Origin of the sequence: Rhizobium chutanense (genome assembly GCF_002531935.1) — a bacterium.
Classification (GTDB): Bacteria; Pseudomonadota; Alphaproteobacteria; order Rhizobiales; family Rhizobiaceae; genus Rhizobium; species Rhizobium chutanense.
This window is the reverse complement of record NZ_NWSV01000032.1, coordinates 1-57,475: the sequence shown is the minus strand read 5'-3', so window position 1 is coordinate 57,475 and position 57,475 is coordinate 1. Positions and strand designations below refer to the sequence as shown.

Here is a 57,475-nt window from a genome sequence, read left to right as displayed (position 1 = left end):
TGCGACTTCTCGCGATCGGTCGGGGCGGGCAGCGCGATGACGCGAAAGACGCGTGGACTGACCTTCTCGGTGATGCGCTTGATCATTCCACCCTTGCCGGCGGCATCGCGACCTTCGAAGATGATGACGATCCGGGCGCCCGATTTCTTCACCCAGGCCTGCAGATGAGCGATTTCCACCTGTAGACGAAGAAGCTCCTTTTCGTAGTTCCAGGATCTCTTCTTCTTGTCCTTGTCTTTGCGTTTCGCCTCGGCCACGGCCTCTTCGATATTTGCGTCGTACCCCTTGTTCATAACTCCCTCCGTTCATGACCCTGGACGGGGCCATTCGTTTCTTCCGCCTTGTCTTGAATTGCGTCGCGTGCCGGTTTAAGGGCCGCCATTGCCTCGTCCTTGTCGGAGAAAATGTTCCCCGGGCCGAGAGCCGTGATCACGCCCGCGCGGTCGAGCAGCTCGCGGCTCTCCTCGTTGAGATCGGCTATCGCGAAGGTGACGTTCTGTTTCGCGAGCGTTTCTGCGACGACATCGAGGGCCGCTGCGCCGGTGCTGTCGATATGGGAGATGGCGCTTGCGTCCAGCAGCAGGGATCTGGTGCCCTGCGCAAGCTGCGTGCCGATCGTCAGCAGCCGTGTGCGGACATAATCGGCGTTGAAGAACAGAATGTTGCCCTGGATCAGGCATATCGCGACCCCCTCTTGCGGGCGCGCCTGGGGAAAGCGGGCGAGATCAAAGAAGCCTTCCCGGCCTTCGATCCTGCCAAGAAGGCTGTCGCGCGGATACATGGTCTTGCGCAAGAGATAGACGAGGGTTGCGGCAATCGCGACAATGACGCCGTTCAGAACGCCGAAGCTGATTGCGCCCCACATGGTGATCAGCGCAAAGACGAATTCCATCCGGCTGATGCGCCAGACTTTTTTCAGTTCGCCAACATCGATCAGGCCGATCGCCGCCATTGCCAGAATGGCCGCAAGCGCTGGCAGGGGCAATATTCGCAAGGCGCTGTGCAGAAAGACGAGAGCCGCAATCAGCGTGGCTGCGGAGACAAGTCCCGCCGCCTGCGACACGCCGCCCGCAGACATATTGATTGCCGTTCTCGAATCCGAGACGCTGATCGGAAACGAACCAAAAAGGCCGGGGGCGAAATTCGCCGCTCCGAGGCCGATCAATTCCTGGTTCGCGTCCACTTCCTGTCCGGCACGCGTGCCGAAACTGCGGGCGGCGACGATCCCCGCTCCGAAGCTGACGAGGAAAACAGCGGCGGAGCCAAGGACGATCTTGTCGAGCGGCATCTCGTAAAGGGCAGGAAGCGAAAACCTCGGCAGGCCGTGAGGGATGTCGCCCACAACGGCTATGCCGCGGCCTTGAAAGTCGAAGACGGCAGACAGGATCACCGAGACGACGACGACAAGAACAGGGCCTGGCACCTTGAGACGCGCGGCCCGGACCACCCACAACAGCACGAACATCGACAGGCCGAAAATCAGCGACAGCCAATGGATCGACGCGCTTTTGCGCACTATTTCGAGGATCGGCGCAAAGAGCCCGTCGGACTCGATCTTGACGCCGGTGAAGCGATTGATCTGGCCGACGAGGATCGACAGCGATACGCCGGCAAAGAATCCGACGAGAATTGGGCGGGAGAGGAAGTTGGCCACGACCCCCAGCCTCAGAAACCTGGCGGCAAGGCAGAATACCCCGACGCCGAGCGCCAAGGCGGATGCTATCGCGATGCGGTCCACGCCTGCGGCTGCCGGCTCAACTGCGATGATCGTGGCCATCGCGGCGGCGAGAACGGTCATGGTTGCCGCATCCGGCCCGACGACCAGCAGGCGGGACGGCCCGAAAATGGCGTAGGCAATCGGCGCGACGATGCTCGCATAGATTCCCGTTTCGGGGGGCAGACCGGCAATTGCGGGGTAGGCAATCGCGCTTGGCAGGCCGACGGCGGCAATCGACAGCCCGGCAGGGATATCGTTTCGCAGCCAGTTTCGGTTGAAGCCCTCCAGCCCCTTCAGCATTGGTATGCCGAAACTTCCAATCACCGCGTTTCCCCCTGGATTGCGCTTCGACGTCTCCCGAAAGTCCAGCTGGGCTTTAGCCCAGCCGTGTCCGTTCAATGCTCAAGGAAAACGAAGTTCATCCAACTGCTCATCCGCAGAAGAACCTTGCGGAGAACGGCGACGTGATGCCAGTGCTCGGTGTAGACGGCGACGTCGGCAACGACGCCGCCGGGCAGCTGGTATTTGCTGGTATCCTCGAGGATCTCGATGCGTGCCAGCGTTTGACCCGGGGAGGCGCGCTCGGGCGACTGCGGATCGATCAGCGCTCCCGTCGGCTGAAGCTGGCCCTGCGCCATCACATCGATGATGCCCTGGATCCGGGCCTTGAATATCTTGCCGGGCACGGCCTTGAACGAGACTTCCGCCTCATCGCCAACCCGGACTCGCTGCAGCGAATTCTGGATGAAGGCAGCAGCCAAAGTCCGGTCTTCGGCGTTGATGAAGACCATGACAGGTCGCAAGGGCAGCGGGTTTGCCATCATTCCCGGCCGCAGGAAAACCTGCGCCACGTAGCCGCTGCTCGGAGCGCGAACCGTCGTCTGATCGAGGTCGTATTCCGCATTGCCCAATTCGGCTTCCAGGCGTGCGACCGTCGGGTTCGTGCCGTTGATCTCCGATTCATAAGCGAGCCTGGCTTGCGCCGCTTGTGCCCGGGCGGTTTCGACCGTGGCTTCCGATGTCAGATAGATGCCTCGCCGGTTTTCGACTTCGAGTTCGGAAAAGACAGCGCCTTTGCCGCTCGATTTGGCGTTTTCGTTCGATTGCTGGAATTTCTCGAAGCTTTGCAGAGAACGGTCGCGCGAGGCTTCGGCACCTGTCACAGCGGCGTTGGCGGCATCGAGCGCAGATTTCAATTGAAGGACAGTCTGTTTGGCCTCCGCCAGAGCGGCTCTCTTCTGGTCGACGACGAACTGATAGGGTCGCGGGTCGATGCGAAAGAGGACATCGCCTTTCTTCAGCGGCGTGTCGGGCTGGACCGGGACCTCCACAACTTGGCCGCCAACTGTCGGAATGACCGGCGCGGAGGTGAAGTAGATACGCCCTTCGCCCGAATAGGGATGATTGTAGCTCATGATCAGCAGCAGTGCTGAGATCAGGAAAATGCCGCCAAGAACTGCCGTGGAAAGAGTCCATTGATTTACCGGAATTCGGAAGACCTTGAAGATCGTCCAGCAGATTGCGGCATAGGTGAGGATCAGGAGCAGGTCCATCAGGCTTTCTCCCTCTCCAGTGGTTGCGCTTCGAGTTCGGCAATGCGGGCTTGAAGGCGTGCTATTTCGGCGTTCGCCTCCACGTTTTCCGCCAGCTTGCCGTCGGGCTTGATTCCCCAACCGCGGTCCTCTCGATAAAGGGTGGCCCAGATGAACAGAAACGGCCATATGGCGTGCAGGGTGAAGAGGCTTACCCAGCCGGCAACATGAATGGCGTCCTGATGCGGGTGATTGCGTTTCTTCGCGATGATGTGCGGAATGTCATGGATCGCGATCACGGCGTAGAAAAGCGTTATGACCGTGAAAAGCAGTACCCCGAGTGCAAAATAGTCCAGAAACACGGCGCCCCCTTCCGCTTTCGGCGGAATATGGCCGAACCGTTCGGCCCTTGCGTGAAGGCGGATAGTAACGCCGTTAGCAGCCGAACGCGTGTAGCATCACGTAACATCTATAGAGGGTGGATGGCGCCAGGGTCCGGCCGACTATTGCGAAGCGATTGCCACCCCTGCCGCCTTCAGGTCGGCAAGGACGCGTTGCTGATCCTCGGGACGAGGCAGACGGGTGCCGATCTCGTTGCGGATGTTGGCCATCAACGCCGGTGCGTTCGCCTCGAGCCACGCGCGCTCCTCGCGTGCTTCGTCGACCCTGCCCTCCGCGCCGAGGATCGCAAGCAGGACAAGGTGGTGTATGGAGTTGTATCGCAGATCCGCCATTCTGACCCATAGTTCGGCTGCCCGGTAGTCCCGCCGCATATAGGCGCACATGGCGAGACCCACTTCGAAATAGCCTTTTGGGCTGGGATTTTTGTTGATGGCTCTCGACATCAATTCACAGCCGGTATCCCATTTGCCGGAAAGCGCCAGGCGGAATCCATATTCGCCGGCAAGCTCCGTATCGTTGGGGTTGATCTCATAGGCGGCAGCGCCGGCGCTTAATGCCGCATCGACATCGCCGCTGAAGAAGTTGGCAAGCATCAGCGCCTGCAAGGCGCGGGCGTTTTGCGGATCGAGGTCGACTGCGCGCCGTGCGGTTTCCAAGGCAGATTTCAGCGATTGCAGGGCAGGCGCTTTGTCGCGACTGTATTGAAACCGAAGCTCATCGAGATAGGTCATCGACAGCAGGGCCCAATAGGTCGAATTTCCGGGGAGGTGCTTCGTTGCCTGCTGAAGACAGGTCCGGGCAGCATCCAGGCCCTTCGGATTGAGGTCGACACGGTAGCGGTAGTAAGATTGCGCGCAGGCATAATCACCCCAGTCGTCGGGCGCGGACGGCGATATTTTCGCGGTATCGTTCTGGAAAATGATCCCATATGGCGATGCCAGTACAGTCGCGACATCCTGGGCCAAGTCGGCTTCAACCTGCAAGACATCCTGTATGCGAAGGTCCTTGTCGTAGCTGTTCGCCCAGATCACCGACCCATCGTGACGGTTGACGAATCGTGCGGTCAACCGCAGCCTGCTGTCTTCCACCCGCACTCGACCTTGCAAGGCAAAACGCGGTTCCTGCAGATCTTTCGACAGCGGCTGCCCGGCCGATGCCGCAGGCAGATTGGAAATCACGACGATTTCCCGGAATTTTGCCAGGCGCCCAATGACCTCGTCTGTCAGTCCTCGGGCGATCCCTGCCGATGCGCCGGCTTCGGAAATGTCCTCGAATGGCTCCACAAGGACTTGGGGAAAATCCGGCCGATCCGTGGGGGAGTTAGAGGGGCGCGAGAGGGAACCGAACAAGGAAGGAACAGCGAAGACCGCGATCAATGCGGTCAGGCCCAGGGACACCGGCGTCACATAAAAGGTCCAGGACGCCGGAGCGGATTGAACGGCGCTCTCGTTCACAGGTAAGGGATCTGCAGATTTTGAAGGGATGACGGGTTGCACGATTGGGTTGGGGCTATCGCTCGCTTCCGCCGATGGCTCGGGGTCTGTCGCGGGGCAGGTGTCGGCGTGCCTGAAGCAAGGCACATACCCGCCTTTGGGGATGGTAATGATGACCTTATCGAATTGGCCAGCGACCAGATAATATCGTTCCAGAGCGCGGCGTATGCGGCCGGCCTCAATCCTTACGACGGGATCATTCTGGGCATCGAATGAGGCATCTCGTCCAAATACCTCCAGGGCGATTGTGTAGGCCTTCAGATAGGCCCCGCGTTCGGCGAGCGTTTCTTCGACAATATAATCGAGAAATCTACGCCCACGGTCAGGTGCGTGAAACTCCCGGCTGGATCTGATGCGATCAAGCTGTTCTCGTGTTTCCGCTATGGTGGGAATTGCCGCACTTGGCGGTCCCTTTGCTCTTACGCTCTGCATCGCCGCCCCCCGATGAAGCCAGCCGCCATGCCCACGACCGTAGCTTCTTGTATGTTACATCTCTAAATAAGCTTGATGCAATATATTAATTCCTCTGCTTTGCACGAAGACAAAGAGCGGGATGGATATGGGGGCAGGCGATCCAGAAAAAATGGCCATCCTTGCGCTGCTAGAGGTCCATCTGCCCGAGCATCTTGCGCTGGCACGACGGCTTCTCGACGTGGACGAGAATTTCCACGGCATGTGCCAGGACCTGGCAGCAGCCATCGAGGCGCTCACCAACGTAGATTTGCTTCCTGTCACCGTTCGGGAGGGACGGCGACAGGAATACGGCAGCCTGGTCGAGGGGCTCGTCGAGGAAATAGGAGATGCAGTGCTTCGTTCGAAGGTCGTGTCACTGAAGCGTTCCACCGATCCGATGCCATAGCCAGCGTTGTCGCAAAACCGCTGCACAGCTTTGTGCGGCATGCTTTTAGGAGATCGAGGCGTGATGAAAGCGAGATATTTCAGGCTGCTGGCCGGCTTTTCAGCCATAACAATCTCTTCCCTGCCGCCCGTGCCGTGGACTTACGCGCAGACGGCGGCGCCGGCCACCAAGGCCGAGCCCGTGCAGGCGCCGGCCGCGGAAGCGGCCGGGCTCTCCGACGACGAGCTCGAGGTTCTCGTGGCGCGTATCGCGCTTTATCCGGACGATCTCGTCGCAGCGATCTCGGCGGCTTCGCTGTTTCCCCTGCAGGTCGTCGAGGCGGCCCGTTTCCTGGAAGCCAAGAAAAAGAATGCCAGCCTCCAGCCGAAAAGCGAATGGGACGGAAGTGTGATTTCGCTGCTGAACTACCCGGAGGTCGTCAAGATGATGAGCGACGATCTCGAGTGGACGCAGTCGCTCGGAGACGCGCTGACCAATCAGCAGAAGGATGTCCTCATCGCAATACAGCAGCTTCGCGACGAAGCCATCGCGAAGAACATCATCAAGACGGACGACAAGGTCACCATCGTCAACGAGGGCGACAACGTCATCATCCAGCCCACGAACCCGGAGAAGGTCTACATCCCGCAATATGCGCCGGAAATGTTGTACGAGCCGAACTATGACATCGCGCCGATCTCCTATTATCCGGACTCCTACGACAACTACTACTATCCCGGAGCCGGTTTCTTCGCTGCCGCCGTAACCGGCGTCGCCTGGGCTGCGATCGTCAATTGGGATGACTGGGGCGTTTGGGGCGGGCGCTGGAACGGTGATGTCGACATCGATTGCAACGATTGCTTCAACAACCGCAATTTCAACGGAAAAATGAACTTGAACGATGTCGACTGGAAGAATGTCGATCGCAGCAAGCTGAGCATCGGCAAGGATCAACTGAACAAGCTCGATCGCTCGGCGATCCGCTCCAATCTCCAGACGGACAGCCGCAACCAGCTCAAGAACCAGGCCGGCAACCTCCAGAGGGAGCGAAACCAGTCGAGGGGCGATGTCGGGGCCCGAGCCGCGGACGTTCGAAAGAATACCGCGCAGGGGCTGAAATCCAATCCGAAAACGTCAGTGGGCGACACGGCCAGACGCGCAGACGCGCCACGCGCCGACACCCGTCCCGCCAACGCAGGCAATCGTCAGGTCAATGCTGCCCCGAAGGCGAAGCCGAAATCCGGCAAGCCCAAGATGGCCGCTAAAGCCGATAACCGGGGCCGCCAGCAGAGCGCGCTCGGAAATGTCCAATCGGGGCGCCGCGAGGTGGTGAACTCCCAGCGCGGCGGCCAAAGCATGGGTGGCGGCCAGCGCGGCGCACCGCGGGCAACGCAGCAGCGGTCTCGGCCACCCGTGTCGCATGGTGGCGGCGGGCGCGGTGGTGGCCGTGGCGGCGGCGGGCGTGGCGGCGGCGGCCGCCGCTGAAACTGGCAGATGCTTTCCTGAACGCCAAACTATGAGGCGAGCCGATGACACGAGAATCGAGACTGATTTCATTGATGCTGGGTGCGGCGGTTTTCTTGACGGTGCCGCAGCTTTCCGTGGCGCAGGAGCAGAGCAATCTTGAAGAGTTTGCGGCCGGAACTCCGCCCGCCTTCGATAGTCCCTCACTCGCCGTCGACCAATTCAAGCAGGTCCTGGCCTCGGGCGAAATCGACGGTTTGGCTAACCTCTTGGGGCTCAGTGCCGCCAAGCTGAAGGCGAGCAATGAGGCGATGATCGCCTATGCGTTGATACGCGAGGGCGCCGGCAAGCAGGTCATTCTTCAAGATCTCGGCGATCGCAAGGTCGTCGCGATCGGCGATCAGTTGTGGCCCCTGCCTTTCCCGCTCAGTCGCGACCAGAACGGCAAATGGGCTTTCGACAGGAAGATCGGCCTTCAGGAAATCGTCAACCGGAGAGTCGGCAGGAATGAACTGGCGACCATCCAGACGATGACCGACTATTTTATCGCCCAGTATGAATATGCGCGGGACGATCGCGATGGCGACGGTGTTTACGAGTTCGCGCAGAAGCTCGTCAGCACCAAGGGGGCACGGGACGGCCTGTACTGGGAGCCGGGAGCATTCGAAGAGGAGAGCCCCGCCGGCGGTCTCGTCGAGAGTGCAGCCTTCGGCAATGCGAAGCGGGGAGAAGGTTACTACGGCTATCGCTATCGCATCCTGACGGCGCAAGGCTCCAATGTCGTCGGCGGCAAGCAGAGCTATATTGTCAATGGGAACATGACGGGCGGCTTTGCCCTGATTGCCTGGCCGGTAAGCTACAGGGTAACCGGCGTGCAGACTTTCATGGTGAACAACATGGGAGTCATCTACCAGCGAGATCTGGGTGATCAGACCGAGCGGCTGGCGTCGGCGATCAAGGAGTTCAACCCGGGTGCCGACTGGAGACTGGTTGAAGATTAGCGAGGCCGTATGGGGGCGAAATCGCCGGGCACTGGAATGCCAGCGCCCGGTTGGAATAACGTTTGTCGCCGGTTACCTCGCGGCCGAGCCAGGAGGGTAGAGATGGACGGTCCTTCTCGCTTCTCATTTCGATCTCGGCAATGGTCAGACCCTGATAGGCGCCGCCGAAGACATCGATCTCCCAGATATTGCCTTGATCGACAACCTCGTACCTTGTCTTTTCCAGCACCGTGCCACGGACGTGAAGCAGCAATTCTTTGGCTTCAGCGAGGGGAATGTCGTACTCGAACTCCTCGCGCGTCAGGCCGCGTTTACCGAACTTCACCGCCAGCCGGGCCGTCCGGTCATCGATCAGGCGAATGCGCAGGCTGCTGGCAGCGCCTCGTGCGAGATAGCCTTGTCGCAAGATGTGCACGCTTGTCGCGCCGGCGCGCCAAGCGTCGCTGCGCACAAGAAACTTGCGCTCGATCTCGACAGTCTTCATGCCCGGTCACTCCACCGGTTTTTCCCAGGTGAGGAAAAGACCGATATCGCCCGGAATGCCGCCCGGGAAGTTGATGACCAGTGCCTTCAGGCCATAGCCCTGCGGCCTGCCGATCTCTTCGAACAGGTCGTAGAGTTCCTTGGCCTTTCCCTGCAGGCTGTTCTGCCATCCGGGCAAACCGTTGTTGATGGCGCGGCCGCTATCGGAGCAAAAACTCGAGGGAAAACTGTAGATCATGGCCTCGAACTTGCCGTCCGCAGCGGCTTTCGACACGACGCGCCTGATCACCGTGCGTTCGGAATCGCCAATGTGCTTGCGGAAGAAATCCTCAACGAATTCAGAGTGTTTTTTGGCCTCCCGCGCCATTATCTTCTCTTGGCGTTCCATCTCGAGAAGTTGCAGTTCGAGCGCGCGTTTGCGCAGCTCTTCCGCACTGGTCATCGACGGGGTAGAAGCAGCAGGTTCGGTCATCGCTTTGCCCTCCATGAATTACAATAGAGATAAAATGTCGTGGGTTCGGATGGCAGTAAAATACGGTATCATACATGACGCCGGAACGACCGGCCGGGAGGCCCTTCTCCGCGACACCAGGATCGACCCGCGGCATAGCCGGCTGCTGTGCCAATCGCCCTGCGCGGGGCCGTCGCGATTGACTACGCTCAATGCCTGATTGCGCCACATCGGCTAGATTCACCGTGTAGAACCTATGCTTCTTTCGGGAGTAGCCAACATGATGAAGCTATCTTTGGCACTGGCAATCGCGATCTCGACGATCACGGTATCGGTGCAGGCCGACGCCCAGCAGAACCGGCGCGAATACCGCAGAATGAATTGGAGCGAAAACCTGCCGGAAGCGGTCCGAACATATCATGACAAGCGTTTTACTGTCGTAAGCTATAGAATTGCCGACTTTTCGGAGACAGGCCGTCATCCCCCGCAAGGCAGCGAAAAGGATGTCGAGGCCATCCGCGCGGCCGCTCGGTCAAATAAATGGCTTGTCGGCAAACTGAAGGCGAAAAAGCTCACGCCGAACGATATTGAATGGGTCACCAGAGCCCGGAACGGCAACCTGACCTTCTACGTCGAATAAGCGTGGTGCTCCGGGTCCTGTGCCGCGCGGCCTGCTTCAGGTGCTGAGCGCGGCAAGCCTGTTGCGATCGAGGATGTGGACATATCGTTGGCCGTGTCCGAAAAGCTGGACAATGTGGCGCGTCCTGAGCTTGGTAAATGAGCGCGCCACCGATTCGACCGTCAATCCGAGATAGTCGGCAACATCGGTACGCGACATCATGAGTTCAAACTCGTTGGCGCCGCCATTTCGGGCCGACATTTCCTGCACAAAAGTCGCCACACGTTCGAGAGCGCCCTGGCGGGCGACGATAAGCTGCCGCGAATTCGCAATCGCCAGGCTGGACAAGGCTATATCCAACAAATTTATCGGCGGCATCGGCCCGCCGGCTCTCGGAACGGACCGAATTTGGGAGTCGCAGATCGCCTCCGCGAAATCATCATGGATGTCTCCATCCTGCAGGCCGAACCATTCTCCCGCTCCGTAGAATGAGAGAATGTGGCGGTGCCCATTCCGCATTATTCGATAGACCCTCACTGCACCGGACTGGACCTGGTAGAGTGATGATGCCCGCTCGCCTTCGCGATAGATGCCCTGGCCCGGGAGGACCCATAGAACAGTGCTTGGCGGTAGCCGTCGGGTCTCACCTGCATTAATGCCGTTCGGTTCCGGTCTATAACGTTCGGCAGCCTGGCTCGTGGTCAACATTGCTGGTCCCCCCGTGACGCTGCACTCTTACAAGGAAGAGCGGCACTGAAAATTGGGGACGGTCACTACGTAATTGTACGTGATGTCGATGATGTCAGCCGTGACGGCGGAACAGGACCTGCTTCAAAAAGACAGCGTCCGGCCGTGGTTCGAATTTCCTGTCTTCGGGAGTGATCAGGATCAAGGAAGGTTGCAAGCCGATAGGCTAGGCTTGCTCAATCCGGCCCGGCCGCCTCTCGCGTTCAGGTAAGCCGCCGAGCCCTCAGCATTGCTGTGAGGTGCCAGGATGTGGCGATCAATCATTGACGCGCCGTTTGCGCAGGATATCGAACTCGCCGTGATCGACGACGAAGGCGTCCACGCCCTTGTCTTTCCGTGTCAGAGAATATTGGACGGCTGGGTCGATGCAAGAGGCGGCAATAAGCTGGACGTCCACCCGACCCATTGGCGGCGGTGGCTGGCCGAGGAGTTCCACGCCGGCGGCCGGGCAATCGGTCACTGATATAGCCATGTGCAGGTCGTTTGATGCGTCGAGCATTGCTCGCGATCAATGACACCACCGGACCCGTCAACTTAACCTGGCACAGATCGGTTTGGCGCCCGCGGGGCACATGCCCTTGGTCGGCGAGACATGCCTAACAGTCGAGACAAGAAGCCAGGGAGAACCTCATGCGTGGTTTCGGTGTTCACTCGGAGGTCGGAAAGCTCCGGACCGTGATGGTCTGCAAACCGTCCCTGGCTCATCAGCGTCTGACGCCCGGCAACTGTCATAGCCTGCTCTTCGACGATGTGCTCTGGGTGCACGAGGCGCAGAAGGATCATTTCGATTTTGTCCTGAAGATGCAGGAGAGGGGCGTCGAGGTTCTCGAGCTTCACGATCTGCTTGGCCAGACGCTTGCCGACAAGCAGGCGCGTGATTTCGTGCTGGACCGTCGGATCACCCCGAATGTACTCGGCTCGCAGATCGCCGAGGCCGTGCGGCCGTGGCTTGACGAGATGCCTGCCATGCAGCTTGCGGCCTACATGATCGGAGGCATTTCGATCGCCGATCTTCCCGAGGTCAAAGCCAAGTCGTTGATGCTGAGCGCCCTGGCGGAGTCCGAATTCGTCATACCGCCGGTTCCCAATACGCTGTTCCAGCGCGATCCGTCCTGCTGGATCTATAATGGCGTGACATGCAATCCGATGTTCTGGCCTGCAAGACGCGCCGAGACCTTGATCCAGCGGGCGATCTACAAATTCCACCCGTCCTTCAAGGATGGAGATTTCCAGATCTGGTGGGGCGATTCGGATCAGCAGTTTGCCAATGCTTCGATGGAGGGCGGCGACGTCATGCCGATCGGCAACGGCACGGTGCTGATCGGCATGGGCGAGCGTACGACTTATCAGGCCGTCGGCCAGGTGGCGCAGACGCTGTTCAGGAGCAAAGCAGCAACGAGGGTGATAGGCTGCCTGATGCCGAAGAGCCGCGCGGCGATGCATCTCGATACCGTCTTCAGCTTCTGCGACCGCGATGTCGTGACACTGTTTGCCGAGGTCGTCGACCAGATCCGCTGCTACAGCATGCGGCCCAAGGATGATGACGGCACATTCGAGGTCCATCCCGAAAATCGGCCGATGCTCGAGGTCGTCAGCGAAACGCTTGGATTGACTCGGCTGCGGACCGTCGAGACCGGCGGCAATTCCTACCAGGCCGAGCGCGAGCAATGGGACGACGGCAACAACGTCGTCGCCCTCGAGCCGGGTGTCGTCGTCGCCTATGATCGCAACACCTATACCAACACGCTTCTTCGCAAGGCGGGCATCGAAGTCATCACCATTCGCGGCTCGGAACTCGGCCGCGGCCGCGGCGGCGGTCACTGCATGACATGCCCGATATGGCGCGACCCGGCATACTGACGTCTCGCACACACGCAACGGACTCGACGGAGCAAGACAATGAGCTTCAATCTGCGCAATCGTTCGCTTCTGACCGTACAGGATTATACCCCGCGCGAATTCCGGTATCTCCTCGACCTCGCCCGCGACCTGAAGCGCGCGAAGTATGCCCGAACCGAACAGCAGCATCTGAAGGGCAAGGAGATCTGCCTGATCTTCGAGAAGACCTCGACGCGAACCAGATGCGCCTTCGAAGTCGCCTGTTCGGATCAGGGCGCCAACGTGACCTATCTCGATCCATCGGGTTCGCAGATCGGGCATAAGGAATCCTTCAAGGATACGGCACGTGTCCTCGGGCGCATGTACGACGCGATCGAATATCGCGGATCCGCGCAACAGGGCGTGGAAACGCTCGCCCGCTATGCGGGAGTGCCGGTCTATAACGGCCTGACGGACGAATACCATCCGACCCAGATGCTGGCCGACGTGATGACCATGCGTGAACACAGCGACAAGCCGATCACCGATATCAAATACGCTTATGTCGGCGACACGCGCTCGAACATGGGACATTCGCTGCTGATCGTCGGCTGCCTTGTCGGAATGGACGTGCGCATCTGCGGCCCCAAATCGCTCTGGCCGTCGGAAGAATATATGCAGATCGCCAAGGAGCTGCAGCAAAAGTCCGGCGCGCGGCTGCTGGTGACCGCAGATGTCGAGGAGGCTGTCCGCGGCGTCGACTTCGTGCATACGGATGTCTGGGTCTCGATGGGCGAACCCAAGGAGGTCTGGCGCGAACGCATCAAGCTGCTGACGCCCTACCAGGTCAACAAGGCCTTGATGAAGGCAACGGGCAATCCCCAGGCCAAGTTCATGCACTGCCTGCCGGCGTTCCACGACAGCGAGACGGTGCTCGGCAAACAGATTGCCGAAGACTACGGCATGAGCAACGGCCTCGAAGTCACGGATGACGTCTTCGAGTCCGAGGCCAATGTCGCCTTCGAGCAGGCCGAAAACCGCTTGCACACAATCAAAGCACTGCTTGTCGCGACCTTGGGAGACTAGGATGCGTGTCGTTATCGCGCTTGGCGGCAACGCCCTTCTCCGGCGTGGAGAAGCCATGACCGCAGATGTCCAGAGGCGAAACGCGCGGATCGCGGCGGAAGCGATTGCGCCGCTGGCCGCTGAACATCAGCTGATCATAACGCACGGCAATGGACCGCAGGTCGGGCTGCTTGCGCTTCAAGGCGCCGCTTACAAACCCGATGAGGCCTATCCACTCGATGTGCTCGGCGCGGAAACCGAAGGTATGATCGGTTATATGCTCGAACAGGAACTCGGCAATCTGCTGCCGTTCGAGCAGCCGCTGGCAACGCTTCTGACCATGGTCGAGGTCGACGGCGACGATCCCGGTTTCCAGAACCCGACGAAATTCGTCGGCCCTGTCTACGAAAAGGCCGACGCCGATCGTCTTGGCACGGAAAAAGGCTGGGTGTTCAAACAGGATGGCGAGAAATGGCGGCGCGTGGTCGCGTCGCCGCTGCCGAAGCGCATCTTCGAAATCCGCCCGGTGCGCTGGCTGCTGGAACAGCGAACCATCGTCATCTGTGCCGGCGGCGGCGGCATTCCGACGATGTACGAAAAGGGCAGCGACCGAAAGCTGACCGGCGTCGAAGCGGTGATCGACAAGGATCTGTGCTCCGAGCTGCTGGCGCGTGAACTCGATGCCGATCTTCTGATCATGGCAACCGACGCCCGCGCCGTCTGCACGGACTGGGGCAAGCCGTCTCAAAAATCCATTCACAAGACACGTCCCGAAGATATCAGACAATTCTCCTTCCCGGCCGGTTCGATGGGGCCGAAGGTCGATGCCGCATGTCACTTCGCCGAGGGGGCCGGAAAGACCTCTGCAATCGGAGCGCTGGCGGATATCGCGGCGATGGTGCGCGGCGAGCGCGGGACGATCATCAGCAGCAGTTTCCCCGGCCTGACCTGGCACGCATGAGCGTGGGTGAGCCTGCATCACGCGGGGCATCGAGAGACGCGTTGGGCGTCACGAGACGGCCGGGCGCGTTGCAGCGCCTGCTGTCATCTCCTCGCTTTCGACCGCTGCGGCCGCGTTTCGTCTTTGCCAGACATAGACGGGGATCCCGAGCATCAGCAGGACGAGGCCGTAGAGCACGGGCTCGGCACCCGAGCCATAGAGGGTGAACATCGCGAACACGAAGGCGATGAGTTCGATGGCGGTGACGCGCGGGTAACCTCTTCCGCTGCTCAAGCGGGCAGCAACGAGGGTTCTGGCAAGCGAACAGAAGGCATAGGGGACGACCGCCGTCATCGTACTCAGGCCGACCATCAGTCGATAAACGGCGGCGAAGCCCTCGGATCCGAGGGCCTGGACCAGGACCAGGACAGTTGCAAGCGCGGCGGAGACGATCATGCCCACGGCCGGCACGCCGCGGGGCGAGAGCCGTGCAAAGAGCGGAGGGAACAAGCCATCTCGGGCGGCAGCCATCGGAACCTGCCCCATCAACAACGTCCAGCCGTTCAAGGCGCCGATGGAGGAAAGAATGACGGCGATCGAAATCGCCAGCTCTCCGCCGCGTCCCCACATGATACCCGCAGCCTCGGAAAAGGGCGCGACCGAATGGACGAGTTCCTGGCGGGGCACAAGGCCCATCACGACGATCGTGCCGAGCACATAGAGAGCCGCGGCGATCGAGATTCCGAGAACGGTTGAACGGGGGATGGTTCGTTCCGCGTCCTGGACATCACCTGCGGGAACGGTCGCCGATTCGAGCCCGAGATAGGCGAACATGGTCAAGGGCGCCAGCGCTGCGATCGACCCGAGGAGCGGCTGGCCGCTGGGATTGAATTCGGTGAAATGAGACGTGTCGATATACAGCAGGCCGATAATGGCAACGGCGCCGAAGGGAATGAGCTTGGCGTAGGTGGTGACCTGCGCAAACAGGCCGGCCGCGTGGACACCGCGGAGATTGACGAGCACGATCGCCCAGATCACCCCAAGCGTCAGGCATGTCGCGGTGAAGCGGTTGCCGAGACCAGGAAAGAGATCGACCATCACGCCGGCAAAGGCGATGGCGATGACGGGAAGCGATGTCCAGATGGAGATCCAATAGCCCCAGGCAATGAGGAAGCCGGCGAAATCGCCATAGGCGAGCCGCGTATAGGCGTAGGGACCGCCGACGGCCGGCACGAGACTGGCCAGCCGCGCGAAGGTAAGGCCGAGGCAGATTGCGCCGGCTCCCATGATGATCCAGACGATAATGGCAAGGTTGCCGTAGGGCGCAACGGCGGCCGGCGAGAGATAGAAGCCGGAGCCGACCATGTTTCCGACGACGATGGCGGTGCAGGCGGCCAGTCCCAGGCTCTTGCCGTTCGGCGACGTTGCCATCAGATCCCCTCCGAGAGGCCGTCTGCCTGGTGCCGATGGCTCCCCGGGCGGCCATTTCCGAGCGTGATTTTCACTCCAACGATCAACAGCCGCAATCCGGTTCAATGCGTAGTGGTCGATCGGCCTCGATTCCTTCACGATCGACGCGGGGAAGCGCTGCACATTTCCGGGCGACATGCATTAGAATAAGCGGCGGGTCGGCCGCAGGGAGATGACGAGGTGAGCGAGCAGGGGTTTCTACGCATCTCGATTGCGGCGACCGTCGTGATTGCCGCCCTCGGTATCGTTTTCGGCATTCTTTCGGGCTCGTTCTCCATCGCCTTCGATGGGGTCTATTCACTGGCCGATGCAGCAATGACCGGGCTTGCGCTGTGGGTTTCGAGCCTGATCGTCAAATCGGCGCAGAGCGATGCGGCGTCGGGCAGGATCCGCAACCGCTTCACCATGGGGTTCTGGCACCTGGAGCCGATCGTGCTGATGCTCAACGGCTGTCTGCTGATGACGGTCGCGGTCTATGCGCTGATCAACGCCATCATCAGTATCCTCGGCGGCGGGCACGAACTTCATTTCGGCGTCGCGATCACCTATTCGGCAGTGACGGTGCTTGTCTGCGCCGGCATGGCCGTTCTGGGCATCAGGCTGAACCGCAGCCTGAAATCCGATTTCATTTCCCTCGATATCAAGGCCTGGATCATGTCGGGCGGTATCGCGCTCGCCTTGCTGATCGCGTTTCTCATCGGCCTTGCCGTGGTGCCGACCCCTTTTTCCTGGATCGCCAACTATGTCGACCCGGCGGTTCTGGGATTGGTCTGCCTGGTGATGATCCCGCTTCCGATCGGCACGGTGTGGAAAGCGCTGACCGAGATCCTGCTGATGGCGCCGGTCGATCTCCAGGACCATGTCGACCGCGTTGCCACGGATGTAGTTGATCGTCTTGGCTTCCTCTCCCACCGCGCCTATGTCGCCCGCGTCGGCAGGGCGATGCAGATCGAACTCTATTTCATCGTGCCCGAGGGCCTGCCTGCAAAGACGGTCGAGGAATGGGATGCGCTTCGCGACGAAATCGGCGCCGCAATTGGGGACGAGAGTGCCAATCGCTGGCTGACGATCGCCTTTACGGCCGATGCGGAATGGGCCGAATAGGCCCTCCAGCGCCCTTTTCCCTTCGCCTTCGCCAAGCTTCTGCGCCATCTTGATTGCGATCAACGACGGTTATGCGCCCGGCATGTACGATTCTCCAGCCTCAGACGAGTGCGGCCGCGCGGCGCGCTGCTGCCTTTGAAAACCGGACTCTGGAGGGTCGCATGGAATTCCATAAGGCATTTCCGGTAGCCGTCATCGATGAGGACTTTGACGGCAAGAGTGCCGCCGGGCGCGGAATGCGCGATCTGGCGGCGGCGATCGAGAACGAGGGCTTCCGCATCGTTTCCGGTGTCTCCTATGAGGACGCTCGCCGGCTCGTGCATATCTTCAACACGGAATCCTGCTGGCTCGTTTCCGTCGACGGCACGGAGGACAAGGCGTCGCGCTGGCAGGTGCTGGAAGAGGTGCTGGGCGCGAAGCGCCGGAAGAACGACCGGCTGCCGATCTTTCTCTTCGGCGACGACACGACCGCCGAGGATGTCCCGGCCGGCGTGTTGCGTCACGCCAATGCCTTCCTGCGGCTTTTCGAGGATTCGGCGGAGTTCATGGCCCGTGCCATCGTGCAGGCCGCTCGCAACTACCTCGACCGGCTGCCGCCGCCGATGTTCAAGGCGTTGATGGATTATACGCTCGAGGGCGCCTATTCCTGGCATACGCCCGGCCATGGCGGGGGCGTTGCCTTCCGCAAGAGCCCGGTCGGGCAACTGTTCTACAGCTTCTTCGGCGAGAATACGCTGCGATCCGATATCTCCGTATCGGTCGGCAGCGTCGGTTCGCTTCTCGATCATGTCGGGCCGATCGCCGAAGGCGAGCGCAATGCCGCGCGTATCTTCGGCACGGATGAGACGCTGTTCGTCGTCGGCGGTACGTCGACTGCCAACAAGATCGTCTGGCATGGCATGGTCGGTCGCGGCGATCTCGTGCTCTGCGACCGCAACTGCCACAAGTCGATCCTGCACTCGCTGATCATGACAGGGGCGACGCCCATCTACCTGACGCCGTCACGCAATGGCCTCGGCATCATCGGTCCGATCTCGAAGGATCAGTTCACCCCCGCATCGATTGCCGGCAAGATCGCCGCCAGCCCCTTCGCCGGGCAGACCAGCGGCAAGGTCCGGCTGATGGTCATCACCAACTCGACCTATGACGGGCTCTGCTACAATGTCGATGCGATCAAGGCATCGCTTGGCGACGCGGTCGAAGTGCTGCATTTCGACGAGGCCTGGTACGCCTACGCCAATTTCCACGAATTCTACGATGGCTTCCACGGGATTTCGTCGAACCAGCCGGCGCGGTCGCAAAACGCCATCACCTTCGCCACCCACTCGACGCACAAGCTGCTGGCGGCGCTTTCGCAGGCCTCGATGATTCATATCCAGCATGCCGAGACCAAGCGGCTCGACGTCACGCGCTTCAATGAAGCTTTCATGATGCACACCTCGACCTCGCCGCAATATGGCATCATCGCCTCCTGCGATGTCGCGGCCGCGATGATGGAACAGCCGGCCGGCCGCGCGCTGGTGCAGGAGACGATCGACGAGGCGATCAGCTTCCGCCGGGCGATGAACACGGTGAGAAAACAGACGGAAGGCAGCTGGTGGTTCGACGTCTGGGAGCCGACGGTTGCCGAGCAGACGCCGAGCGACACCCATGCCGACTGGGTGCTGAAGCCCGACGATGCCTGGCATGGTTTTGTCGGCCTTGCCGAAAATCACGTCATGGTCGATCCGATCAAGGTGACCATCCTGTCGCCAGGCCTGTCGGCAAGCGGGGTGATGGACGAACACGGGATACCGGCGGCCGTCATCACCAAGTTCCTGTCGTCGCGGCGCATCGAAATCGAAAAGACCGGTCTCTATTCCTTCCTCGTGCTATTCTCCATGGGTGTCACCCGCGGCAAGTGGAGCACGCTCGTCACCGAGCTCCTCAATTTCAAGGATCTTTACGACGCCAATGCGCCATTGACCCGGGCGCTGCCGGCGCTCGCTGCCGCCCATCCGGAAGCCTATGCCGGCATGGGGTTGAAAGATCTCTGCGAGCAGATTCATGCGATCTATCGCAAGGACGACGTGCCGAAGGCGCAGCGCGAGATGTACACGGTCCTGCCCGAAATGGCGCTGCGTCCTGCCGATGCTTACGACCGGCTGGTCAAGGGCAAGATCGAGAGCGTCGAGATCGACAATCTCATGAACCGCATCCTCGCGGTCATGATCGTTCCCTATCCGCCGGGAATTCCACTGATCATGCCCGGCGAGCGGATCACCCCGTCGACGAAGTCCATTCAGGATTACCTGCTCTACGCCCGTGATTTCGACAGCAAGTTCCCCGGTTTCGAAACCGATATTCACGGCCTTCGCTTCGCGCCCGGTGACGGCGGGCGCCGCTACCTCGTCGATTGCATTGCAGGGGAGGAGCAGCAATGATCCCGCGTGACGTGAAGTCTCCGACCGTCGCCATACCCTTCCACAAGATGCTGAAGATCGTGGCGATCGTCGACCGCGACAACTCTCAGGCGCAGGCGCTGGTGTCACAGATCACCGCCCAGGGTTTCGAGGTGGAACGGCGCGATGATTATTCCGCCGATGTCTCCGAAGATGCGGATGTCGGCGCCTATATCGGCTCGGTCGAGGGCGGCAGGCTGCCGGCGGCGCGCAGCTTCCTCCGTTCCGTCAGAGAGATCGGTTTTCGTACGCCAATCTGGGCGATGGCCGATACGCTGACGATTGCCGATATGGATGTCGTCGAGATGGCCGGGGAGGTGGACGGTTTCGTCTATCTCGGCCAGCAGACGCCGACCTTTTATGCCAAGCAGATCGTCTCCAGCGCGGTCAATTACGGCAAATCGCTGCTGCCGCCCTTCTTCGGCGGCATGATGGCCTATGACGGCGAGGCCAATATTGCCTTCGATTGCCCGGGGCATCAGGGCGGCCAGTTCTATCGAAAGTCGCCGGCCGGGCAGCTCTTCTTCAAATATTTCGGCGAGAGCATTTTCCGCAACGACCTCTGCAATGCCGATGTCGATCTCGGCGATCTCCTGATCCATGAAGGTCCCGCCGTCGAAGCCCAGAGGCAGGCGGCCCGCATCTTCGGCGCGGACCGCACCTACTTCATTCTCAACGGCACAAGCACGTCCAACAAGGTGGTGGCCAATGCGGTGCTGCGAAGCGGGGATCTCGTCCTCTTCGACCGCAACAATCACAAATCCCTGCATCAGGGCGCTCTCGTGCAGGCCGGCGCCATCCCGATCTATCTGCCGACCGCCCGCAACTCCTTCGGGATGATCGGCGCAGTCGACTGGGCGGCCTGGGATGAAAATTGGCTGCGGCAAAAGATAGAGGAACATCCACTCGTCGCCGACAAGAGCCGTGCGAAGGCGGAAAGGCCGTTCCGCTTGGCTTGCATCCAGCTCGCGACCTATGACGGCACGATCTATAATGTCAGCCAAGTCATGGAGAGGATCGGCCATCTCTGCGACTACGTGCTCTGGGACGAGGCCTGGATCGGTTACAACGCCTTCCATCCGCTGTTCGACGGCCACAGCCCGATGCGTCTTAAAGACCTGCGACCGGATATGCCGGGGCTGTTTTCCACCCAGTCGGTCCACAAGCAGGGCGCCGGTTTCTCGCAGGCGTCACAGATCCACAAGCGCGACGAACATATCAGCGGCCAGCGCCGCTTCGTCGAACACAAGCGCTTCAATGAATCGCTGCTGATGAATGTCTCGACCTCTCCCTTCTATCCGCTTTTCGCCTCGCTCGACGTCAATGCCAAGGTGCATGAGGGCAAGGCCGGCGAGATGCTCTGGGACCGCTGCATCGAGCTGGGGATCGAGGTGCGCAAGAAGTTGCGTGGTTTCGTCGATCATTACGAGTCCAAAGCCGCAAGCGCTGAAGAACAATGGTTCTTCGATCCCTTCGTGCCGGACAGGGTCTCGGTCGCAGGCTCGAAACATACGGGCGATCTTGCCGATATCAAATGGGAGGATATCCCGACCGATGTGCTGAAGCGCGAACAACAATGCTGGCGGTTCGATCCGGAGGCGAAGTGGCATGGCTATTCCGGTTATGCGCCCGGCTATACCATGGTCGATCCCAACAAGCTCACACTGCTCACCCCGGGCATCGACCGCAAGACCGGCGAATATCGCGAGTTCGGCATCCCGGCGACTGTTGTCGCCAACTATCTGCGCGAACAGCGGGTGGTGGCTGAAAAATGTGACCTGAACAGCCTGCTCTTCCTGCTGACGCCTGCCGAGGACGAGAGCAAACTGAACACGCTGGTCGCCAAGCTCGTCAAGTTCAAGAACCTCTGGGATCGGGACGCGCCATTGCAGGAGGTGCTGCCGACGGTTTTTGCAGCCAATCGCGAGCGCTATGCCGGATATACGGTTCGCCAGGTCTGCGGGGAGATGCACGCCTTTTACCGTGAGGCCGGTGTCAAGGAATTGCAGCGTCTCTGCTTCCGCTCCGAGAGCTTTCCGGAGCCGGCAATCCCGCCCAAACAGGCCTATGAGGCCCTCGTCGCCAACAATGTCGATTATGTGCCGATGACGCAGGCTGCCGGCCGCATTTCGGCGACGCTGGCGCTGATTTATCCACCGGGTATCGGTGTCATCGTGCCCGGAGAGCGCTGGGACGACAAGGCGCGGCCGATGCGGGATTATTTCCTGGCCTTCGAGGAATCCTTCAACCGCTTCCCGGGCTTCAATTACGAGGTCCAGGGTGTGTTCCAGGAACGGATCGATGGGCGGATCAAATTCCATACATATGTCGTGCGCGAGTAGGGGGTAGGGAGGATTTCATCATGACCGACAACACAATGCATCTCGCGACCGAGGCTACGGCCAAGAAGAAGATGAATCTGGTGCAGCTCACCTTCATCGTCGCCGTCAACATGATGGGGTCGGGCATCATCATGCTGCCCGCCAACATGGCGCAGGTCGGGGCGATCTCGCTGCTCTCCTGGATCGTGACGGCTGTCGGCTCGATGGCGATCGCCTATGGATTCGCGCAGGCCGGGCTGTTCAATCAGCGCCCCGGCGGCATGTCGGCCTATGCCGAGGACGCCTATGGGAAGGACGGCTATTTTATGGTGTTCTTCCTGTATTTTCTGTCGCTTGCGATCGGCAATGTCGCCATCGGCATCTCCGCCGTCGGTTACCTCGCAGGGTTTTTTCCGGTGCTGACCTCGACGCCTATCATGACCTGCCTGGCTCTGATCATTCTTCTCTGGCTGACGACGGCCGCCAATTTCGGCGGTCCGCGCATCACCGGGCGCATCGGCTCGGTCACGGTATGGGGCGTTATCCTGCCGGTCGGACTGCTGTCGATCATCGGATGGCTCTGGTTCAGTTCCAGCACCTTTGCCGCCGCCTGGAACCCGCAGGGACTGTCGCTCGGGCAGGGGATGGGATCGAGCATTTCCCTGACGCTCTGGGCCTTCCTCGGCATGGAATCGGCTGCACAGAATTCGGATGCCGTGGAAAACCCGAAGCGGGATGTGCCGCTCGCCTGCATGTTCGGCACTCTCGGGGCCGCCGTCATCTACATCCTGTCGACGACGGTCATTCAAGGCATCGTGCCGAATGCCGATCTCGCCGCATCGACCGGTCCGTTCGCGCTCGCCTATGCCACGATGTTCAATCCGACGATCGGTTCGATCATCATGGCGCTTGCCGTGCTTGCCTGCCTGGGCTCGCTTCTCGGATGGCAGTTCACCATCGCGCAAACGGCGCGCACGGCTGCGGAAGAGCGGATGTTCCCTACCGTGTTTTCACGGGTGAACGAGATGGGGGCGCCGGTCCAGGGGATGATCATCCTCGGCGTCGTGCAGACGGGCCTGGCGCTGATGACGATATCGCCGACCCTCAGCGAACAGTTTTCCGCTCTCGTCAACCTCGCCGTTGTCACCAATGTGCTGCCATACATCATCGCGCTGTCTTCGCTCTTCGTCATCATGAAGGCGGCGCGCGTGCCGCAGGCGAAATACCGGCTCAACGCCGCCATTGCCCTTGTCGGCATGCTCTACAGCGTGTTCGCCATCTACGCCTCCGGCAAGGACGCCGTGCTTGGCGGCATGCTGGTCACGGGTCTCGGTTTCATCATTTACGGGCTGATCGCACCGCGCTTTGCAAACGGCGCGAACCGCGTGCCGGCAGAATAGTGCAGGGGAGGAAGAACCATGCCAATCAGCAAAGGGCGGTGGACAGCGATTGCCGCCTCCATCTTCATCGGTGCGCTGGCGACAGCCGCCTTTACCCCGGTTGCCGCACAGACGCTGGACCGTATCCGCAGCAGCAGTTCGCTGAAGCTCGGTTACGATCCCGATGCAAGGCCGTTTTCGTTCAAGTCGGATCAGGGTGCGCCCGACGGCTATGCGGTGGCGCTTTGCAACAAGATCGCCGACAGCGTGGGGGCGGAACTGAAACTCTCGCAGTTGAACATAGAATGGGTTCCTCTCGGCAACGATGCCCGGCCGCGGGCCATCCAGGACGGCGTGGTGGATCTCGTCTGTGCGGCCGAGCCGGTAACGATCAGCCGCCGACAGGAGGTTTCGTTCTCGCTCCCGATCTTTCCGAGCGGCACGGGCGCGCTGCTGAGGGCAAGTGCGCCGGTGGCCTTGCGCGAAGTGCTGGAATATGGGCAGCCGTCGAGCCGGCCGATCTGGCGCGGCTCTCCGGCGCGCACGATCCTTGAGCACAAGACCTTTTCGGCGATTGCCGGAACCGCCAGTGAACGGTGGCTCTCCGACAGGATCGAGACCTTCCAGCTGGCTGCAACGACAGTGGCGGTCAACAACTACCAGCAGGGCATCGACCGCGTTCGCGACGGAAGCTCGGCGGTGCTGTTCGGCGACATGTCGCTGCTGATGGATGCTGCGGCACGCAGCGATGATTCCGGCAACCTCATTGTTCTGAAGCGCCATTTTACCTTCCAGCCCCTGGCCCTCGAGATGGCCCGGAGCGATGAGGACTTCAGGCTCAGCGTCGATCGAGCGCTGAGTCTCACCTATGCCGCCCCGGAATTCCGGGCGTTCTTCACGACCTGGTTTGGCCCGCCGGACGAACCGATCGAGACTTTTTTCCGCCAGACTGCCTTGCCGGAATGATAAGAGGCGCAAGGCTGCCAAGCGACAAGCGTCGTCATCGAGCACCGGTGAGGTCAAACGACGTGGTCACGGGAGGGCGCGATGGGCTCGCAGGGCGGGCAAGGCGACGATCCGACAGCGGACCCAGCAAGGGTCCGTGATCAGCTTGATCGCATCCTATCTAGCGTGGAATTCCAGGCTCCGGACCGCAGCCGGCGGTTTCTGGCATATATTGTCGCCGAAACCCTGGCAGGACGGGAGACGAACCTGAAAGCCTACGCAATTGCCCAGGCGGTCTTCGGCCGGGATGCGTCCTTCGATGCGCAAAACGACCCGGTCGTTCGCATCGAGGCAGGGCGTATCCGCCGGGCTCTGGAGCGTTATTATCTGGTGGTCGGGCGAGACGATCCAATCCAGATCACCATTCCCAAGGGCCGATACGTACCGAGCTTTATCGTAAGGCAGCCGGCCATCTCACCAGAAAATCGTTCCGAGCCAAAGGACAATCGTCGGCACACGTTAGCGGCACAACAGAAGCCATCATCCTATCGAGACCTCCTCCTGCCGATCGGCGTGCCGCTTGTCCTTGGTCTTGTGGCGATCCTTTCTCTGATACGACCGCTCGAAGGACTTTTCGGCTCCTCCACCCCCGCCGTCGCCACCGTCTCGTCCAAGGGAGATGAATTGAAGGCTGAGATCCTCGTGGAACCTCTGGTCGGCACAGGTCGCCAAAACGGCGATGTCGACATTGCCAAGGGACTGACGGACGAAGTGATCGCGCAGCTGACGAAGATAAACTCCGTGATCGTCAAGGCTGCCGGTCCGCAAACGCAGATCGTCGCGTCAAACCGACCGCAACTTTCTCTGCAGGGAAGCCTGGGAACGGAAGGCTCCAGGCTGCATGTCCAAATCCGGCTGGTCGATCGCGCCGACGGCACCGTAACCTGGACAGGCGCTTATGACAGAACCTTCGAGGGCCGAAGCATTCTCGACGTCCAGGAGGAAGTCGCCCGGCAGATCGCCGACGCGATATCCAGCCGGCAGTAACGTCAACCTACATCGCAAGAGCTTACGTGATGCTACAGGCACTTACAGCCTGACGGTGCTAGTCTTTGGCTGTGGTATTTATTCAGGCCGTCCCTGGCCGGATGCGCTGCGGGCGAGGGTTCATGCAAAACGACATCACCGTACACATCGTCGATGATGAAGAAGAGGTCCGAAAGTCTCTGACTTTCCTGCTCGTCTGCGCCGGCTTTGCGGTCCGCGCGCATACCTCTGCTGCCGCGTTTCTGGATCAGCCTCTGTCGGAGGGAAAGTGTTGCCTGCTGACGGAACTCCCGATGCAAGGCGTTGACGGCGTCGAACTGCTGGAATGTCTGAAGGCGCGCCACAACGGCATACCGGCCATCGTCATCAGCGGTGACGGGGATATTGCCCTGGCGGTTCAGGCCATGAAGGCGGGCGCCGTCGACTTCATTGAAAAACCTTTCAAGGACGATGTTCTCATCGCCGCAATCAAGGAAGCGACGGCGCATTCTGATATATCCGAAGAACAGCGTGACGAAGTCGTGCTGGCGCGTATTCACCAATTGACTCAGCGCGAGCAGCAGGTGCTGAGCGGGATCGTCGATGGGCTTCAAAACAAGCAGATTGCTTTTGAACTCGGCATCAGCGCACGCACCGTCGAAGTTCATCGGGCGAATGTCATGGCAAAGATGAAGGCCCGCAATCTCCCTCAGCTTATGAAAATGGTGATCCCGCTCAGGCCTTCAGGCAACACCTGGCTGCGATCCGCCAGTTGAAATCCGAGGTGCCGCCTTACGCACGCCGCTGGCGCAACCGCCGCCCAATTTTGCGCGACATGCTTCAACATTTGACCGTGATCAATGCGCGAAGGCCGGCCTTTCCTTATGCTTGTCCAAGGGACAGTCTGAGAGACGGGGCCTGGGAGACAGGGCCCGGGAGACGAGGATTGCCATGTCTAATCTTGAGCAGGGAGACGCGATCACGCCATCGCGCATCGCTGTGATAACGAGGGCCGCAGTGGCTGAGGTTCGGCAAGCACCGTTGCTGATGCTGATTGTCTTCGTTCCGCTTGTCATTGTGCTGGAACAGACGTCTCCGCAGGCGCATACGCTGCTTTTTGCGATGTCGGTCTGTGCGATCGTGCCCCTGGCAATGCTTTTAAGCCGCGCAACCGAGGCGGTCTCCGCGCGGACCGGAGATGCGGTCGGAGGCTTGCTCAATGCCACTCTCGGAAACCTGACCGAACTGGTGATCTCGCTGGCTGCCTTGCCGGCCGGCCAGTATCTGCTGGTCAAGGCATCACTTGCCGGAGCCATCGTCACCAACACCCTGTTCATGCTGGGGGGCGCATTTCTCTTCGGAGGCCTGAAGCATCATGTACAGGAGTTCAACCGGGTCAATGCGCGCTTCCAGGCCTGCCTGCTGTTCCTGGCGACCGTCGCCATCATGGTGCCGTCGATCATCAGCGATGTCGATCAAACATCCGTCGTTTCGCAGAAATTGAGTCTGGGCCTGGCTGTGCTGCTCATCGCCGTCTACGCGATGGGCATGCTGTTTTCCCTGAAAACGCACCGTGAACTGTTTGCAAGCGCGAGCGACGCCGAGGAGGGTCACAGCTCCTGGCCGCTCACCGTCAGCATCGTCATCCTTGTCGTCGTTACGCTTTTCGTCGCGCTGATCAGTGAAATCTTCGTCGGCTCGGTTCAGGGAGCGGCCGACCGCCTCGGTATGACGCCCGCTTTCGTGGGCTTCATTGTCGTTGCGCTGGTCGGCGGAGCGGCGGAAATGACGACTGCGTTTTCGGCCGCGCGCGCCAACCGCCTCGATCTCAGTGTCGGCATCGCATTGGGCAGTGCCGCACAGATCGCGCTCTTCGTCGCGCCGATCCTGGTGATCGTCAGCTATTTCCTCGGCCCCGAACCGATGTCACTGCAATTCTGGCCCGGCGCGGTCACGATGATGCTGATCGCCACCATGGCGGCGACCTTCCTGTCCAATGGCGGTCGCGGTGTCTGGTATATGGGCGTCATGGCGTTGGCCGTCTATGCGATTTTCGGGCTCACGCTGTTTCTCTTGCCGCCTGCCGTGCCGTCCTGACGGTTTATCCTACGTGCCGGAACGGAAATACAGGCGCTGAATGATTGCCATCATCAGCGCGGTCGCCCAGCCGAATATGATCCAGCCATTGGCTGCTGCCGAATATGAAGTGAAACAACGCCGATAGCTCTTCCGCTCCATAGGCCAGGTCGTCAGGACGTAGGTTACCGTAAAATACGGTGCTCTGCGCAAAGGAATCCCGGCTTCGTCAAGCTGCGCCAGCCCTCGGCTACTGTGTGAGCGGCTGGGATTTCAGGTTGTCGTCAAGCTGATCCACGGCTGCGCTTGGTCGCTTGTTGCGGTTCAACGGCTGCTCGACGATGATTGCCGGTGCGGCGACGGCGGAGGCTGCAACAGTACCAATAGTGGACACCGTGCCTCCGACGACGGCCGTAATCCCTTGGCCGAGGGTCACCTTTGAGTCCGTCAGCGGTTGCCCGGTCATAAGGCGCTGGCCGATCAATTGCACGATCTCCGGGCTCTCGGCGAACTTGCCGTGGTTGAGGCTATCCTTCGCCTTGACCTTTGTCAGATCGATCGCCGTGATGCCCGCCTTCTCCAGCTTTGAACGATAAGGTTCCTCCGTCGGGTTGATCGCTCCGAGGCGTGAGACGCGCCCGCTGATGAACCGCGAGACGGCCAGTGCCTTGTCGTCCTGGGACATGAAGATCGTGAATTTCGGCCGCGGCGCACCCAGTTCGACATATTGCTTGGCGAAGACATCGATGTCGATATCAGGCGAGGCGAGGATGACATTGTGAATTTTCGCGTTCACGTGGCCGTCGCGGATTCCCATCTGACGCAGGGATTCCATGGCCAGCCACGTTCCCATCGAGTGGGCGAGAATGGTTATGTCCTTGACGTTCGGGTCGTCCGCCAATGTGCGCAAGGCCTGCTCCAAGGCGGTGCGTGAATAATTCGTGCTTTCCTTGTCGTATTGGTAGGCGACGACCTCGGCTCGCGACGGCCAGGTAAACAGCACCGGCGTTGCCTGCATTCCGCTATCATGGACGATTTGCGCCAGGCGAAAGACCGAATCTTCGTAGGTGTTGTTGAAACCATGAATGAAGACCAGCGCGTGGCCGCCTTTCGGATGCTGCCTGAACCAGGCCCGGCCTTCGGCGATCGTCGAGACTTGCTGCACCCGGGTGACTGCGAAGTCCGTTGCCGGATTGGGCGGCAGGCGTTCGGGCCACTGAACCGTTCCCGACTTGCGGTTGGTCGGTATCGAGATGGAGACCTCGGTCAAATGCGGCTTGGCGCTTCGCTCACCGTTAAAAAGCGTCGCCGGATCGCCGGAGGGTTGGCGGGTCGTGGCGACCAGCATGTCGACCTTTGCGGTAGAAGGTGTCGGCGCCGCGGCCGCGAGTGGCGTCATGACACCGGTCTGGTGGCCGCAGCCCGTCAGCATGAGCAAAGCCAGCAAGAGACTGAGCCTGCTCATGCAACGAACTCCTGGAGGAAATATCTCGAGTAATTTCACGCGGGCCGATACCCCGTTTTCAATCTGCATCTTGGCGCGACAAGCCTCGCTGGCCGTCGCTAAGCTAGCATCTGCAAACTCCAAAGGCCCGTAGCATCGCGTAGCATCTATGCCTGCACCCGCAGCCCAGCCGGACCGGAATGCGGATGGCCGGCCGGGATCGACCGCCGTATGACAGCCCTTTTTCCAAGGTGCTTTCCACCCGCAGTCAATTAAAGATCCATCGGAAAATGCATCGGTATGGAACGATCTGCGGCAGATCTCATTACGTATCTGATGTATTTGAAACGGCATAAGGCGAGGACGGTATGCATTCCATCCGCAACAAAGAGCGGGGACGGAAAAAACTTATGCTCAAGCTACCGGCTTTGCGCGACCAGTTGCGGCGCCTTTCGAACGATACGATCAATGAGCTGTTCGAGTCTTATGAGCTCGCCACCAGCGCGCTCGATCGCTTCAGCTCCAATTCGGAGGCCAACAGCAAATTGATTGCGGAATATGAACAGCTCTGCAGCGACATCGAAGCCGAAGTGGAGGGTCTCTTCGCATAGTCCCAACGGCAAGCTCTGTGACGATGCCCCGGCCATCCGCAAGAAGCCCCTTTATGGGGCTTTTTGCATTTCCGGGCGCCGGGAAATCATATTCTTGCGAGTTGCAATCGACCTTCGCGCGATGACGAGATAGTTGCTAAAAGGATAATATTCTAATATATGTAGATCAGGCGCGTTTTATATTTTCATGGCAGCAAGCAACGTCCGTCCTTTCGGCGGCGCCTATTATCCTATTCGGAGAGAATTTCGATTTCATGAAGTAGATCAGCGATTTATAGGGGGGAATCATGCGAAAATGGCTATCTTCTCTACCGGCCTCTCTGGATCGGAGGCGTCGTCTTCTATCGGTCATCTCCGGCTTGCCGGCGTTCTGCGCGCTGGTGTTCCTCACCGGGATTGCGGCAGCGCAAGCGCCGACCGAAGAGCAGCGCGATGCCATCAGGGCAGAGTGCCGTTCCGATTTCATCGCGAAATGCTCCGGGGTGACACCGGGCGGTATCGAGGCGCTGACCTGTCTGCAGGAGCATAGCGCCACGCTTTCGGCGGGCTGCCGGAACGCGGTATCGGCGGTGAACGTCAAACCCAAATCGACGTCGGCGGAGCCAACGCCGGCTGCACCCGCAAATACCGCGACAGTCACACCGGCGCCAGCGACCGGCACGCCGGCGCATCAACCAACGCAGGCGCAGCGCAATGCGGTCAAATCGGCCTGCCAGCGCGATTTCATGGCGCAATGTTCCGGCGTGGCGCCGGGAGGCGCGGCGGCGCTCAGCTGTCTGCAGCAGCACAACGCCGCTCTATCGGCGCCATGCCAGCAAGCGGTTGCGGCATTAGGGGGATCGGCGGCGCCGACGACCGGCAATGGGGCTGCCACCGGCGCGATCACGCCGGCGCCTCCGGCAATGATGCCGGCCTTCTCCCCGCGCGAGGAAGTGATGATCCTGCGGGAGACCTGCGGAGCGGACTTCCGGGCCTTATGCCGCATGGTGCCTTTAGGGGGAGGCCGGGGCATTGCCTGCCTGCGCGACAATCTGCAACGCGTGTCACCGGCCTGCCACCGGGTATTGACCTCGGGATTGTAGCGCCCGTTCGAAACTTGCTTTCAGAAAGAAGTCGTCGCGCGTTGGCCAGAATTCGATGCGCGACCCTGCAAGGGCCGGCTGACGGCCGTTGCCTGTATCATGCATTGCATCTCTCACATTTATGTCCGGCTGCGGCGGGTCCGGCAGTCGCCGTCTGCAATTCGATGAAATCAATGACGACACCAACGAAAGGCATTGCCATGTCATCGACTTTCTCTTTCCCGCGATTGAAGCGGATCCTCCTCTATGCTTCGCTTGCCGTCAGCGTCGCACTGCCGACCAGCGCATGGGCGGATGATGCGAAAGCCCTTTTAAAAACGATGTCCGATTTTCTGGCGGCGCAGAAGACGATATCCTTCACCTACCAATCGTCGCTCGAAGCGGTAACGCCTGCCTTCGAGAAACTCCAGTTCGTCAGCTCGGGGACGGCCAACCTGACGCGTCCCGACAAATTGCGCGTGACGAGAACCGGCGGTTTTGCCGACCTCGACGTGAGTTTCGACGGTTCGTCGCTGACAGTGCATGGCAAGAATCTCGACGCCTATGCCAGGATCGACGGCAAAGGTTCGCTCGACGATCTGATCGACAGGCTGATGACAGCCGGCGTCGAGGCTCCCGGCGCCGATCTGATGTCCTCCAACGTCTACGACACGCTGATGTCCGATGTGGTCGAGGCCAAACACATTTCCAGTGCTTTCGTGGATGGCGTCGAATGCGAATATCTGGCCTTCCGCACGCCCGAGATCGACTGGCAGATCTGGATACAGGCCGGCGCGCAACCCATACCGCGCCGTTACGTCATCACCAGCAAACATGTCGTCCAGGCGCCGCAGTACACGCTTGAGATCAGCGATTTCAAGAGTGGAGCAGATGTCGCGGCGGTTTCCTACAACATCGAGATTCCCGGCAGTGCCAAGACGGTCGATCTCAGCGAGCTGCAATCGCTCGATGAGCTTCCGGCGGCTGCCGATGCGGGAGAAGCGAAATGACCTATAACAAGCTGCTACTCGTTCTCGGCTTGGCCGGTGTCCTGACATTCACCGACTTTCGCGTCGAGGGCCAAGGTTCCATGCCGCTGTCGATCGGGTTTGCCACGCCGGCGGGCGCCGTGATCGGCAGGCCGTTGACGCCGCTCTCTTATGCGGGCGTTGCCCGCCGAACGACGCGACGGGTCGTGACGCGGACGGCGACGACCATCGCCGTGCTTCCGGGAGGCTGTCTCTACGGTCCCTATTATGGCGGCTATTATTATCGGTGCGGGTCGTCCTATTACGCCAAGAGCGGCAACGTCTATGTGCAGGTGATCGTGCAATAACTGCCGCGTTCGCTTTACCCGACGTTCGATATCTCTGTTTCCACCCTCACGGCCGCGGTTACGGTCGCGCCGCGCCGCTTCCAGTATTCCTCGAGGCGCTGCAGCAACACGTAGAAAGAGGGAACAAAGAGCACGGCGAGGCAGGTCGAGGCGATCATGCCGCTGAAGACCGATATGCCGATCGATTTGCGGGCCGATGCGCCGGCGCCCGTCGCCAGCACAAGCGGCAGGACCCCGAGGATAAAGGCGAAGGACGTCATCAGGATCGGCCGGAAACGCAGCCGGGCGGCCTCGACGGCCGCGTCCAGGATTTCCATGCCTTCCGCCCGTTTTTCGCGCGCATATTCGACGATGAGGATGGCATTCTTGGCGGCCAGCGCAATCAGCAGGATCAGGCCGATCTGCGTATAGAGATTGTTGGCCACACCTGCTGCCGTGAGTGCCGCCACCGTGCCGAGCAGGGCGAGCGGCACGGCAAGGATGACCGCCAGCGGCAGGATCCAGCTCTCATATTGGCCGGCGAGCACGAAATAGACGAGCAGCATGGCGAGCGCGAAGATGAAGTAGATCTGCCCGCCCACGGCCTTTTCCTGATAGGAGAGGGCCGTCCATTCGAAACCGGCTCCCGGCGGCAGCGTATGGTCGGCGATCTGCTCCATGACCTCGAGCGACTGGCCGGAACTGAAGCCGGCGGCCGGTCCGCCGACGATGGTGGCGGTGGGATAGAGATTGTAGAGGCTGATCAGCGAGGGGCCTTGCGTCGTGGTGACATCGACGACCGTCCCAAGCGGCACCATTGTCCCGTCGCCGGCCTTGACCTTCAGATTGCGGATATCGTCAGGGCTGACACGGAAATCGGAAGCGGCTTGCGCATAGACCTGGAAGGTGCGGCCGAATTTGTTGAATTGGGTGACATAGCTCGATCCGACATAGCCGGAGAGTGCGGAGAAAACCTGCCCCACGGTAATTCCCAGCGTCTCCGCCTTGATGCGATCGACGGCGACCGCAAGCTGCGGCACGTTCGAGCGAAACGGCGTGCTCAGCCTCTGCAGCGATGATTGGGCATTGCCGTTCTTGACGATCGTATCGGCAAGCGATTGCAGCAGCGGATAGTCGGAGACGCCATTGCGGAGTTCGACCTGCATGGTAAAGCCGTTGGCATTGCCGATGCCCTGGATCGGAGGCGGCACGACCACCAGCGTTTTTGCGGTCAGCACATGCTGCAGCGCGTCGTTCAGATGCTGATAGATCGACAGCAAGTCCTGCCCCTTCTCCTTGCCGCGCTCGTCCCAATCCTTGAGAATGACATAGGCGACGCCGGCATTCTGCAGGCTGGCACTGTTGTCCAGAACGGAAAGACCGCTGATGGTCAGCACCTGATCGACGCCAGGGGCGGCCTCGGCGATCTTGCCGACCTCTTCCATGACGGCATCGGTGCGCTCCTTCGAGGCGCCGTCGGGCAATTGCGCACTGATCAGCACATAACCCTGGTCCTCGATGGGCAGGAATGCCGTCGGCAGGCGCGTGAGCCCCCAGACGGCGACGCCGATCAGCGCGAGTGCTGCGATTGCCATGACGCCGCTATGGCGGGTCATCGCTCCGACCAAACCGGCATAGTGACGTTCGCCCCAATCATAGCCCCGGTTGAAGCCGCGATAGAAGACGTTGCGTTTCTCGGGCGGCACCGGTGCTCGCAGCCAAAGAGCGCATTGCGTCGGTTTCAGCGTCACGGCATTGACGGCGCTGATCAGCGCGGTGGCGGCGATGACCAGCGCGAACTGCCGATAGAGCTGCCCGGTCAGGCCGGGCAGGAAGGCGGCCGGAATGAAAACGGCCATCAGCACCAGCGTGATGCCCATGACGGGCCCGAGCAGTTCCTCCATCGCTTTCTCGGCCGCCTTGCGGCCCGACATGCCGGCCTCGATATGCCGGGCGACGCCTTCGACGATGACGATGGCATCATCGACGACGATGCCGATCGCGAGAACGATGGCAAACAGCGTCGATAGATTGACCGTGAAGCCCAAAGCCGCCATGGCCGCGAAGGCACCGATGATGGTGACGGGAACAGTGGTCGCCGGCACGAGCATTGCCCGCCAATCCTGCAGGAAAACCAGAATGACGATGAGAACGAGCACGCCCGCCTCGATCAAGGTGACGTAAACCTCGTCGATGGAGGCCTTGACGAATTTCGTCGTATCGAACGGCAGATGATATTCGAGGCCCGGCGGGAAATTCTTCGACAACTCCGCCATCTTCGCATTCACCGCCTGTTCCACGGCGATGGCGTTGGCTTCCGGCAGCTGGAAAATGCCGATACCGGCCGCCGGCCGGCCGTTTTGCGTGAAGGACTGGCTGTAGGTCTGGGCGCCGAGTTCGACGCGGCCGATATCGCGGACGCGCGTGATGCGGCCGCCCTGTCCGCTTTCGACCTTGACGACGATGTTCTCATAATCGGCGGCCTCGTTCAGCCGGCCGTTGACATTCAGCGTGTACTGGAAGACCTGCCCTTTCGGCACCGGTGGAATGCCGATCTGGCCGGCGGTGACCTCCTGGCTCTGCTGCTGCACGACGTTGACGACGTCCTGCGGCGTCAGGCCGCGCGCCTGCAGCAGGTTCGGATCCATCCAGATCCGCATGGCATATTGGCCGGCGCCGAACACCGTCACATTGCCGACGCCAGGCAGGCGGGCGAGCTCGTTCTGCAGGTTGATGACGGCGTAGTTCGACAGGAACAGGCTGTCGTAACGGCTGTCGGGCGAGGTCAGGCTGACGAAGCCGAGGATCGCCGTCGATTTCTTCTGCGTCGTCACGCCCTGAAGCTGCACCGCTTCGGGAAGCGACGACATTGCGATGGCGACGCGGTTCTGCACCAGAACCTGCGCCTGATCCGGATCCGTTCCGATGGCAAAGGTGACGATCAGCGAATAGGTGCCGTCGCTGGCGCTGGTCGACTGCATATAAAGCATGTCCTGCACGCCGTTGACCTGCTGCTCGATCGGCAGCGCCACGGTGTCGATGAGGGTCTGGGCGCTGGCGCCGGGAAAGCGCGTCGTCACCTGCACCGTCGGCGGGACGACATTGGGATATTGCGCCACGGGCAGCTGGTACAGGGCGACCGCGCCGACGAGCACGAAGACCAATGCCAGGACGTTGGCGAGTACCGGTCGCTCGATGAAGAAACGCGAGATCATGCTGTTGTCCTCAGACGTTCAGATGAAGCATGGCGGCGAATTCATTGCGTGGTGGTTTTGGCCTTGGCATCGCCGGCGGCATTGGCCGTCGGGTTCATTTCCATCTTCTCGGGCGTGACCTTGCTGCCGGGAATGGCCTGCTGAATCCCCTGGGTCACCACCCAGTCCGCCGGATCGAGGCCGGATTGGACGACCCGGAGCGGACCTTCGCGCTGGCCGGTCTTGACCTGCTTCTGCTCGACGACGTCGTCCTTGCCGAGAACGAGCACGTAGCTGCCGAGCTGGTTCGTTCCGATCGTATCGTCGCGCACCAGCAGCGCCTTGTCGTTGTGGCCGACCGGCACCCGGACTCTGACGAAGAGGCCGGGCAGCATGGCGTGATCCTTGTTGTCGAACAGGGCGCGGACCTGCAGCGTGCCGGTGGACGCATCGAGCTGAGGCGATGCGTAGTCGAGATGCCCCTTGTGCGGATAACCTTCTTCCGTCTGCAGCCCGATCTCCGCCGGTATGCTCGGAAGGTCGGTCTGCCTGAAGGTATGTCCTTGCTTTGCCATGGCTTGCTTGATCATCAGCACCTGCGTTTCGCTGACGTTGAAATAGGCATAAAGCGGATCGGTCTGGACGATGCTGGCGAGTTTGGTGGGACCGGACACGCCGACCAGCGTGCCGATATCGACGAGGTGATCGGTGACGACACCGTCGAAGGGGGCGAGCACCTCGGTATAGCCGAGATTGATCGTCGCGAGGTCGACATTGGCCTGGGCGTTGAGAATGGCGGCGTTCGCCTCGTCGAGCGTCGCCTTGGCGCTGTCGACCGCGGTCTGGGTGGTCACCTGCTGCTTCATCAGATTGAGCTGCCGGTCATATTCCTGCTTTGCGCCGACCTGCGAGGCCTGCTGCGAGGCGAGTGATGCCTTCGCCTGATCCAGTTGCGCCTGGTACGTGTCGCGCTCGATGCCGAAAAGCTTGGTGCCCTTCTTCACCATCATCCCGTCCTGGTAGTCGATGGACTGGATATAGCCCTGGACGCGTGCCTCGATATCGACGGCATTGAGCGGCGCCGTATTACCGGTGAGTTCGAAATAGAGCGTCACCGGCTGCTGCACCGGCTGCGCGACCCGAACCGCAGGCGGCGGAGGGGGCACATAGGTGTTGCCGCTCTCCTCGCAGCCAGCAAACATGGCCATGCCGGCCAATGTCAAAAACAGTCGCAGACCCTGATGCAATCTCCCACGCATTGCCGCCGCCTCGACAGGTCAAGAGCCCACTGCACAGTTCCTCCAATCGGGATCGACTGAAGAAATATGCAGGCAATTCAAAATGCGACAACGTCCCTTGCGCCTCTGAACGACGCGCGGCGCTGTCGTCTTCATGCGTGCCTAGACGGCGGCCCCCAATCGGCCTGCCGAAGTTCAAGTCGTGCGATATTATGTCGCGGCATTGCTCAAAATTGCAATAGCCCTTGGTGCACAATTGAACTGCCGAGGCGGGAAGATCCGGAGCGGGCATTGCGGTTACGGTTTCCCGAGCCGTTCCAGGGCGGATTCCAGGGGTGCGTCCGACACGCGGACCAGTCCGACATACGGATTGGCCATATCCGAGACCAGGAACACCGCACCGGCGACGGAGAGCGCGCAGACGAAGAGAATTGACATCACCGTCGGGTTGGGCGGCGCCTGCAGTCCGAAGGTGGCAAAAAGCAGGGAGAGCCAACAGACGAGAACGGCGAGGAACGCCCAGGGCAAGCCCTCGCTGCCGGATTCGACCAGCAGCCAGTGGGTTTCAGCTACCATGCCGCTGACATCGAGCGCGCGCGTCTGGAGAAAGTGCTGAACAGCATCCTTCGGCGACAAGGATCGAAGGTCGCCCTGAACCGCCTCGATATCCTGATATTCTCCGAGCGCCTTGCCGGATGCCTCGTCTGTGGTTTCGGCGGTCCAGCCGCGGCTCAGCCGTCTTTCGATGAGCTGGCGCAGCAGCCGACGCGCATCCCCCGTTTCCGGGCCGTATTGCGCCATGACGCGGTCCAGCAGCAGAACCCGCGCCGCCGCCGTTCTCATCTCCACCTCGGCATTGTCATAGGTCGATTTGGCGGATGCGATCAGCAGGCCGAGCGCCAAGGCAGACAGCGTGCCCACCACCGCGGTCGCCAGCCTGATGACATCCTTGGAGTCCGAGCTGAGGTGATGATCCGGCAAACGGCCGCGGGCCATCATTCCTAGCGATGTTGCCGCCGACAGAAAAATAAATACAAGCCCGCCAAGCAACAGTGAGCTCAAGTCCATCTCCGTATCGTCACGTCTATCCTGCAAGCGGTGTAATGCCTGCAAGCGATACAATCGTTGCTATCATCATAGCGGAAGACCGAGGGAGCGTGGAACTCTTTACTTTTCTGTTCTCGCGCCGGCAGAGATCATTGCTGGAAAATGAGCAGCACATAGGCCAGGAAGAGCACCAGATGGACGGCACCCTGCATCAGATGCGTGCGGCCGCTGGCAAAGGTAATGATGCTGACCGCGAGAGTGAGCAGGAGCATCACCAGATCTCCGTGCTCCAGGCCCAGTGTCACGGCGTGTCCGTAGAGCTGACTGACGGCAAGCATCGCCGGCACCGTGAGCCCGATCGTCGACAATACCGAACCGAGGAAGATGTTGACGGAGCGTTGAAGATTGTTGGCGATGGACGCGCGCACGGCGCTGATTGCCTCCGGTGTCGCGACAAGGATGGCCATGACAACGCCGCCAAATGCGGTTGGAGCATGCAGGGTTTCGATAATGTAATCGATCGGCCGCGCAAGCTGTTCGACCAGGAAGACGACAGGCCCCATATAGGCAAAAAGCAGAATGGTATGGGGCCAGAGCCGGCCATGACGGGGGACATGTTCGCCATAGGATTCGTGGCGGCTGTCGTCAGCGAAATAGTCCCGATGGCGGCCGGCCTGAAGAAACAGAAAGGTCGCATAAAGGCCGACCGATATTACGCCCAGTACCAGTTGTCTCGCTGCCGAGGGATGCTGTCCGTCCGGGCCCGCAAGAAATGTCGGCATGACCAGGCTCAAGGTCGCCAGCGGCACGATCACGCCGAGATAGGCGTTGGCGCCCTGCAGGTTATGCTGCTGTTCCGGTCGTCGCCAAGCGCCGAGCAGCAAGGACAGGCCGACCATGCCGTTCAGAATGATCATGACGACGGCAAACAGCGTGTCGCGCGCGAGCGTAGGGTTATTTTCGCCGTGAAGCATGACGGCTGATATGGCCATGACCTCGATCGAGGTGATGGCCAGCGTCAGAATGAGCGTACCGTAAGGCTCCTTCAGCCGCTCCGCCAAGTGGTCTGCGTGCCGCACGACCGACAGAGCGGAACCGAGCACCACGGCAAACAGCCACCCGAAAATGAAAGTGAACCAAAGCGGATCGGAAAGCTGCGCGAAGAGCTGCTCCTGGAAAGCAAGAAAGACCAGGCTCGTCGCGATGCTGACGCCCAGGAACCATTCCTCGCGCACCAGGCTGGTGGCGCTGACGGCGCGCAATGCGGGACCGTCCGTCATCGACCCCGCCCGTTTTCCCGCAATTGCCGTGCGATCATCAACCCCATCATGTCCGCCCGCTGCCTCCCGCCCGCCATCTGAGCCAAGCAGAGATGAGGCTGCCTCAAGGCGAACAGAAGCTCAAGTCAGATCGTATGTCGCCGACCAAAACTTTCAGCTCGTTTCATCCGCGCGAGGTTCCGCGCACCTCGAGGCGGCCGATCGCACGTCTTGTGGCCGCCGGTCAGCCACGCCTTCGGCTATTCGCGGCCGGTCGCCGGAATGGCCGCACCAGTGACGACGGCTGCGGCCGGCGAAATCAGGAAGGCGATGAGGCGGGCGATCGACTGCGGCGATACCCAGCCGTCCGTTTTCGCATTGGGCATAGCGGCGCGATTTTCAGGCGTGTCGATCGTCCCGGGGAGGATGCAGTTGGCGGTGATGCGGTCGTCGCGGCATTCGGCAGCGAGCGCCTCGGTCAGCCGGATGACGGCGGCTTTCGAGGCGGCGTAAGCGGCCTGATTGGCGCCGGCCTTCAGACCGGGTGCGGCAGCGACATGAACGATGCGGCCGTAGCCCGATGCCTTCATCGTCGGGAGGACCGCGGCGCTGATCGTCAGCGCAGTGCGGGCATTTGCGGTCATCATCCTGTCCCATTGGGCGGGGGCATCCGGTCCGACCGGTCCCATCTGGAAGCCGCCGACGGTGTTGACCAATGCGCCAACGCCGCCGAAGCGCTTGACGGCCCGGGCGACCGCGGCGGCGCAGGAGGCATAATCGGTCAGATCCGTCCCCGCGATCGATAGAAATTCCGTGGAGCTGGGAAGGTCGCCGGCCAAGGCTTCCAGCTCCTGGCTCGAACGGTTCATGCAGACGAGTTTGGCGCCGCCCGCAGCCAGCTCGCGGACGACGGCACTGCCGAGATTGCCGCCGGCTCCCGTGACGATCACGGCTTTCTGCTCGTTCATCACAATCGATCTCCTGACGGTGCCGCTGTTGAGTGATGTCGCATATATGCTTTCGGTAGCGTATGCCCGCTGCCGAGACAAGGCGAGACATCTTTAAACTATGCGCGGGACGTCACATCAGAAACGGCGCAGGCTTCGCCGCCGCCAAAGAGGCGGGACCGGGTGAGGAAGCGTTTCTCGCGACCGTTATCGAGCGAGAACATGCCGCCGCGGCCGGGCACGACATCGATGATCAGCTGGGTATGTTTCCATGCCTCGAACTGGCTGGCGCTGATATAGACCGGTACGCCGCCGATCTCGCCGAGTTTGACGTCGCTGTCGCCGACCATGAATTCACTGGCGGGATAACACATCGGCGAGGAGCCGTCGCAGCAGCCGCCGGACTGGTGGAAGAGGATGTCGGGGTGGTCGCGCCGGATCTCGGTGATCAGGGCAAGCGCTGAATCGGTCGCGAGCACACGCGGTTCGCCGTTGACGGTCGTTTCCATCGTTCTTCCTCCGAAGTTTGAGCAAAGACCCCGCCCCAAACCCCTCCCCACAAGGGGGAGGGGTTTAACGTGCCGTCCTCGCCGTATTCACTCTTGAGCGCAGTAGATGCAGCGGCTTGTTGGTTTGCGGGACGGTGCTACAGCTTAGCCCCTCCCCCTTGTGGGGAGGGGTTTTGACCCTTCCGTCATGCTGCATCTCAGAAGAAGCCGAGCGCCTTCGGGCTGTAGCTCACCAGCATGTTCTTGGTCTGCTGGTAATGATCGAGCATCATCTTGTGGGTTTCGCGGCCGATGCCGGACTGTTTGTAGCCGCCGAAGGCGGCATGGGCGGGATAGGCGTGGTAGCAGTTGGTCCAGACGCGGCCGGCCTGGATCTCGCGGCCGAAACGATAGCAGCGGTTGGCGTCGCGGCTCCAGACGCCGGCGCCGAGGCCATAGAGCGTGTCGTTGGCGATTTCGAGCGCTTCCTTCTCGTCCTTGAAGGTCGTGACCGAGACAACAGGCCCGAAAATCTCCTCCTGGAACACACGCATCTTGTTGTGGCCCTTGAAGATCGTCGGCTTGACGTAATAGCCGTTCGCCAGTTCGCCGCCGAGATCGTTGCGCGTGCCGCCGGCCAGGACCTCGGCGCCTTCCTGCTTGCCGATGTCGAGATAGGCGAGGATCTTTTCCAGCTGTTCGGTCGAGGCCTGGGCGCCGATCATCGTCGCGCTGTCGAGCGGGTTGCCTTGCTTGATCGCCTCGACGCGTTTGACGGCCTTTTCCATGAAGCGGTCGTAGATCGATTCCTGGACGAGGGCGCGGCTCGGGCAGGTGCAGACTTCGCCCTGGTTCAAGGCAAACATTGCAAAGCCTTCGAGCGCCTTGTCGAGGAAATCGTCATCCTCGGCCATCACGTCGGCGAAGAAGATGTTCGGCGACTTGCCACCCAATTCCAGGGTCACCGGAATGAGGTTCTGGCTGGCATATTGCATGATCAGCCGCCCGGTCGTCGTCTCGCCGGTAAAGGCGATCTTGGCGATGCGCGGGCTGGTTGCCAGCGGCTTGCCGGCCTCGATGCCGAAGCCGTTGACGATGTTGAGCACGCCGGGCGGCAGGAGATCGCCGACCAGCTCGGCCCAGAGCAGGATCGAGGCAGGGGTCTGCTCGGCCGGCTTCAGCACGACGCAGTTGCCGGCGGCAAGTGCCGGCGCCAGCTTCCAGGTGGCCATCAATATGGGGAAGTTCCACGGAATGATCTGGCCGACGACGCCGAGCGGCTCGTGGAAGTGATAGGCGATGGTGTCATGATCGATCTCGCCGATCGAACCCTCCTGGGCGCGGATGCAGGAGGCGAAGTAGCGGAAGTGGTCGATCGCCAGCGGAATGTCGGCCGCCATGGTCTCGCGGATCGGCTTGCCGTTGTCCCAGGTCTCGGCCTGGGCGAGCAATTCCAGCTTGTCTTCCATACGCTGGGCGATCTTCATCAGGATATTGGAGCGCTCGGCGGCTGACGTGCGGCCCCATTTTTCCTTGGCCGCATGGGCGGCATCGAGGGCGAGATTGATGTCCTTTTCATTGGAGCGGGGAATGTCGCAGAGCTTCCCGCCGGTAACGGGGGTGAGGTTTTCGAAATATTTGCCCTCGACCGGCTCGCGCCACTCGCCGCCGATATAGTTGCCGTATTTCAGCTTGAACGGCGACTCGACGATTTTCTGATGAAGCATGTCATCCTCCCATGATGATCCAGGTTCCCAAACGAACCAGTGGAAGGAAAATGGGCGTGTTTTGCCGAAGGGAACAGGGGAGGTCTTCGATACCGCAGTGCACACTGTCGCAGACCTGCGACAGCAGGGGCTCACGATTGCCGCAGCAGCGGAACCTTTCGCCCGATCAGTGGAGATCGAGCTTCTTCATCTTCCGGTGCAGGGTGGCGCGGCTGATGCCGAGCGCGATCGCCGCCTTCGAGACGTTGCCGCCGACGCGCGACAATGCCCGCAGCAAGGCCGCCTTTTCCGCCTCGACGATCTCATCTTCCTGGGAAACGACGGCCTCGTGCAGGGCATCGGCGGCCGGGATGCCGGCGGCGATGCGCTTGTCGTCGAGCTGCAGTGCGATGCGGGCGGCGCGGGTGGCGCCGAGCACGAGGTCGTGCCGGTCGACGGCCAGCAGGGCGGCGGCGGAGTTGGCGCCGGCCGGGACCATCAGGAAACGGGCGCCTGTAAAGGCCGAGCGGAAGAGGTTGAGCTCAATGCGCATCGCCGCATCGCGCACGGTCTGCGTCAGGATCGCCAGCGTCATCTCGTTGACGTCGTCGCGGCAGGTGGAGATGTCGAGGGCTGCGGCCAGCCGGCCACGATGATCGCGGATCGGCGCCGTGGTGCAGCTGAGGCTGGTATTCGAGCAGAAGAAATGCTGGTCGCGGAAGATGGCGACGGCGCGCTCGTCGGCAAGGGCGGTGCCGATGCCGTTGGTGCCGATGCTCGCCTCGGTCCAGACCGAGCCGGTCCAGAGGCCGAGTTCGCGGAATTGCTTGTCGTCGCCGGCGGCCCCACGGCGCTCCAGGGCGATGCCGTTCTTGTCGGTCAGAAGCAGGCAGCAGCCGGCCTTGCCGACTGTGGTAAAGAGACGGTCGAGCTCTTCCGTCGCGCTGGCGATCAGCTGTTCGGACTGCTCGCGCGCGCTCTGGAATTCCTGCTCGGTCAATCGCAACGGCGCCCTCGCGTCCTCGGGCGCGAGCTGGTGCATAGTCATGCATCGCCGCCATGAGGCGACAACCGGAGAACTGGCCGCGGCGGAATCGCGCTGGGCAGACGTGTAGACGTGCTCGGCATGTGCTGAGTGTTCGTGCATCGGCTCCTCCCACGGAACTTCAGCATAGTCTGATGGAAAAGAGACCGGTTTGCAAATTGCACACTGCGGCGGCCGCTCCTCTCACGCTGGGCCATCAGGGCATGATGCTGAAGAGTGTGAGCGATCTTCGCACCACATCGCGCTCCGCTTCATTGATCTAGATCCGGTTTGAGCTCATGAGCACCTATCGCAACAACCAGGCCTCGATGCCGCGCGCGGCTGCCCGGCCGGTCGCCAGGCAGGCGGTGAGGAGATAGCCGCCGGTCGGCGCCTCCCAGTCGAGCATCTCGCCGGCGACGAAGGTGCCCGGCAGCGCTTTCAGCATATAGCCTTCGTCGATGCCGTCCCAGCGGACGCCGCCGGCCGAAGAGATCACTTCGGCGATCGGCCGGGTTTGGCGAACCGGGATCGGCAGGGCCTTGATCAGCCCGGCGAGACGTTGCGGATCTGTCCGGTCGCGCTCGGCAGCGCGTTCGCGCAGCAACGCCGCCTTGACGCCATCGAGGCCGGCGCCCTTGCGCAGGCGGTTCGAAAAGCTCGATTTGGCGTCCTGCCGCTCGAGGTCGCGAGCCAGCCTTTCGATCGTCCGGCCGGGGGCGAGGTCGAGCGTGAGGATAGCGCTGCCACGGCTGAGCAGTTGGTCGCGGAGGCTCGCCGCATGGGCATAGACCAGGCTGCCCTCGACGCCGCTTGCGGTGATGACGAATTCGCCGGGAAGGGTGCTGGCCTCGGATGTGGCGGTGACCGACTTCACCGGCTCGCCGGCGAAACGCTCGGCGAAGTTTTGGCTCCAGCCGACGACGAAGCCGCAATTGGCAGGCCGGAAGGCATCGATCTCGACCCCCTTCTCCGCGAGCCAGGGCAGCCAGCTTGCATCGGAGCCGAGGCGCGGCCAGCTTGCGCCGCCGAGCGCCAGCAGGGCGGCGTCGCAATGGACGATGCTGCGTCCTTCGGGCGTTTCGAAAACAAAGCCGTCGTCGGCAAAACCGATCCAGCGGTGGCGGCTGCGCAGCGTGGCGCCCTGCGCCTCCAATCGCCTGAGCCAGGCGCGCAGCAAGGGAGAGGCTTTCATCACCTTCGGAAAAACCCGGCCGGACGAGCCGACGAAAGTTTCCGTCCCGAGCCCTGCTGCCCAATCCCTGACATCGTCAGGGGTAAAGGCATCGAGAGCCGGGCGCAGCCGACTGGCGGCGGAGCCGAAGCGCGTGGCGAAGCTGATATAATCCTCGGAATGGGTGATGTTCAGACCCGACTTGCCGGCCAGCAGAAACTTGCGGGCGAAGGTGGGCATGGCGTCGTAAACCGTTACCGCGTGGCCGGAGAGCGAAAGCAGTTCGGCGGCCGCAAGGCCCGCCGGGCCGCCGCCGATGATGGCAATCTGCTTTTGGTTCATTAACGTCTTCGCCCGATTCTTTCTGCAGGCAGTTTTGGCGCGGGCGCGGATCGTCTGCAAGAGCAGGGATCAGTGGTGCGGATGCGTGCACTGGCCGTGGTCGGCGAGAACTTCGATGACGCGGCATTGGTCGACGCGGCCGTGGCCGCAGCCTTCCACCATGGTTTCCAGTTCGGCCTTCAGCGCCATCAGGCTGCGGATGCGCTGCTCGACCTCGACGAGGCGGGCCTTGGCGATGGCATCAGCCGAGGCGCAGGACTGGTGCGGGTCATCCTGCAGGGTGAGCAGCGTGCGGATCGCCTCGATCTCGAAGCCGAGTTCGCGGGCATGGCGGATGAAGGCAAGGCGGTTGATATCGGCGGGCTCGAAGGAGCGCTGGTTGCCGTCGCTACGGCTCGGCGCGGCAAGCAGGCCGATGCTCTCGTAATAACGCACCGTCGGCACTTTGACGCCGCTCCGCCGCGCCGCTTCACCAATGGTGATTTTTTTCATGATTTTCCTCTTGCATCTCTAGTCGCTAGAGGATGTAGGAGGGATGCTTCTGTTTGACAAGGAAGCGGATCATGGCTGAGACGAGCGAGACACGATACCGGGTCGGCGGCATGGATTGTGCCTCCTGTGCGACCAAGATCGATACGGCGGTGAGACGTGTGGCCGGTGTCGCCGACGTTTCCGTCTCGGTGATAGCTGGCACGATGACCATCCGTCATGACGGCAGCAGCGATCTCAAGGCGATCGAGAAGAAGGTGACGGGGCTCGGTTATTCGGTCTCGCCTTTTACCGGAAGCACGGCGCCGGCACGGGACCACGGTTCCCACGATCATCACGACCATGGCGATCATGCGGGCCATGACCACGAGCACGAAGGTCATGATCATACCGGCCATGATCACGCAGGTCACGATCATGACCATGGCGAGACGGAAATCGAAGGTCTGCATGGACACGACCACGGGCCGACGACCGGTCCCTGGTGGCAGAGCCGGAAGGGCCGGCTGACGATCCTCTCGGGTGCAGCGCTCGTTGCCGCCTATGCGATCGGCCATCTGGTGCCGGCGATCGGATCCTATGCCTTCATCATCGCCATGCTGGTCGGGCTGGTGCCGATCGCGCGGCGCGCCGTCATGGCGGCTCTCTCCGGCACGCCGTTTTCGATCGAGATGCTGATGACGATCGCCGCCGTCGGCGCCGTCATCATCAATGCCGGCGAGGAGGCGGCAACGGTCGTGTTCCTGTTCCTCGTCGGCGAGCTGCTGGAGGGCGTGGCGGCCGGCAAGGCGCGCGACAGCATCCAGTCGCTGACGGCCCTGGTGCCGAAGAATGCCCTGCTCGAAGACAATGGCCAGACGCGGGAAGTGCCGGCGGAAAGCCTTGCCGTCGGCGCCATCATCATGGTGCGCCCGGGCGACCGCATCTCGGCCGACGGCGTCATTATCTCGGGCGAGAGCGCGATCGACGAGGCGCCGGTAACGGGCGAAAGCACGCCGGTGCGCAAGGGCGTCGATGCCGTCGTGTTTGCCGGCACGGTGAATGGCGATGCGGTTCTCAGAGTTCGCGTCACGGCGGCGGCTGCCGACAATACCATCGCCCGCGTCGTCAAGCTGGTGGAGGAGGCGCAGGAATCCAAGGCGCCGACGGAACGTTTCATCGATCGATTCTCGCGTTATTACACGCCCGGCGTGGTGGTGGTCGCCGCACTTGTTGCGGCCGTTCCGCCGCTGCTGTTCGGCGGCTTGTGGAGTGAATGGATCTACAAGGGTCTTGCCATTCTGCTGATCGGTTGCCCCTGCGCCCTCGTCATCTCGACGCCGGCGGCGATCGCCGCCTCGCTGTCGGCGGGTGCGCGGCGCGGGCTGCTGATGAAGGGCGGCGCCGTCCTGGAAACACTCGGCAAGGTGACGATGGTCGCCTTCGACAAGACAGGCACGCTGACGGAAGGCAAGCCTCAGGTGACGGATATCGTTTGCTTCGGATTGAGCGAGGCGAAGGTGCTGTCGCGTGCGGCCGTGCTGGAGCAGGGTTCCAGCCATCCCCTAGCGCTGGCGATCCTCAACCGCGCCAAGGCGGATGGCGTCCCCGTGCCGCCGGCCTTCGAGCTGGAAGCACTGCCGGGCAAGGGTGTCAGCGGCAAGGCCGGCGGCGAGACGCTGGATCTGCTGTCGCCGTCCGCTGCCCGCGAGCGCGGAGCACTCGACGGCGAAAAGGATGCACGCATCACTGACCTGAACGACGAGGGCAAGAGCGTGTCGGTGCTGCTCGTCGATGGTGTTGCAGCCGGCCTGATCGCCATGCGCGACGAGCCGCGGGAGGATGCGCAGGCCGGGCTCTCCACACTGAAATCGGCCGGCGTCAAGGCGATGATGCTGACGGGCGACAACAAGCGGACGGCGGCAGCGGTTGCCGGCATGCTCGGCATCGACTGGCGCGGCGAGATGATGCCGGAGGACAAGCAGCAAGTCGTCGGCGAATTGAAACGCCAGGGCTTCATCGTCGCCAAGGTCGGCGACGGGATCAACGATGCGCCGGCGCTGGCGGCTGCCGATATCGGCATCGCCATGGGCGGCGGCACCGATGTGGCGCTGGAGACGGCGGATGCCGCGGTGCTGCATGGACGCGTCGGTGACGTGGCGCGGATGATCGAACTGTCCAAACGCACGATGCGCAACATCCTGCAGAATATCACCATCGCGCTCGGGCTGAAGGCGGTGTTCCTGGTGACGACGATCGCCGGCATTACCGGGCTCTGGCCGGCGATTCTCGCCGATACCGGCGCCACCGTGCTGGTGACGATCAACGCGCTCAGGCTGCTTCGCGTAGAGGGATAAATCCTTTCCTCTTCGGAGTGCCGATTCGGGCTGATCCGGAATCGAAAACCGCAGAGCCGGCGACAGGCCGGCTCTCGTCGTTCAGGCCTTCTCCACAGTTCGTTTTGTTTAAGCCTTTATTATCCATGTTTTTCACAGGAATGCAGCGATTTCAAACCTGCCGCAACGCGATGCGCAAACCACCCGTTGACGCGATTTTTGATTCGGCTACTATATATAGTGTTCAAGGTTCCTTCGATTCGTCAGGATCGCGGGCTAAGACGGGAATTCGGTGCGTCTCGCCATGAGGGTGAGGCAAGGCCGGAGCTGCCCCCGCAACTGTAAGCGGCGAGCATCTGTCCGATTTCAGGTCACTGAGGCATGACGCCTTGGGAAGGCTGGGGCGGGGTGCTTCGACCCGCAAGCCAGGAGACCTGCCTTGAACGAGATGTCCACGGGCGGGGTGTCCGGAAGGTCGCGTGCATGAAGACGGAATCTATCCGTGCCTGTTGCGCTGCCCCGAACGTCCGCATGAGCACTTTGGGGTTTGAAGTTATGTCGAGAACATCAAGGCCGCCGCCCGCGCCCCTCCTGCGAGGGATGCGGCCGGGCGTTTAAAGCGCCGACTTTGTCAGATCACTATCAAGCGTTGCCCCGGACGCCGCACGGCGCCCGATCCCAGTCCTGCGTCCTGAATTCATTGACATCACGAGGAACATGATGAGCGTTACCGTTTACAGCAAGCCGGCCTGCGTCCAATGCACCGCCACCTACCGCGCCCTGGATCGCCTGGGGGTGGACTATGAGATCGTCGATATTTCCGAGGATGCCGAAGCGCTCAATCGTGTGCGCGGCATGGGCTACATGCAGGTTCCGGTCGTGGTTGCCGGCAGCCGGCATTGGGCGGGTTTCCGTCCCGACATGATCAGCGCGCTCTCCTGACCTGAGAAGAGCGATGGGGCTGATCGTCTATTATTCCAGCCGATCCGAGAATACCCATCGGTTCGTCGCCAAGCTCGGACTGCGCGCGGCGCGCATTCCCCTTGGCGCTGAGGACATCCACGTTCGCGAACCCTATGTGCTGATCTCGCCCACCTATTGCGGCGACGGCGGCCCTGGGATCGTAAAGGGAGCCGTGCCCAAGCAGGTGGTCCGCTTCCTCAACGATGCGGAAAACCGCTCCAACATCCGTGGCGTGATCGCCGCGGGCAACAGCAATTTCGGCGAGACCTACGGGCTTGCCGGCGATGTCATTTCGAAGAAGTGCCAGGTGCCGTATCTCTATCGGTTCGAGCTCCTGGGAACCGTCGAGGATGTCGCCAATGTCAAAGACGGGATGGGACGATTTTGGACACGGGAACAAATTTGACGCGGGATGCGGGCACAAAGCCGCTGAAGGCTTTCGAAACGCTCGACTATCACGCGCTGAACGCGATGCTGAACCTCTATGACGACGAGGGCAGGATCCAGCTCGACAAGGACCGCATGGCGGCCAAGCAGTATTTCCTGCAGCATGTGAACCAGAACACGGTGTTCTTTCACAATCTCCGGGAAAAGCTCGATTACCTCGTCACCGAGGGCTACTACGAGCAGGCGGTGCTCGACCAATATTCGTTCAATTTCGTCCGCGACCTGTTCGACCAGGCCTATGCCAGGAAATTCCGTTTCCCGACCTTTCTCGGCGCTTTCAAATATTACACCAGCTACACGCTGAAGACCTTCGACGGAAAGCGCTATCTCGAACGCTATGAAGACCGCATCTGCATGGTGGCGCTGACCTTGGCGCGCGGCGACGAGGCCCTTGCCCGCGATATGGTCGACGAGATCATTTCCGGCCGCTTCCAGCCGGCGACGCCGACCTTCCTCAATGCCGGCAAGAAGCAGCGCGGCGAACTCGTTTCCTGCTTCCTGCTGCGCGTCGAAGACAATATGGAATCGATCGGCCGGTCGATCAATTCGGCGCTGCAATTGTCGAAGCGCGGCGGCGGCGTGGCGCTGTCGCTGACCAATATTCGTGAGGCCGGCGCGCCGATCAAGCAGATCGAGAACCAGTCGTCGGGCATCATTCCGGTGATGAAGCTGCTTGAGGACAGTTTCTCCTATGCCAACCAGCTTGGCGCGCGCCAGGGTGCGGGTGCGGTCTATCTCAATGCCCACCACCCCGACATCATGCGCTTCCTCGACACCAAGCGCGAAAATGCCGACGAGAAGATCCGCATCAAGACGCTGTCGCTCGGTGTCGTCGTGCCCGACATCACCTTCGAGCTCGCCAGGAATAACGAGGACATGTACCTGTTCTCGCCCTATGACGTCGAGCGCGTTTATGGCGTGCCCTTCACCGAGATTTCGGTGACGGAAAAATACCGCGATATGGTGGCGGATGCCCGGATCACCAAGAAGAAGATCAAGGCGCGCGAATTCTTCCAGGTGATCGCCGAAATCCAGTTCGAGAGCGGCTACCCCTACATCATGTTCGAGGATACGGTGAACCGGGCGAACCCGATCGCCGGCCGCGTCTCCATGAGCAATCTCTGCTCGGAGATCCTGCAAGTAAGCGAGGCGAGCGAATACAATGACGATCTCTCCTACAAACACCTCGGCAAGGATATTTCCTGCAATCTCGGTTCGCTGAACATTGCCGCAGCCATGGACTCCGCCGATTTCGGCAAGACGATCGAGACCTCGATCCGGGCGCTGACGGCGGTTTCCGACATGAGCCATATCGCGTCGGTTCCCTCGATCGAGAAGGGCAATGACGAGAGCCATGCGATCGGCCTCGGCCAGATGAACCTGCACGGCTATCTCGCCCGCGAATGCATCTTCTATGGCTCCGAGGAAGGTGTCGATTTCACCAATATCTATTTCTATACGGTGACCTATCACGCGATCCGCGCCTCGAACCGACTGGCGGTCGAACGCGGCCAGAGCTTCAAGGGCTTCGAGAACTCGAAATATGCCTCAGGCGACTATTTCGACAAATATACCGAGCAGGAATGGAAGCCGGCGACGGAAAAGGTGCAGGCACTGTTCGACGATGCCGGAATCCATATACCGACGAGGGAAGACTGGGCGGCGCTGAAGACGGCTGTCATGGCTTCCGGCCTCTATAACCAGAATTTGCAGGCAGTGCCGCCGACGGGCTCGATCTCCTACATCAATCACTCGACCTCCTCGATCCATCCGATCGTCTCGAAGATCGAGATCCGCAAGGAAGGCAAGATCGGCCGCGTCTATTATCCGGCGCCGTTCATGACCAACGACAATCTCGACTATTATCAAGACGCCTACGAGATCGGGCCGGAGAAGATCATCGATACCTATGCGGCGGCGACCCAGCATGTCGACCAGGGCCTGTCGCTGACCTTGTTCTTCCGCGATACGGCAACGACGCGCGACATCAACAAGGCGCAGATTTACGCCTGGAAGAAGGGCATCAAGACGATCTACTACATCCGCCTACGCCAGATGGCGCTGTCCGGCACCGAGGTGCAGGGATGTGTGTCTTGTACGCTGTGATTTGATATTTCGCTCCGGAACATTTGCCCCTCACCCTAACCCCCGTTCTGACGGGGAGAGGGGACTTGCCACACGAACCGGCAATAAAAAGCGGAAAGCGTGCGGCATATCCCCTTCGCCCCGCTGGCGGGGAGAAGGTGCCGGCAGGCGGATGAGGGGCAAATCCGGACACATTCCTCAAGAAGGACCACCCATGAACATGCAAATCAAACCCGCCTCCCGCGTGCGCGCCGTCAACTGGAACCGCATCGAGGACGACAAGGATCTTGAAGTCTGGAACCGGCTGACCGGCAATTTCTGGCTGCCGGAAAAGGTGCCTCTGTCCAACGACATTCCTTCCTGGGCAACGCTGACGCCGGCTGAGCAGCAGCTGACCATCCGCGTCTTCACAGGGCTGACACTGCTCGACACGATCCAGAACGGCATCGGCTCGATCCGGCTGATGGAGGATGCGGCAACGCCGCATGAGGAGGCGGTGCTTTCCAACGTCTCCTTCATGGAAGCGGTGCATGCGCGTTCCTATTCCTCGATCTTTTCGACGCTGTGCTCGACACCCGACGTCGACGATGCCTATCGCTGGTCGGAGGAGAATGAATTCCTGCAGCGCAAATCGGCGCTGATCATGGAGCAATACGGCTCCGGCGATCCTCTGAAGAAGAAGGTCGCCAGCGTCTTCCTCGAAAGCTTCCTGTTCTATTCCGGCTTCTACCTGCCGATGTACTGGTCGAGCCGCGCCAAGCTGACCAACACCGCCGACATGATCCGGCTGATCATCCGCGACGAGGCGGTGCACGGCTATTATATCGGCTACAAGTTCCAGCGCGGGCTGGAGCGGCTTTCCGAGGCGAGGCGGCAGGAGATCAAGGATTTCGCCTTCGAGCTGCTGCTCGAACTCTACGACAACGAGGCCAGATATACCGAAGCGCTCTATGACGGCGTCGGGCTGGCCGAGGACGTCAAGAAGTTCCTGCACTATAACGCCAACAAGGCGCTGATGAACCTCGGCTACGAGGCGCTTTTTCCGGCCGAGGCCTGCAAGGTCAATCCGGCGATCCTGTCGGCGCTGTCGCCGAATGCCGATGAAAATCACGACTTCTTCTCCGGTTCCGGTTCCTCCTATGTCATCGGCAAGGCGGTGGCGACCGAAGACGAGGATTGGGATTTTTGAGGTTTGATCGCAATCTCCCCTTATCATTTGCTTGCCCGTCGACCACATACAGCGGAAACCGGCTCCGGTGTTCGCCGGTGATGCGGCGTAACGGGAGTTTTTGATGTCGTCTTTTCCAAACAAGGCCGCGAGTGCCGTCGAGGCGGAGGAGGGCGTCTGGCCGATCCGCAGGAGGGCGATTCTCGACTGGCTGGTGAACGAGACACGCGGCGAACGCTTCATCGACAATATCCTGGTCGAGATGTGCGGCAAGCTGGTTTCGGCCGGGGTGCCGGTGGCGCGGGCGACGTTGCATTTCCGGACGAACCATCCGCAATGGATCGGCGCCCGCATCCTCTGGAAGGAAGGGCTCACGGAGGCGAAGATCGACACATTCGCCTATGGTGTCGAAAATACGCCGGAGTTTCTGAACAGTCCGATCAATGCGATCCATCAGGGTGCCGAGGAGCTGCGCAAACGGCTGGAAGGCGCAGCCGACGGCGAGCTGGATTCATTCTATCGGGAACTGCATGATGACGGCCTGACCGAATATATCGCCTGGCCGGTCGAGCACACCTTCGGCAAACGGCATGTCGTGACATTTTCCACGCGCCGGCCGGGCGGTTTTGCGAGCGAACATGTCGATTTTCTGCGCGATCTCCTGCCGGCCCTGACCCTTGTCAGCGAAATCAGGCTGAAGAACATCATGGCGCGCACGCTGCTGCAGACCTATGTCGGGCCGCATGCGAGCGAGCAGATCCTGTCGGGTGTCACCACACGCGGCAGCGGCGCCACCGTCGGCGCGGCGATCATGATCTGCGACCTGCGCGACTTTACGGCGATATCGGATCTCTGGCCGCGCGACGATGTCATCCATCTGCTCAACGATTATTTCGACGCCATGTCGGATCCGATCGAACGTTATGGCGGCGAGATCCTCAAGTTCATGGGCGATGGATTGCTGGCGATCTTCCCGCTGACCAAGGAAACCGCCTGCACCGATCTGCTGCAGGCGATCCGCGAGGGGCAGGCGTCGATGGCCGAGCTGAACGAGCAGCATCTGCGCATGGGGCGCGAGCCGCTGCGCTACGGCGTCGGCGTGCATGTCGGCGACGTCATGTACGGCAATATCGGCTCTCGCCGGCGGCTGGATTTCACCGTCATCGGCCCGGCGGTCAATGTCGCCTCGCGGCTGGAAAGCCTGACAAAAGAGGTCAAGCGCCCGGTGCTCTTGTCGCGGGCCTTCGTCGAAATGGCGGGCTGCGCCAAAGACATGGACAGCCTCGGCACCTTCCCGCTGCGCGGGCTCGGAGAGCCTGTCGATGTCTTCGCTTTTCCGGAGCGGTAGGTTCAGGCAGAGTCAGACGCCACGCTTGTTTCCCCACAGCAGCACGTGCAGTTGCGGCAGCACGCGTGGCGCAAACCATCCGTCGGCCGTCACTTTGTCGACGAGCCAGTGCATGCGATCCATCACGCCGTCGATATCGATGCGGGCGTCGTCGTCATCGGGCGGCGGCGGCGTGTGGTTCCCCGGCTGAAGGTACAAGGGAATATAGGGGTAGCGCTGGCCCACCTCTCGCGCAAAGCCATAGTCGGCATCGTCGAAGACGACGATTTTCAATGCGATCTCCGGCCCGCCGGCGGTCAGCCGAAGACAGTTGTCGATCTCACCCCAATCGGTCAGCATTCCGCTCGACGGCGGCTTGGGGCTCAAGACCAGCATGTCGAGGTCGCGAAACCAGTTCCGGGCCACACTTCCCTGCGTTTCCAGCGCGAAGCGGTAGCCTTGAGAATGGCCGAGCTCGATCAGCGGTCCCAGGGGCTGGATCGCCGGATTGCCTCCGGAAAGGGAAACCGTCATCGGCCTGCCTCCGGAGAGCTTGGTCACCTCCTGCCAGATCGCATCGACCGCCATCGGAATCCATTGATCCCGGTAAGCGCTGTCGACCGCGTGCAGGCTATCGCACCAGGAGCAGCGATAGTCGCAGCCGCCTGTCCTCACGAATACCGTCGGCAGCCCGATCAGAGCGCCTTCACCCTGGATGGTCGGGCCGAAGATCTCGCTGACGCGAATGGTCTCTCCGCTCATGGCCGGTACTCCGCCCAGGTCTTCGGCGTCTCGCTGACGCGGACGGAGGATGTCTCGGGGAAACGCTGCTTGCACCAGTCGTAAAAGTGCTTTGCCAGGAACTCGGAGGTGACTTTTGAATGGCCGAAAACGTCGTTCAGGTGGCGATGATCGAAGGTTTCGTCGATATAGCGCTTGAGCGGCGAGAGGTCGTGATAGTCGCGTACGAAGCCGTCATCGTTCAGGTTTCCGGCCGCGAGCTCGACGACCACGATATAGTTATGACCGTGGAGCCTGGCGCATTGATGATCGGCCGGCAGGTGATTCAGCTGGTGTGAGGCCGAGAGATGAAACTCCTTGGTGATGCGGTACATCAACGCACCTCCGCAGCAGAATATTGCGACACCGCCGCTTTCCAGAAATCGCGGTCTTCGTATTCGGTGGGATCAGGGACGCCGGCGAGATGGAAGGCCTCGCGGCGTTCGACGCAGGTGCCGCAGCGTCCGCAGTGGAGCTTGCCGCCCTTGTAGCAGGACCAGGTCTCCGCGAAGGGTGTGCCGTGTTTTTCGCCGTCGATCACGATCGCCGCTTTGGACACCTCGACATAGGGTGCGAGCAGTCTGACGCTGGCGTAACCATCCAGCGCTTCGTTCTGCATGCGCTGGAAGGCGTCGATGAAGCCGGGCCGGCAGTCCGGGTAGATGAAGTGGTCGCCGCCATGTACGGCGACGGCGACGGCATCCGCCTTCTGGGCGGCCGCCAGGCCGAAGGCGATCGTCAGCATGATGGCATTGCGGTTCGGCACGACGGTGGCCTTCATGGTCTCCTCGGCATAATGGCCGTCCGGAACCTCGACATTGTCGGTCAGCGCCGATCCGCTGAGATGGCCGCCGATGGCGGCGATGTCGATGATATGGTGGGGAACGGCAAGGCGTGCGGCACATTTGCCGGCGAAATCGAGTTCCTTGCGATGCCGTTGGCCGTAGTCGAAGGAGACGAGGCCGATAAGCTGTTCTTCCGCCGCCATTTTGTGGGCAAGCGAAACGGAGTCGAGTCCGCCAGAGCAGACGACGATGGTCTTCATATTTTGGATTCCCTTGTTTTGACCGGGTGGGCTGCGACCGGATTACGGCGTGCTTCTAGGACAAATCGCGCGTCTTGGGAATAGGGGAGCCGATCGGGAAATTGATCTGCGGCGGCAGCAGCAGATGCAAATCGTCGGGGTTAACATTGTTGATGCGCTGTAGCAGCATGCGGCCGAGATCCTCGCCCGCCGCCGTCAGGTCCTCGTGGATGGTGTCGACTTTCGGCTGCAATTGGGTGAGTAGGCGGGAGGTTTCCTTGGCGACGATATCGTAATCGACAGCCAGTGTGCGGCCCGTGTCGCCCATGCCGCTGATGACGGCGAGTGCGGAAACTTCGCCGGGACAGATGAAACCATCGGGCGCATCCGGAGCGGCGGCGCGGCTGCAGATGAAATCGCGCAGCACATCCGCCGGCGTATCGAGATCGACCGTTTCTGGGATCTCATAGGCAATGCCGGCCTCGCGCACCGCCGTCATGAAGCCGTGCAGGATATGCTGGCAGAAGGTTAGCCGTTTCGGCGGCAGGATCACCGCCACTTTTCTGCGTTTCTTGGCGATCAACCGGCGCGTCGCCTCATAGGCAAAGGTGAAATTGTCGTAGTCGACATAGGGGTGCGGCGTCGAAAATTCCGTGCGGCCGTGGCAGATGAAGGGAAAGCCGGTTTCGAGCAGCAGGCGGACGCGGGCATCGAGCGGCTCGGTCCGCGTGAAGATCAACCCGTCGGCGAGGTGGTTGCGGATGATGTATTCGGCGGCTTCGACATCGGTCGTCGACAGAAAGTTCGGGGCGACGACGAGATGGTAGGAGGTCTCCTTCAATGCCTTGGCGATGCCGTACATGATCGAGGTGCTGAAACCGACCACTTCCTCGTGCGAATCCAGCAGGATGGCGATGACGTTGGTGCGGCCGGTCTTCAGGCGTTGCGCGGCCCGATCGGGGAGATAGCCGATTTCGCCGGCGATGCGGCGCACGCGCTGGCGGGTCTCCAGCGAAATCTGCGGTGCATCGGAGAGCGCCCGTGACACCGTCGTCACGGCTAGACCGGCGATCGTGGCGATCGTTCGCAAGGTCGGCTTGCCGCGCTTAGGCGTGATATCGAGATTTTCGCCGCGTCGCGGCCGGGACGGTTCGGTCACTCTCGGCTTTCCGTGCTGGAATTGGCGATACAATAACACGATGACTCGGGCGCGCAATGAGCGAATGAAAACGTTTTAAATTTTTACCACCTGTTAGCTAGTATGATAATTACCATAAAATTCAATCGGATACCGAAATAACTATATTTTTCTCGGGAGTCGAGAAAGGGCTTGACGATCCATGGCTTATAACGTTTTAAATTAGCAACCGCGCGGAGGAGCGCGGCCGTATGTCGACCGCCGCAACGGCGGAAAACATCGGGCGGCAGGGAGGGCCTGCCGCCGATCTTCAAATGGGAGGAAATTCATGCGCAAGTTTTTGAGCTCGGCGGCGATTGCCGTCGTGATGATGGCTGGCCTTGGTGCGGCGCAGGCTGCCGACGTGAAGGAAGTGCAGATGCTGCACTGGTGGACGTCTGGCGGCGAGGCGGCGGCGCTGAACGTGTTGAAGGAAGATCTGTCGAAGGAAGGTTTTGCCTGGAAGGACGTGCCGGTTGCCGGCGGCGGCGGTGATGCGGCGATGACGGCGCTGAAGGCGATGGTGGCGGCCGGCACCTATCCGACGGCTTCGCAGATGCTGGGTTATACCGTGCTCGACTATGCCCAGGCCGGCGTCATGGGCGATCTGACGGAGACGGCGAAGAAGGAAGGCTGGGACAAGTCGGTGCCGGCAGCGCTGCAGAAGTTCTCGGTCTATGACGGCAAGTGGGTGGCGGCCCCGGTCAACGTCCACTCGGTCAACTGGCTGTGGATCAACAAGGCTGTCATGGACAAGATCGGCGGCAGTGAGCCGAAGAGCTTCGACGATCTGATTGCCCTGCTCGACAAGGCGAAGGCGGCAGGCGTCATCCCGTTGGCGCTCGGCGGCCAGAACTGGCAGGAAGCGACGATGTTCGATTCCATCGTGCTGTCGACCGGCGGACCGGAGTTCTACAAGAAGGCCTTCAACGACCTCGACGAGGCATCGCTGAAGTCGGACACGATGAAGAAGTCCTTCGACAACCTGGCGAAGATCGTCAAATATGTCGATCCGAACTTCTCCGGTCGCGACTGGAACCTGGCGACCGCCATGGTCATCAAGGGGGATGCGCTGGTGCAGGTGATGGGCGACTGGGCCAAGGGCGAATTCGTCGCCGCCAAGAAGACCCCGGATAAAGACTTCCTCTGCTACCGCTTCCCCGGCACCGACGGCAGCGTGATCTACAACTCCGACATGTTCGGCATGTTCAACGTTCCCGACGACCGCAAGGCCGCCCAGGTAGCATTGGCGACGGCGACGCTGTCGAAGAGCTTCCAGTCGGCCTTCAACGTCGTCAAGGGCTCGGTTCCGGCCCGCACCGACGTTCCCGACACCGACTTCGACGCCTGCGGCAAGAAGGGCATCGCCGATCTGAAGGCGGCCAACGAGGGCGGCACGCTGTTCGGTTCGCTGGCGCAGGGTTATGGCGCGCCTCCGGCGATCGCCAATGCCTATAAGGACGTCGTCTCGAAGTTCGTCCACGGCCAGATCAAGAGCTCGGACGAAGCCGTCACCCA

At 61.1% G+C, this 57,475-nt stretch carries 51 protein-coding genes, 1 pseudogene and 1 riboswitch (1 of these 53 cut by a window edge); of the genes and pseudogenes, 26 read left to right on the top strand and 26 right to left on the bottom strand.

The annotated features are described in order from the left end of the window. The 5 genes from ppk2 to CO666_RS29370 all read right to left on the bottom strand — a co-directional run. Positions 1-293, bottom strand: partial view of a polyphosphate kinase 2 gene (gene ppk2, locus CO666_RS29390; protein ID WP_097615537.1) — the start only. Its footprint begins 556 nt before the window's first position; 293 of the gene's 849 nt are visible here — the first part of the coding sequence; it begins with the start codon at positions 291-293; its stop codon lies beyond the left edge, outside the window. Then, positions 290-2,041 (bottom strand): SulP family inorganic anion transporter, encoded by a 1,752-nt coding sequence (locus CO666_RS29385; RefSeq protein ID WP_097615536.1) that lies wholly within the window; start codon positions 2,039-2,041, stop codon positions 290-292. Before CO666_RS29385 ends, ppk2 begins: the two co-directional genes overlap by 4 nt. 71 nt (positions 2,042-2,112) lie before the next feature. Next, the gene (locus tag CO666_RS29380) at positions 2,113-3,270 is read right to left on the bottom strand and encodes an HlyD family secretion protein (RefSeq protein ID WP_097615535.1); all 1,158 of its coding nucleotides are present in this window, start codon (positions 3,268-3,270) and stop codon (positions 2,113-2,115) included. Beyond that, positions 3,270-3,611 carry a DUF3302 domain-containing protein gene (locus CO666_RS29375; RefSeq protein ID WP_097615534.1) on the bottom strand — a complete coding sequence of 114 codons (342 nt, stop codon included), beginning with the start codon at positions 3,609-3,611 and terminating at the stop codon, positions 3,270-3,272. Before CO666_RS29375 ends, CO666_RS29380 begins: the two co-directional genes overlap by 1 nt. A gap of 141 nt (positions 3,612-3,752) precedes the next feature. Beyond that, positions 3,753-5,576 carry a hypothetical protein gene (locus CO666_RS29370; RefSeq protein ID WP_097615533.1) on the bottom strand — a complete coding sequence of 608 codons (1,824 nt, stop codon included), beginning with the start codon at positions 5,574-5,576 and terminating at the stop codon, positions 3,753-3,755. Between the two features lie 121 nt (positions 5,577-5,697). On the opposite strand from CO666_RS29370, the gene CO666_RS29365 reads away from it, so the two are divergent. From CO666_RS29365 to CO666_RS29355, 3 genes are all read left to right on the top strand, one after another. Further along, complete coding sequence (locus tag CO666_RS29365; RefSeq protein ID WP_245436886.1) at positions 5,698-6,003, top strand: hypothetical protein; 306 nt, start codon at positions 5,698-5,700, stop codon at positions 6,001-6,003. Positions 6,004-6,066: 63 nt separating this feature from the next. Beyond that, positions 6,067-7,467, top strand: a complete 1,401-nt coding sequence (locus CO666_RS29360; RefSeq protein WP_179869784.1) for a DUF3300 domain-containing protein — start codon at positions 6,067-6,069, stop codon at positions 7,465-7,467. A gap of 44 nt (positions 7,468-7,511) precedes the next feature. Continuing rightward, a complete protein-coding gene (locus CO666_RS29355) occupies positions 7,512-8,447 on the top strand; it encodes a DUF2950 family protein (RefSeq protein WP_097615531.1) in 936 nt (311 codons plus the stop codon). Here the strand turns inward: CO666_RS29355 and CO666_RS29350 are convergent. Then, complete coding sequence (locus CO666_RS29350; protein ID WP_097615530.1) at positions 8,410-8,931, bottom strand: CYTH domain-containing protein; 522 nt, start codon at positions 8,929-8,931, stop codon at positions 8,410-8,412. The two genes, CO666_RS29355 and CO666_RS29350, sit on opposite strands and share 38 nt — an antisense overlap. A gap of 6 nt (positions 8,932-8,937) precedes the next feature. Next, positions 8,938-9,402: a hypothetical protein gene (locus tag CO666_RS29345; protein ID WP_097615529.1), complete on the bottom strand. Its 465-nt coding sequence runs from the start codon at positions 9,400-9,402 to the stop codon at positions 8,938-8,940. 259 nt (positions 9,403-9,661) lie between these two features. Here CO666_RS29345 and CO666_RS29340 point away from each other — a divergent pair, with 259 nt between their 5' ends. Next, positions 9,662-10,021: a hypothetical protein gene (locus CO666_RS29340; protein ID WP_179869783.1), complete on the top strand. Its 360-nt coding sequence runs from the start codon at positions 9,662-9,664 to the stop codon at positions 10,019-10,021. Between the two features lie 36 nt (positions 10,022-10,057). Here CO666_RS29340 and CO666_RS29335 read toward each other — a convergent pair whose 3' ends face one another. Then, on the bottom strand, positions 10,058-10,708 hold the full coding sequence (locus CO666_RS29335) for a helix-turn-helix domain-containing protein (RefSeq protein WP_097615528.1): 651 nt from the start codon (positions 10,706-10,708) through the stop codon (positions 10,058-10,060). Positions 10,709-11,003: 295 nt separating this feature from the next. After that, positions 11,004-11,219, bottom strand: coding sequence for a hypothetical protein (locus CO666_RS35060; RefSeq protein ID WP_179869782.1), 216 nt, complete (start codon positions 11,217-11,219; stop codon positions 11,004-11,006). A gap of 158 nt (positions 11,220-11,377) precedes the next feature. Here CO666_RS35060 and arcA point away from each other — a divergent pair, with 158 nt between their 5' ends. The 3 genes from arcA to arcC are packed head-to-tail and all read left to right on the top strand — an operon-like array spanning position 11,378 to position 14,591. After that, on the top strand, positions 11,378-12,607 hold the full coding sequence (gene arcA / locus CO666_RS29325; RefSeq protein ID WP_097615526.1) for an arginine deiminase: 1,230 nt from the start codon (positions 11,378-11,380) through the stop codon (positions 12,605-12,607). Positions 12,608-12,646: 39 nt separating this feature from the next. Then, positions 12,647-13,651, top strand: a complete 1,005-nt coding sequence (locus CO666_RS29320; RefSeq protein WP_097615525.1) for an ornithine carbamoyltransferase — start codon at positions 12,647-12,649, stop codon at positions 13,649-13,651. 1 nt (position 13,652) lies between these two features. Beyond that, positions 13,653-14,591 (top strand): carbamate kinase, encoded by a 939-nt coding sequence (gene arcC, locus CO666_RS29315; protein ID WP_097615524.1) that lies wholly within the window; start codon positions 13,653-13,655, stop codon positions 14,589-14,591. Between the two features lie 48 nt (positions 14,592-14,639). On the opposite strand, the gene CO666_RS29310 is transcribed toward arcC, so the two are convergent. After that, the gene (locus CO666_RS29310; protein ID WP_097615523.1) at positions 14,640-16,001 is read right to left on the bottom strand and encodes an amino acid permease; all 1,362 of its coding nucleotides are present in this window, start codon (positions 15,999-16,001) and stop codon (positions 14,640-14,642) included. A gap of 219 nt (positions 16,002-16,220) precedes the next feature. Here CO666_RS29310 and CO666_RS29305 point away from each other — a divergent pair, with 219 nt between their 5' ends. The 8 genes from CO666_RS29305 (at position 16,221) to cax (ending at position 27,353) form a co-directional block, all read left to right on the top strand. Next, complete coding sequence (locus CO666_RS29305) at positions 16,221-17,144, top strand: cation diffusion facilitator family transporter (RefSeq protein WP_097615522.1); 924 nt, start codon at positions 16,221-16,223, stop codon at positions 17,142-17,144. Positions 17,145-17,305: 161 nt separating this feature from the next. Then, complete coding sequence (locus CO666_RS29300) at positions 17,306-19,567, top strand: Orn/Lys/Arg family decarboxylase (RefSeq protein WP_097615521.1); 2,262 nt, start codon at positions 17,306-17,308, stop codon at positions 19,565-19,567. Next, a complete protein-coding gene (gene speC / locus CO666_RS29295) occupies positions 19,564-21,927 on the top strand; it encodes an ornithine decarboxylase (RefSeq protein WP_097615520.1) in 2,364 nt (787 codons plus the stop codon). The genes CO666_RS29300 and speC overlap by 4 nt, the downstream gene beginning before the upstream one ends. A gap of 20 nt (positions 21,928-21,947) precedes the next feature. Next, positions 21,948-23,306 (top strand): putrescine-ornithine antiporter, encoded by a 1,359-nt coding sequence (gene potE, locus CO666_RS29290; RefSeq protein WP_097615519.1) that lies wholly within the window; start codon positions 21,948-21,950, stop codon positions 23,304-23,306. An 18-nt stretch (positions 23,307-23,324) separates the two neighbouring features. Then, the gene (locus CO666_RS29285; protein WP_097615518.1) at positions 23,325-24,251 is read left to right on the top strand and encodes an amino acid ABC transporter substrate-binding protein; all 927 of its coding nucleotides are present in this window, start codon (positions 23,325-23,327) and stop codon (positions 24,249-24,251) included. Positions 24,252-24,332: 81 nt separating this feature from the next. Next, positions 24,333-25,277 (top strand): hypothetical protein, encoded by a 945-nt coding sequence (locus tag CO666_RS29280; protein WP_097615517.1) that lies wholly within the window; start codon positions 24,333-24,335, stop codon positions 25,275-25,277. Positions 25,278-25,399: 122 nt separating this feature from the next. Continuing rightward, positions 25,400-26,032: a response regulator transcription factor gene (locus CO666_RS29275; protein WP_097615516.1), complete on the top strand. Its 633-nt coding sequence runs from the start codon at positions 25,400-25,402 to the stop codon at positions 26,030-26,032. A gap of 175 nt (positions 26,033-26,207) precedes the next feature. Continuing rightward, the gene (cax, locus tag CO666_RS29270; RefSeq protein ID WP_097615515.1) at positions 26,208-27,353 is read left to right on the top strand and encodes a calcium/proton exchanger; all 1,146 of its coding nucleotides are present in this window, start codon (positions 26,208-26,210) and stop codon (positions 27,351-27,353) included. Between the two features lie 9 nt (positions 27,354-27,362). Here the strand turns inward: cax and CO666_RS34690 are convergent. Continuing rightward, positions 27,363-27,449 (bottom strand): annotated as a pseudogene (locus CO666_RS34690) (two pore domain potassium channel family protein); the annotation flags it as partial. A gap of 133 nt (positions 27,450-27,582) precedes the next feature. Then, positions 27,583-28,797, bottom strand: a complete 1,215-nt coding sequence (locus tag CO666_RS29260; RefSeq protein WP_097615514.1) for an alpha/beta hydrolase — start codon at positions 28,795-28,797, stop codon at positions 27,583-27,585. Positions 28,798-29,144: 347 nt separating this feature from the next. Between CO666_RS29260 and CO666_RS29255 the strand changes: the two genes are divergently transcribed. The 4 genes from CO666_RS29255 to CO666_RS29240 all read left to right on the top strand — a co-directional run bounded on the left by CO666_RS29255 (position 29,145) and on the right by CO666_RS29240 (position 31,784). Further along, positions 29,145-29,387 (top strand): hypothetical protein, encoded by a 243-nt coding sequence (locus CO666_RS29255; protein WP_097615513.1) that lies wholly within the window; start codon positions 29,145-29,147, stop codon positions 29,385-29,387. A 287-nt stretch (positions 29,388-29,674) separates the two neighbouring features. Further along, complete coding sequence (locus CO666_RS29250; RefSeq protein WP_097615512.1) at positions 29,675-30,469, top strand: RodZ family helix-turn-helix domain-containing protein; 795 nt, start codon at positions 29,675-29,677, stop codon at positions 30,467-30,469. Positions 30,470-30,669: 200 nt separating this feature from the next. After that, the gene (locus CO666_RS29245) at positions 30,670-31,458 is read left to right on the top strand and encodes a DUF2092 domain-containing protein (RefSeq protein ID WP_097615540.1); all 789 of its coding nucleotides are present in this window, start codon (positions 30,670-30,672) and stop codon (positions 31,456-31,458) included. Further along, positions 31,455-31,784 (top strand): hypothetical protein, encoded by a 330-nt coding sequence (locus tag CO666_RS29240; RefSeq protein ID WP_097615511.1) that lies wholly within the window; start codon positions 31,455-31,457, stop codon positions 31,782-31,784. The genes CO666_RS29245 and CO666_RS29240 overlap by 4 nt, the downstream gene beginning before the upstream one ends. A 14-nt stretch (positions 31,785-31,798) precedes the next feature. Here the strand turns inward: CO666_RS29240 and CO666_RS29235 are convergent, their stop codons facing one another. The 10 genes from CO666_RS29235 to CO666_RS29190 all read right to left on the bottom strand — a co-directional run bounded on the left by CO666_RS29235 (position 31,799) and on the right by CO666_RS29190 (position 44,674). Then, positions 31,799-34,978: an efflux RND transporter permease subunit gene (locus CO666_RS29235; RefSeq protein ID WP_097615510.1), complete on the bottom strand. Its 3,180-nt coding sequence runs from the start codon at positions 34,976-34,978 to the stop codon at positions 31,799-31,801. Between the two features lie 41 nt (positions 34,979-35,019). Then, positions 35,020-36,216 carry an efflux RND transporter periplasmic adaptor subunit gene (locus CO666_RS29230; RefSeq protein ID WP_097615509.1) on the bottom strand — a complete coding sequence of 399 codons (1,197 nt, stop codon included), beginning with the start codon at positions 36,214-36,216 and terminating at the stop codon, positions 35,020-35,022. Positions 36,217-36,492: 276 nt separating this feature from the next. After that, a complete protein-coding gene (locus CO666_RS29225; protein WP_097615508.1) occupies positions 36,493-37,257 on the bottom strand; it encodes a bestrophin-like domain in 765 nt (254 codons plus the stop codon). A 134-nt stretch (positions 37,258-37,391) separates the two neighbouring features. Beyond that, on the bottom strand, positions 37,392-38,522 hold the full coding sequence (locus CO666_RS29220) for a calcium:cation antiporter (protein ID WP_097615507.1): 1,131 nt from the start codon (positions 38,520-38,522) through the stop codon (positions 37,392-37,394). Positions 38,523-38,761: 239 nt separating this feature from the next. Beyond that, positions 38,762-39,469, bottom strand: coding sequence for an SDR family NAD(P)-dependent oxidoreductase (locus tag CO666_RS29215; protein WP_097615506.1), 708 nt, complete (start codon positions 39,467-39,469; stop codon positions 38,762-38,764). Positions 39,470-39,567: 98 nt separating this feature from the next. Beyond that, positions 39,568-39,957, bottom strand: coding sequence for a DUF779 domain-containing protein (locus tag CO666_RS29210; protein ID WP_097615505.1), 390 nt, complete (start codon positions 39,955-39,957; stop codon positions 39,568-39,570). A 197-nt stretch (positions 39,958-40,154) separates the two neighbouring features. Further along, positions 40,155-41,663, bottom strand: a complete 1,509-nt coding sequence (gene adh / locus CO666_RS29205; protein ID WP_097615504.1) for an aldehyde dehydrogenase — start codon at positions 41,661-41,663, stop codon at positions 40,155-40,157. 166 nt (positions 41,664-41,829) lie between these two features. Beyond that, a complete protein-coding gene (locus CO666_RS29200) occupies positions 41,830-42,789 on the bottom strand; it encodes a helix-turn-helix domain-containing protein (protein ID WP_097615503.1) in 960 nt (319 codons plus the stop codon). 184 nt (positions 42,790-42,973) lie between these two features. After that, positions 42,974-44,182, bottom strand: a complete 1,209-nt coding sequence (locus CO666_RS29195; RefSeq protein WP_097615502.1) for a TIGR03862 family flavoprotein — start codon at positions 44,180-44,182, stop codon at positions 42,974-42,976. Between the two features lie 69 nt (positions 44,183-44,251). Further along, positions 44,252-44,674 (bottom strand): MerR family transcriptional regulator, encoded by a 423-nt coding sequence (locus tag CO666_RS29190; protein WP_097615501.1) that lies wholly within the window; start codon positions 44,672-44,674, stop codon positions 44,252-44,254. Between the two features lie 71 nt (positions 44,675-44,745). Here CO666_RS29190 and CO666_RS29185 point away from each other — a divergent pair, with 71 nt between their 5' ends. The 6 genes from CO666_RS29185 to CO666_RS29160 all read left to right on the top strand — a co-directional run bounded on the left by CO666_RS29185 (position 44,746) and on the right by CO666_RS29160 (position 52,997). Next, entirely contained in the window at positions 44,746-47,007 is a 2,262-nt protein-coding gene (locus tag CO666_RS29185; RefSeq protein WP_097615500.1) for a heavy metal translocating P-type ATPase, read from the top strand. Between the two features lie 209 nt (positions 47,008-47,216). Further along, a riboswitch (cobalamin riboswitch) is annotated at positions 47,217-47,442 on the top strand. Between the two features lie 264 nt (positions 47,443-47,706). Further along, a complete protein-coding gene (nrdH, locus tag CO666_RS29180; RefSeq protein WP_097615499.1) occupies positions 47,707-47,928 on the top strand; it encodes a glutaredoxin-like protein NrdH in 222 nt (73 codons plus the stop codon). A 13-nt stretch (positions 47,929-47,941) separates the two neighbouring features. Further along, positions 47,942-48,355: a class Ib ribonucleoside-diphosphate reductase assembly flavoprotein NrdI gene (nrdI, locus tag CO666_RS29175; protein WP_097615498.1), complete on the top strand. Its 414-nt coding sequence runs from the start codon at positions 47,942-47,944 to the stop codon at positions 48,353-48,355. Next, positions 48,334-50,502: a class 1b ribonucleoside-diphosphate reductase subunit alpha gene (nrdE, locus tag CO666_RS29170; protein ID WP_097615497.1), complete on the top strand. Its 2,169-nt coding sequence runs from the start codon at positions 48,334-48,336 to the stop codon at positions 50,500-50,502. Before nrdI ends, nrdE begins: the two co-directional genes overlap by 22 nt. A gap of 193 nt (positions 50,503-50,695) precedes the next feature. Continuing rightward, positions 50,696-51,670, top strand: a complete 975-nt coding sequence (nrdF, locus tag CO666_RS29165; protein ID WP_097615496.1) for a class 1b ribonucleoside-diphosphate reductase subunit beta — start codon at positions 50,696-50,698, stop codon at positions 51,668-51,670. A 103-nt stretch (positions 51,671-51,773) separates the two neighbouring features. Continuing rightward, on the top strand, positions 51,774-52,997 hold the full coding sequence (locus CO666_RS29160; protein ID WP_097615495.1) for an adenylate/guanylate cyclase domain-containing protein: 1,224 nt from the start codon (positions 51,774-51,776) through the stop codon (positions 52,995-52,997). A gap of 12 nt (positions 52,998-53,009) precedes the next feature. On the opposite strand, the gene queE is transcribed toward CO666_RS29160, so the two are convergent. The 4 genes from queE to CO666_RS29140 are packed head-to-tail and all read right to left on the bottom strand — an operon-like array spanning position 53,010 to position 55,939. Further along, on the bottom strand, positions 53,010-53,738 hold the full coding sequence (gene queE, locus CO666_RS29155; protein ID WP_097615494.1) for a 7-carboxy-7-deazaguanine synthase QueE: 729 nt from the start codon (positions 53,736-53,738) through the stop codon (positions 53,010-53,012). Continuing rightward, on the bottom strand, positions 53,735-54,091 hold the full coding sequence (queD, locus tag CO666_RS29150) for a 6-carboxytetrahydropterin synthase QueD (RefSeq protein WP_097615493.1): 357 nt from the start codon (positions 54,089-54,091) through the stop codon (positions 53,735-53,737). The genes queE and queD overlap by 4 nt, the downstream gene beginning before the upstream one ends. Further along, positions 54,091-54,801 (bottom strand): 7-cyano-7-deazaguanine synthase QueC, encoded by a 711-nt coding sequence (gene queC / locus CO666_RS29145; protein WP_097615492.1) that lies wholly within the window; start codon positions 54,799-54,801, stop codon positions 54,091-54,093. Before queC ends, queD begins: the two co-directional genes overlap by 1 nt. A 55-nt stretch (positions 54,802-54,856) precedes the next feature. Further along, positions 54,857-55,939 carry a LacI family transcriptional regulator gene (locus tag CO666_RS29140; protein WP_097615491.1) on the bottom strand — a complete coding sequence of 361 codons (1,083 nt, stop codon included), beginning with the start codon at positions 55,937-55,939 and terminating at the stop codon, positions 54,857-54,859. Positions 55,940-56,246: 307 nt separating this feature from the next. Here CO666_RS29140 and CO666_RS29135 point away from each other — a divergent pair. Beyond that, positions 56,247-57,475 (top strand): ABC transporter substrate-binding protein (locus CO666_RS29135; protein WP_143540379.1); only part of this gene is annotated, 1,229 nt, incomplete at its 3' end.

What these genes read in the sequence shown, in the direction of transcription:
- CO666_RS29160 (WP_097615495.1), top strand. Translation starts at nt 51,774, where the DNA reads ATGTCGTCTTTTCCAAACAAGGCCGCGAGTGCCGTCGAGGCGGAGGAG.
- potE (WP_097615519.1), top strand. Translation starts at nt 21,948, where the DNA reads ATGACCGACAACACAATGCATCTCGCGACCGAGGCTACGGCCAAGAAG.
- CO666_RS29320 (WP_097615525.1), top strand. Translation starts at nt 12,647, where the DNA reads ATGAGCTTCAATCTGCGCAATCGTTCGCTTCTGACCGTACAGGATTAT.
- CO666_RS29185 (WP_097615500.1), top strand. Translation starts at nt 44,746, where the DNA reads ATGGCTGAGACGAGCGAGACACGATACCGGGTCGGCGGCATGGATTGT.
- CO666_RS29365 (WP_245436886.1), top strand. Translation starts at nt 5,698, where the DNA reads ATGGATATGGGGGCAGGCGATCCAGAAAAAATGGCCATCCTTGCGCTG.
- CO666_RS29345 (WP_097615529.1), bottom strand. Translation starts at nt 9,402, where the DNA reads ATGACCGAACCTGCTGCTTCTACCCCGTCGATGACCAGTGCGGAAGAG.
- CO666_RS29230 (WP_097615509.1), bottom strand. Translation starts at nt 36,216, where the DNA reads ATGCGTGGGAGATTGCATCAGGGTCTGCGACTGTTTTTGACATTGGCC.
- CO666_RS29190 (WP_097615501.1), bottom strand. Translation starts at nt 44,674, where the DNA reads ATGAAAAAAATCACCATTGGTGAAGCGGCGCGGCGGAGCGGCGTCAAA.
- CO666_RS29360 (WP_179869784.1), top strand. Translation starts at nt 6,067, where the DNA reads ATGAAAGCGAGATATTTCAGGCTGCTGGCCGGCTTTTCAGCCATAACA.
- CO666_RS29240 (WP_097615511.1), top strand. Translation starts at nt 31,455, where the DNA reads ATGACCTATAACAAGCTGCTACTCGTTCTCGGCTTGGCCGGTGTCCTG.
- CO666_RS29380 (WP_097615535.1), bottom strand. Translation starts at nt 3,270, where the DNA reads ATGGACCTGCTCCTGATCCTCACCTATGCCGCAATCTGCTGGACGATC.
- arcC (WP_097615524.1), top strand. Translation starts at nt 13,653, where the DNA reads ATGCGTGTCGTTATCGCGCTTGGCGGCAACGCCCTTCTCCGGCGTGGA.
- CO666_RS29355 (WP_097615531.1), top strand. Translation starts at nt 7,512, where the DNA reads ATGACACGAGAATCGAGACTGATTTCATTGATGCTGGGTGCGGCGGTT.
- CO666_RS29335 (WP_097615528.1), bottom strand. Translation starts at nt 10,708, where the DNA reads ATGTTGACCACGAGCCAGGCTGCCGAACGTTATAGACCGGAACCGAAC.
- nrdI (WP_097615498.1), top strand. Translation starts at nt 47,942, where the DNA reads ATGGGGCTGATCGTCTATTATTCCAGCCGATCCGAGAATACCCATCGG.
- CO666_RS29255 (WP_097615513.1), top strand. Translation starts at nt 29,145, where the DNA reads ATGCATTCCATCCGCAACAAAGAGCGGGGACGGAAAAAACTTATGCTC.
- arcA (WP_097615526.1), top strand. Translation starts at nt 11,378, where the DNA reads ATGCGTGGTTTCGGTGTTCACTCGGAGGTCGGAAAGCTCCGGACCGTG.
- CO666_RS29250 (WP_097615512.1), top strand. Translation starts at nt 29,675, where the DNA reads ATGCGAAAATGGCTATCTTCTCTACCGGCCTCTCTGGATCGGAGGCGT.
- CO666_RS29200 (WP_097615503.1), bottom strand. Translation starts at nt 42,789, where the DNA reads ATGCACGAACACTCAGCACATGCCGAGCACGTCTACACGTCTGCCCAG.
- CO666_RS29245 (WP_097615540.1), top strand. Translation starts at nt 30,670, where the DNA reads ATGTCATCGACTTTCTCTTTCCCGCGATTGAAGCGGATCCTCCTCTAT.
- CO666_RS29370 (WP_097615533.1), bottom strand. Translation starts at nt 5,576, where the DNA reads ATGCAGAGCGTAAGAGCAAAGGGACCGCCAAGTGCGGCAATTCCCACC.
- nrdF (WP_097615496.1), top strand. Translation starts at nt 50,696, where the DNA reads ATGAACATGCAAATCAAACCCGCCTCCCGCGTGCGCGCCGTCAACTGG.
- CO666_RS29260 (WP_097615514.1), bottom strand. Translation starts at nt 28,797, where the DNA reads ATGAGCAGGCTCAGTCTCTTGCTGGCTTTGCTCATGCTGACGGGCTGC.
- CO666_RS29195 (WP_097615502.1), bottom strand. Translation starts at nt 44,182, where the DNA reads ATGAACCAAAAGCAGATTGCCATCATCGGCGGCGGCCCGGCGGGCCTT.
- CO666_RS29275 (WP_097615516.1), top strand. Translation starts at nt 25,400, where the DNA reads ATGCAAAACGACATCACCGTACACATCGTCGATGATGAAGAAGAGGTC.
- cax (WP_097615515.1), top strand. Translation starts at nt 26,208, where the DNA reads ATGTCTAATCTTGAGCAGGGAGACGCGATCACGCCATCGCGCATCGCT.
- CO666_RS29235 (WP_097615510.1), bottom strand. Translation starts at nt 34,978, where the DNA reads ATGATCTCGCGTTTCTTCATCGAGCGACCGGTACTCGCCAACGTCCTG.
- CO666_RS29280 (WP_097615517.1), top strand. Translation starts at nt 24,333, where the DNA reads ATGGGCTCGCAGGGCGGGCAAGGCGACGATCCGACAGCGGACCCAGCA.
- CO666_RS29350 (WP_097615530.1), bottom strand. Translation starts at nt 8,931, where the DNA reads ATGAAGACTGTCGAGATCGAGCGCAAGTTTCTTGTGCGCAGCGACGCT.
- CO666_RS29210 (WP_097615505.1), bottom strand. Translation starts at nt 39,957, where the DNA reads ATGGAAACGACCGTCAACGGCGAACCGCGTGTGCTCGCGACCGATTCA.
- CO666_RS29300 (WP_097615521.1), top strand. Translation starts at nt 17,306, where the DNA reads ATGGAATTCCATAAGGCATTTCCGGTAGCCGTCATCGATGAGGACTTT.
- speC (WP_097615520.1), top strand. Translation starts at nt 19,564, where the DNA reads ATGATCCCGCGTGACGTGAAGTCTCCGACCGTCGCCATACCCTTCCAC.
- queE (WP_097615494.1), bottom strand. Translation starts at nt 53,738, where the DNA reads ATGAGCGGAGAGACCATTCGCGTCAGCGAGATCTTCGGCCCGACCATC.
- queC (WP_097615492.1), bottom strand. Translation starts at nt 54,801, where the DNA reads ATGAAGACCATCGTCGTCTGCTCTGGCGGACTCGACTCCGTTTCGCTT.
- adh (WP_097615504.1), bottom strand. Translation starts at nt 41,663, where the DNA reads ATGCTTCATCAGAAAATCGTCGAGTCGCCGTTCAAGCTGAAATACGGC.
- queD (WP_097615493.1), bottom strand. Translation starts at nt 54,091, where the DNA reads ATGTACCGCATCACCAAGGAGTTTCATCTCTCGGCCTCACACCAGCTG.
- CO666_RS29215 (WP_097615506.1), bottom strand. Translation starts at nt 39,469, where the DNA reads ATGAACGAGCAGAAAGCCGTGATCGTCACGGGAGCCGGCGGCAATCTC.
- CO666_RS29340 (WP_179869783.1), top strand. Translation starts at nt 9,662, where the DNA reads ATGATGAAGCTATCTTTGGCACTGGCAATCGCGATCTCGACGATCACG.
- CO666_RS35060 (WP_179869782.1), bottom strand. Translation starts at nt 11,219, where the DNA reads ATGGCTATATCAGTGACCGATTGCCCGGCCGCCGGCGTGGAACTCCTC.
- CO666_RS29220 (WP_097615507.1), bottom strand. Translation starts at nt 38,522, where the DNA reads ATGACGGACGGTCCCGCATTGCGCGCCGTCAGCGCCACCAGCCTGGTG.
- CO666_RS29310 (WP_097615523.1), bottom strand. Translation starts at nt 16,001, where the DNA reads ATGGCAACGTCGCCGAACGGCAAGAGCCTGGGACTGGCCGCCTGCACC.
- nrdH (WP_097615499.1), top strand. Translation starts at nt 47,707, where the DNA reads ATGAGCGTTACCGTTTACAGCAAGCCGGCCTGCGTCCAATGCACCGCC.
- CO666_RS29285 (WP_097615518.1), top strand. Translation starts at nt 23,325, where the DNA reads ATGCCAATCAGCAAAGGGCGGTGGACAGCGATTGCCGCCTCCATCTTC.